Annotated in this window: 57 protein-coding genes and 2 tRNA genes (2 of these 59 only partly in view); 36 read left to right on the top strand and 23 right to left on the bottom strand. The window is 68.5% G+C overall.

Annotated elements, in window-relative coordinates:
* A protein-coding gene (locus tag ABFO07_RS14170) for a hypothetical protein (RefSeq protein ID WP_124490289.1) crosses the window boundary here: on the bottom strand, positions 1-78 show its 5' end (the start). It extends 399 nt beyond the left edge of the window; the window shows 78 of its 477 coding nt (coding positions 1-78); it begins with the start codon at positions 76-78; its stop codon lies off the left edge, out of view.
* A gap of 47 nt (positions 79-125) precedes the next feature.
* Positions 126-488: a hypothetical protein gene (locus tag ABFO07_RS14165; protein ID WP_063888826.1), complete on the bottom strand. Its 363-nt coding sequence runs from the start codon at positions 486-488 to the stop codon at positions 126-128.
* A 517-nt stretch (positions 489-1,005) separates the two neighbouring features.
* On the opposite strand from ABFO07_RS14165, the gene ABFO07_RS14160 reads away from it, so the two are divergent.
* Both ABFO07_RS14160 and ABFO07_RS14155 read left to right on the top strand, forming a co-directional pair.
* On the top strand, positions 1,006-2,406 hold the full coding sequence (locus ABFO07_RS14160; protein WP_059564715.1) for a sigma-54 dependent transcriptional regulator: 1,401 nt from the start codon (positions 1,006-1,008) through the stop codon (positions 2,404-2,406).
* Between the two features lie 40 nt (positions 2,407-2,446).
* Positions 2,447-3,418, top strand: coding sequence for a thymidylate synthase (locus ABFO07_RS14155; protein WP_059885713.1), 972 nt, complete (start codon positions 2,447-2,449; stop codon positions 3,416-3,418).
* An 85-nt stretch (positions 3,419-3,503) separates the two neighbouring features.
* Here ABFO07_RS14155 and ABFO07_RS14150 read toward each other — a convergent pair whose 3' ends face one another.
* A complete protein-coding gene (locus tag ABFO07_RS14150) occupies positions 3,504-6,638 on the bottom strand; it encodes a DUF6600 domain-containing protein (protein ID WP_347467683.1) in 3,135 nt (1,044 codons plus the stop codon).
* A 137-nt stretch (positions 6,639-6,775) separates the two neighbouring features.
* Complete coding sequence (locus tag ABFO07_RS14145; RefSeq protein ID WP_059959874.1) at positions 6,776-7,483, bottom strand: ArsR/SmtB family transcription factor; 708 nt, start codon at positions 7,481-7,483, stop codon at positions 6,776-6,778.
* Between the two features lie 182 nt (positions 7,484-7,665).
* Between ABFO07_RS14145 and ABFO07_RS14140 the strand changes: the two genes are divergently transcribed.
* Together ABFO07_RS14140 and ABFO07_RS14135 are read left to right on the top strand one after the other, a co-directional pair.
* Positions 7,666-7,806 carry a hypothetical protein gene (locus ABFO07_RS14140; protein ID WP_196492614.1) on the top strand — a complete coding sequence of 47 codons (141 nt, stop codon included), beginning with the start codon at positions 7,666-7,668 and terminating at the stop codon, positions 7,804-7,806.
* Positions 7,807-7,906: 100 nt separating this feature from the next.
* The gene (locus tag ABFO07_RS14135; RefSeq protein WP_017333137.1) at positions 7,907-8,419 is read left to right on the top strand and encodes an acyl-CoA thioesterase; all 513 of its coding nucleotides are present in this window, start codon (positions 7,907-7,909) and stop codon (positions 8,417-8,419) included.
* Between the two features lie 94 nt (positions 8,420-8,513).
* Here ABFO07_RS14135 and fumC read toward each other — a convergent pair whose 3' ends face one another.
* The 3 genes from fumC to ABFO07_RS14120 all read right to left on the bottom strand — a co-directional run bounded on the left by fumC (position 8,514) and on the right by ABFO07_RS14120 (position 11,848).
* On the bottom strand, positions 8,514-9,908 hold the full coding sequence (gene fumC, locus ABFO07_RS14130) for a class II fumarate hydratase (protein ID WP_059802943.1): 1,395 nt from the start codon (positions 9,906-9,908) through the stop codon (positions 8,514-8,516).
* Positions 9,909-10,067: 159 nt separating this feature from the next.
* A complete protein-coding gene (norM, locus tag ABFO07_RS14125) occupies positions 10,068-11,456 on the bottom strand; it encodes a multidrug efflux MATE transporter NorM (protein WP_059564719.1) in 1,389 nt (462 codons plus the stop codon).
* Positions 11,457-11,629: 173 nt separating this feature from the next.
* On the bottom strand, positions 11,630-11,848 hold the full coding sequence (locus ABFO07_RS14120; RefSeq protein ID WP_059564720.1) for an RNA-binding S4 domain-containing protein: 219 nt from the start codon (positions 11,846-11,848) through the stop codon (positions 11,630-11,632).
* A 297-nt stretch (positions 11,849-12,145) separates the two neighbouring features.
* Between ABFO07_RS14120 and ABFO07_RS14115 the strand changes: the two genes are divergently transcribed.
* On the top strand, positions 12,146-12,556 hold the full coding sequence (locus ABFO07_RS14115; protein ID WP_060016957.1) for a hypothetical protein: 411 nt from the start codon (positions 12,146-12,148) through the stop codon (positions 12,554-12,556).
* A 101-nt stretch (positions 12,557-12,657) separates the two neighbouring features.
* On the opposite strand, the gene ABFO07_RS14110 is transcribed toward ABFO07_RS14115, so the two are convergent.
* The 8 genes from ABFO07_RS14110 to fdxA all read right to left on the bottom strand — a co-directional run bounded on the left by ABFO07_RS14110 (position 12,658) and on the right by fdxA (position 16,989).
* Positions 12,658-13,437, bottom strand: a complete 780-nt coding sequence (locus tag ABFO07_RS14110; protein ID WP_059907457.1) for a DUF4088 family protein — start codon at positions 13,435-13,437, stop codon at positions 12,658-12,660.
* Between the two features lie 150 nt (positions 13,438-13,587).
* Complete coding sequence (locus ABFO07_RS14105; protein ID WP_060016955.1) at positions 13,588-13,929, bottom strand: AzlD domain-containing protein; 342 nt, start codon at positions 13,927-13,929, stop codon at positions 13,588-13,590.
* The gene (locus ABFO07_RS14100) at positions 13,926-14,678 is read right to left on the bottom strand and encodes an AzlC family ABC transporter permease (protein ID WP_059907456.1); all 753 of its coding nucleotides are present in this window, start codon (positions 14,676-14,678) and stop codon (positions 13,926-13,928) included. The genes ABFO07_RS14105 and ABFO07_RS14100 overlap by 4 nt, the downstream gene beginning before the upstream one ends.
* A 109-nt stretch (positions 14,679-14,787) precedes the next feature.
* Positions 14,788-15,690: a helix-turn-helix domain-containing protein gene (locus ABFO07_RS14095; protein WP_347467676.1), complete on the bottom strand. Its 903-nt coding sequence runs from the start codon at positions 15,688-15,690 to the stop codon at positions 14,788-14,790.
* 55 nt (positions 15,691-15,745) lie between these two features.
* Entirely contained in the window at positions 15,746-16,231 is a 486-nt protein-coding gene (locus tag ABFO07_RS14090; protein WP_059564726.1) for a CreA family protein, read from the bottom strand.
* Positions 16,232-16,345: 114 nt separating this feature from the next.
* A tRNA-Asn gene (locus ABFO07_RS14085) sits at positions 16,346-16,421 on the bottom strand.
* Between the two features lie 69 nt (positions 16,422-16,490).
* Positions 16,491-16,566: transfer RNA gene (locus ABFO07_RS14080), tRNA-Asn, on the bottom strand.
* Between the two features lie 99 nt (positions 16,567-16,665).
* Positions 16,666-16,989 (bottom strand): ferredoxin FdxA, encoded by a 324-nt coding sequence (fdxA, locus tag ABFO07_RS14075; protein WP_059564727.1) that lies wholly within the window; start codon positions 16,987-16,989, stop codon positions 16,666-16,668.
* Positions 16,990-17,252: 263 nt separating this feature from the next.
* On the opposite strand from fdxA, the gene pncB reads away from it, so the two are divergent.
* The 5 genes from pncB (at position 17,253) to ABFO07_RS14050 (ending at position 23,200) form a co-directional block, all read left to right on the top strand.
* Positions 17,253-18,452, top strand: coding sequence for a nicotinate phosphoribosyltransferase (pncB, locus tag ABFO07_RS14070; protein ID WP_059564728.1), 1,200 nt, complete (start codon positions 17,253-17,255; stop codon positions 18,450-18,452).
* A gap of 86 nt (positions 18,453-18,538) precedes the next feature.
* Positions 18,539-19,201: a LutC/YkgG family protein gene (locus ABFO07_RS14065; RefSeq protein ID WP_059986110.1), complete on the top strand. Its 663-nt coding sequence runs from the start codon at positions 18,539-18,541 to the stop codon at positions 19,199-19,201.
* Between the two features lie 42 nt (positions 19,202-19,243).
* Positions 19,244-20,674 (top strand): sodium:proton antiporter, encoded by a 1,431-nt coding sequence (locus ABFO07_RS14060; RefSeq protein ID WP_059564730.1) that lies wholly within the window; start codon positions 19,244-19,246, stop codon positions 20,672-20,674.
* A 67-nt stretch (positions 20,675-20,741) separates the two neighbouring features.
* On the top strand, positions 20,742-21,731 hold the full coding sequence (locus tag ABFO07_RS14055) for a 2-hydroxyacid dehydrogenase (RefSeq protein WP_347467673.1): 990 nt from the start codon (positions 20,742-20,744) through the stop codon (positions 21,729-21,731).
* On the top strand, positions 21,728-23,200 hold the full coding sequence (locus tag ABFO07_RS14050; RefSeq protein ID WP_347467671.1) for a DNA recombination protein RmuC: 1,473 nt from the start codon (positions 21,728-21,730) through the stop codon (positions 23,198-23,200). The genes ABFO07_RS14055 and ABFO07_RS14050 overlap by 4 nt, the downstream gene beginning before the upstream one ends.
* 88 nt (positions 23,201-23,288) lie before the next feature.
* Here the strand turns inward: ABFO07_RS14050 and ABFO07_RS14045 are convergent, their stop codons facing one another.
* The 6 genes from ABFO07_RS14045 to ABFO07_RS14020 form a co-directional block, all read right to left on the bottom strand.
* On the bottom strand, positions 23,289-23,774 hold the full coding sequence (locus tag ABFO07_RS14045; RefSeq protein WP_059564732.1) for a GNAT family N-acetyltransferase: 486 nt from the start codon (positions 23,772-23,774) through the stop codon (positions 23,289-23,291).
* On the bottom strand, positions 23,771-24,046 hold the full coding sequence (locus ABFO07_RS14040) for a hypothetical protein (RefSeq protein ID WP_059564733.1): 276 nt from the start codon (positions 24,044-24,046) through the stop codon (positions 23,771-23,773). Before ABFO07_RS14040 ends, ABFO07_RS14045 begins: the two co-directional genes overlap by 4 nt.
* A gap of 40 nt (positions 24,047-24,086) precedes the next feature.
* On the bottom strand, positions 24,087-25,385 hold the full coding sequence (gene moeA, locus ABFO07_RS14035; RefSeq protein WP_347467669.1) for a molybdopterin molybdotransferase MoeA: 1,299 nt from the start codon (positions 25,383-25,385) through the stop codon (positions 24,087-24,089).
* 111 nt (positions 25,386-25,496) lie between these two features.
* Complete coding sequence (mobA, locus tag ABFO07_RS14030) at positions 25,497-26,114, bottom strand: molybdenum cofactor guanylyltransferase MobA (protein WP_059882873.1); 618 nt, start codon at positions 26,112-26,114, stop codon at positions 25,497-25,499.
* Between the two features lie 6 nt (positions 26,115-26,120).
* Positions 26,121-27,233, bottom strand: a complete 1,113-nt coding sequence (moaA, locus tag ABFO07_RS14025) for a GTP 3',8-cyclase MoaA (RefSeq protein ID WP_059882872.1) — start codon at positions 27,231-27,233, stop codon at positions 26,121-26,123.
* Between the two features lie 126 nt (positions 27,234-27,359).
* Positions 27,360-30,509, bottom strand: a complete 3,150-nt coding sequence (locus tag ABFO07_RS14020; protein WP_347467666.1) for an Rne/Rng family ribonuclease — start codon at positions 30,507-30,509, stop codon at positions 27,360-27,362.
* 722 nt (positions 30,510-31,231) lie between these two features.
* On the opposite strand from ABFO07_RS14020, the gene ABFO07_RS14015 reads away from it, so the two are divergent.
* Genes ABFO07_RS14015 through ABFO07_RS14000 form a run of 4 tightly spaced genes read left to right on the top strand, consistent with a single transcriptional unit; the run spans position 31,232 to position 34,298 of the window.
* Positions 31,232-32,236: an RluA family pseudouridine synthase gene (locus tag ABFO07_RS14015; protein WP_059564738.1), complete on the top strand. Its 1,005-nt coding sequence runs from the start codon at positions 31,232-31,234 to the stop codon at positions 32,234-32,236.
* Between the two features lie 5 nt (positions 32,237-32,241).
* Positions 32,242-32,901 (top strand): HAD-IA family hydrolase, encoded by a 660-nt coding sequence (locus ABFO07_RS14010; RefSeq protein ID WP_017333160.1) that lies wholly within the window; start codon positions 32,242-32,244, stop codon positions 32,899-32,901.
* Complete coding sequence (locus ABFO07_RS14005) at positions 32,898-33,296, top strand: Rieske (2Fe-2S) protein (RefSeq protein ID WP_059959889.1); 399 nt, start codon at positions 32,898-32,900, stop codon at positions 33,294-33,296. The genes ABFO07_RS14010 and ABFO07_RS14005 overlap by 4 nt, the downstream gene beginning before the upstream one ends.
* 12 nt (positions 33,297-33,308) lie before the next feature.
* Positions 33,309-34,298, top strand: coding sequence for a S49 family peptidase (locus ABFO07_RS14000; protein ID WP_059564740.1), 990 nt, complete (start codon positions 33,309-33,311; stop codon positions 34,296-34,298).
* Positions 34,299-34,361: 63 nt separating this feature from the next.
* Here ABFO07_RS14000 and ABFO07_RS13995 read toward each other — a convergent pair whose 3' ends face one another.
* Positions 34,362-35,084 carry an SAM-dependent methyltransferase gene (locus tag ABFO07_RS13995; protein WP_347467663.1) on the bottom strand — a complete coding sequence of 241 codons (723 nt, stop codon included), beginning with the start codon at positions 35,082-35,084 and terminating at the stop codon, positions 34,362-34,364.
* Positions 35,081-35,710 (bottom strand): Maf-like protein, encoded by a 630-nt coding sequence (locus ABFO07_RS13990; RefSeq protein WP_059882866.1) that lies wholly within the window; start codon positions 35,708-35,710, stop codon positions 35,081-35,083. The genes ABFO07_RS13995 and ABFO07_RS13990 overlap by 4 nt, the downstream gene beginning before the upstream one ends.
* A gap of 196 nt (positions 35,711-35,906) precedes the next feature.
* On the opposite strand from ABFO07_RS13990, the gene ABFO07_RS13985 reads away from it, so the two are divergent.
* The 22 genes from ABFO07_RS13985 to nagZ all read left to right on the top strand — a co-directional run.
* The gene (locus ABFO07_RS13985) at positions 35,907-36,542 is read left to right on the top strand and encodes a DUF177 domain-containing protein (RefSeq protein ID WP_059564743.1); all 636 of its coding nucleotides are present in this window, start codon (positions 35,907-35,909) and stop codon (positions 36,540-36,542) included.
* Positions 36,543-36,639: 97 nt separating this feature from the next.
* Positions 36,640-36,819: a 50S ribosomal protein L32 gene (rpmF, locus tag ABFO07_RS13980; protein ID WP_017333166.1), complete on the top strand. Its 180-nt coding sequence runs from the start codon at positions 36,640-36,642 to the stop codon at positions 36,817-36,819.
* A gap of 130 nt (positions 36,820-36,949) precedes the next feature.
* Positions 36,950-38,056 (top strand): phosphate acyltransferase PlsX, encoded by a 1,107-nt coding sequence (gene plsX / locus ABFO07_RS13975; protein WP_059564744.1) that lies wholly within the window; start codon positions 36,950-36,952, stop codon positions 38,054-38,056.
* Positions 38,057-39,046: a beta-ketoacyl-ACP synthase III gene (locus ABFO07_RS13970; RefSeq protein WP_059882864.1), complete on the top strand. Its 990-nt coding sequence runs from the start codon at positions 38,057-38,059 to the stop codon at positions 39,044-39,046.
* A 70-nt stretch (positions 39,047-39,116) separates the two neighbouring features.
* Positions 39,117-40,049 (top strand): ACP S-malonyltransferase, encoded by a 933-nt coding sequence (fabD, locus tag ABFO07_RS13965; protein WP_059802915.1) that lies wholly within the window; start codon positions 39,117-39,119, stop codon positions 40,047-40,049.
* A 36-nt stretch (positions 40,050-40,085) separates the two neighbouring features.
* Positions 40,086-40,835 (top strand): 3-oxoacyl-ACP reductase FabG, encoded by a 750-nt coding sequence (gene fabG / locus ABFO07_RS13960; protein WP_059564746.1) that lies wholly within the window; start codon positions 40,086-40,088, stop codon positions 40,833-40,835.
* Between the two features lie 143 nt (positions 40,836-40,978).
* Positions 40,979-41,218, top strand: coding sequence for an acyl carrier protein (gene acpP, locus ABFO07_RS13955; RefSeq protein WP_004197638.1), 240 nt, complete (start codon positions 40,979-40,981; stop codon positions 41,216-41,218).
* Positions 41,219-41,368: 150 nt separating this feature from the next.
* Positions 41,369-42,601, top strand: a complete 1,233-nt coding sequence (gene fabF, locus ABFO07_RS13950) for a beta-ketoacyl-ACP synthase II (RefSeq protein ID WP_059564747.1) — start codon at positions 41,369-41,371, stop codon at positions 42,599-42,601.
* A gap of 86 nt (positions 42,602-42,687) precedes the next feature.
* Positions 42,688-43,077: a hypothetical protein gene (locus tag ABFO07_RS13945; protein ID WP_414143847.1), complete on the top strand. Its 390-nt coding sequence runs from the start codon at positions 42,688-42,690 to the stop codon at positions 43,075-43,077.
* A gap of 91 nt (positions 43,078-43,168) precedes the next feature.
* A complete protein-coding gene (rpoE, locus tag ABFO07_RS13940; protein ID WP_017333174.1) occupies positions 43,169-43,768 on the top strand; it encodes an RNA polymerase sigma factor RpoE in 600 nt (199 codons plus the stop codon).
* 85 nt (positions 43,769-43,853) lie between these two features.
* Entirely contained in the window at positions 43,854-44,468 is a 615-nt protein-coding gene (locus tag ABFO07_RS13935; protein ID WP_059564749.1) for a sigma-E factor negative regulatory protein, read from the top strand.
* Positions 44,469-44,473: 5 nt separating this feature from the next.
* Positions 44,474-45,529: a MucB/RseB C-terminal domain-containing protein gene (locus tag ABFO07_RS13930; RefSeq protein ID WP_059564750.1), complete on the top strand. Its 1,056-nt coding sequence runs from the start codon at positions 44,474-44,476 to the stop codon at positions 45,527-45,529.
* Between the two features lie 17 nt (positions 45,530-45,546).
* A complete protein-coding gene (locus tag ABFO07_RS13925; RefSeq protein ID WP_059564751.1) occupies positions 45,547-47,016 on the top strand; it encodes a DegQ family serine endoprotease in 1,470 nt (489 codons plus the stop codon).
* Between the two features lie 10 nt (positions 47,017-47,026).
* On the top strand, positions 47,027-47,263 hold the full coding sequence (locus ABFO07_RS13920) for a glutaredoxin family protein (protein ID WP_017333178.1): 237 nt from the start codon (positions 47,027-47,029) through the stop codon (positions 47,261-47,263).
* Between the two features lie 134 nt (positions 47,264-47,397).
* On the top strand, positions 47,398-49,191 hold the full coding sequence (gene lepA / locus ABFO07_RS13915; RefSeq protein ID WP_347467652.1) for a translation elongation factor 4: 1,794 nt from the start codon (positions 47,398-47,400) through the stop codon (positions 49,189-49,191).
* 16 nt (positions 49,192-49,207) lie between these two features.
* Positions 49,208-50,101, top strand: coding sequence for a signal peptidase I (gene lepB / locus ABFO07_RS13910; protein ID WP_059882852.1), 894 nt, complete (start codon positions 49,208-49,210; stop codon positions 50,099-50,101).
* A 153-nt stretch (positions 50,102-50,254) separates the two neighbouring features.
* Positions 50,255-51,526, top strand: coding sequence for a ribonuclease III (gene rnc / locus ABFO07_RS13905; protein ID WP_060350734.1), 1,272 nt, complete (start codon positions 50,255-50,257; stop codon positions 51,524-51,526).
* Positions 51,527-51,586: 60 nt separating this feature from the next.
* Entirely contained in the window at positions 51,587-52,486 is a 900-nt protein-coding gene (gene era / locus ABFO07_RS13900) for a GTPase Era (RefSeq protein WP_059564755.1), read from the top strand.
* Positions 52,473-53,312 (top strand): DNA repair protein RecO, encoded by an 840-nt coding sequence (recO, locus tag ABFO07_RS13895; RefSeq protein ID WP_017333183.1) that lies wholly within the window; start codon positions 52,473-52,475, stop codon positions 53,310-53,312. Before era ends, recO begins: the two co-directional genes overlap by 14 nt.
* Positions 53,309-54,082 carry a pyridoxine 5'-phosphate synthase gene (gene pdxJ, locus ABFO07_RS13890; RefSeq protein ID WP_124483162.1) on the top strand — a complete coding sequence of 258 codons (774 nt, stop codon included), beginning with the start codon at positions 53,309-53,311 and terminating at the stop codon, positions 54,080-54,082. Before recO ends, pdxJ begins: the two co-directional genes overlap by 4 nt.
* 9 nt (positions 54,083-54,091) lie before the next feature.
* Positions 54,092-54,511, top strand: coding sequence for a holo-ACP synthase (gene acpS / locus ABFO07_RS13885; protein WP_059802908.1), 420 nt, complete (start codon positions 54,092-54,094; stop codon positions 54,509-54,511).
* A 15-nt stretch (positions 54,512-54,526) separates the two neighbouring features.
* Positions 54,527-54,717 carry the 5' portion of a beta-N-acetylhexosaminidase gene (gene nagZ / locus ABFO07_RS13880; protein WP_060148071.1) on the top strand. The gene runs 838 nt beyond the window's last position, so 191 of the gene's 1,029 nt are visible here — the first part of the coding sequence; the start codon lies at positions 54,527-54,529; its stop codon lies beyond the right edge, outside the window.

The following is a 54,717-nucleotide window of genomic DNA, read 5'->3' as shown; positions in this document are numbered from 1 at the left end:
GCCGCAGGCGATGCCGGCGCATGCCGCGCACAGCGCGGCGAGAACCGGGTGACGCAGCGGAAGGAGCAGAGCGTTCATGTCGGGCCTCTCGGTGGCGCATCGACCGCGGGTCGCGGCGCCGGTTGTTACTTGCGTGTGTAGCTCGCGCTGTTGCCTTGCACCGCGCGTTGCGCATCGACCGGAATCGGCAGCGGCGTGGGCGGCGTGATCTCGTCCCACAGCGTCACCGACGCATTGCCGCCGGCCGCCATCTGCGACGCGGTCGACACGGTCACGTAGCCCGGCGCGCGGCCGCGCTGGCGGCTGAGCGTGTCTTCGTCGAGCGGCGCATAACGCTTCATCCACGTAGCGTCGGCGAGCGAAGGCGCAAACGTTGCAGCCGGCTCGACTGCTTGCGACGCTTCCTGGGCATGGGCCGCGTTCGGCAGCCACGCGGTCGCCAGCACGGCGGCCATCGAGGCGAGGGAAAGGCGAAGGAGGTGTCGCATGGCATGTCTCCGGTGTACCGGGTATTCAGCGAAATGCATGCCATCGACCCCAAACCGTTGTCGCGATTGCGGTTTGCCATTCCGCGTAGGGAATTGCCCGGTAAAACGCGAAAAAAATGTTTCAGGCCTGAAACGAGGGGACTTGGGAGTACTGCGGATTCAAGCGAACCGCTGCAAGGACGACAATCAGCGCTACGTGTCGATGCGCAAACGGCCCCGATGCATGCGGATATATGCAGAGGAATGCCGGGCGCGATCTGCTGCGGGCGAGGCGTTGAAATCGGTTTGTCTTGTTCGACGTCTATAACCAAGCTGCTTTGACCAAAAAAGCGACACGCCAAGAAAGTCGCGGGGCTGCACGCGACATTGATGAGCGCCATCATGCGAGGCATGGCGTCGCCTTGCATTGAAATGGCGAATCGAGCCGACCCCTGGGCGTGGACCCGATTCGATTCTTTTTGCACGTGATTTGACGTGCGCTGGTAATCGTTAGACGGTTGATGAACGGGGTGAGAGTATGGAAGCCGAGCTGCGGCACGTGATCTACTATTCCCGGGAACCGAGCGATGCGCTGCGCGGGCACTTCGATGCGCGCGGCTGGCGCGTCGATCTCGCGGAGACCGCGCGCGACGTGCGGCGCGCCGTTCAGCAGGGTGTCGCGACGGCCGGGCTGCTCGACTTCTCGTCGGGCTTCAAGCCGGCCGACCTGCGCGAACTCGAACCCTGCCTGACGATTCCCCACATCGGCTGGATCGCAGCCACGCAGCGCGGCCAGTTGCAGGATGCGACGCTGCGCCACCTGATCCGCGACTACTGCTTCGACTACGTGACGATGCCGTTCGAGACGACGCGCATCGTCGAGACCGTCGGCCACGCGCACGGCATGGTCGCGCTGACCGAGCCGGTCACGCCGCAACCGGGCGCCGGGCGCGGCGAAGGCGAGATGGTCGGCACCTGCGATGCGATGCTCGCGCTCTTCAAGATGATTCGCCGGGTCGCGACGACCGATGCGCCCGTGTTCATCTCCGGCGAGTCGGGCACCGGCAAGGAGCTGACGGCCGTCGCGATTCACGAGCGTTCGTCGCGCGCGCAGGCGCCGTTCGTCGCGATCAATTGCGGCGCGATTCCGTCGACGCTGCTGCAGGCCGAGCTGTTCGGCTACGAGCGCGGTGCGTTCACCGGCGCGAACCAGCGCAAGACCGGCCGCGTCGAAGCGGCGCATGGCGGCACGCTGTTCCTCGACGAGATCGGCGACCTGCCGCTCGAGAGCCAGGCGAGCCTGCTGCGCTTCCTGCAGGAAGGCAAGATCGAGCGGCTCGGTGCGCACGTGTCGATTCCGGTCGACGTCAGGGTGATCTGCGCGACGCACGTCGACATGCAGGCGGCGCTGCGTGACGGGCGCTTCCGCGAGGACCTGTTCCACCGGCTCTGCGTGCTGAGGGTCGAGGAACCGCCGCTGCGCGCGCGCGGCAAGGACATCGAGGTGCTCGCGCGACACATGCTCGAGCGCTTCAAGGGCGATTCGCATCGCCGCCTGCGCGGCTTCTCGCCGGACGCGATCGCGGCGCTGTACGGCTATCCGTGGCCCGGCAACGTGCGCGAGCTGATCAACCGGGTGCGCCGCGCGATCGTGATGTCGGAGGGCCGGACGATCACCGCGGCGGATCTCGAGCTGAACGACTATGCGGTGCTGGCGCCCATCTCGCTCGTCGAGGCGCGCGAGGCGGCGGAGCGCCAGGCGATCGAGCATGCGCTGCTGCGGCATCGCGGCCGGTTTGCCGATGCGGCGCGCGAGCTCGGCGTGTCGCGCGTCACGCTGTACCGGCTGATGTGCGCACACGGCATGCGCGACCGCAGCGACGGCGCACTGGCCGGGTTTCCGGCGCCGCTGCCGGACCTTCCGCGGCACGCTTGCTAAAATGGCGGGTGCGGCCGCCCTCGCGGCCGAAGGAACCCGCATGAAACAGTATCTCGACCTCGTACGCAGCATCCTCGACACCGGCACCTGGCAGGAGAACCGCACGGGCATCCGCACCATCAGCATGCCCGGTGCGATGCTGCGCTTCGATCTCCAGGAAGGCTTCCCGGCCGTGACGACGAAGAAGCTCGCGTTCAAGTCCGCGATCGGCGAGCTGGTCGGCTTCCTGCGCGCGTCGCGCAGCGCCGCCGATTTCCGCGCGCTCGGCTGCAAGGTGTGGGACGCCAACGCGAACGACAACGCGCAATGGCTCGCGAATCCGTACCGGCAGGGCGTCGACGATCTCGGCGACGTGTACGGCGTGCAATGGCGCCAGTGGCCCGGCTACAAGGTGCTCGACGCGGGCGCCGACGCGCAGATCGCCGATGCGACCCAGCGCGGCTATCGCATCGTCACGCGCTTCGACGAGGACGGCGCGCCGAAGGTGCTGCTGTACAAGGCGATCGACCAGCTGCGCCAGTGCCTCGACACGATCATGCAGAACCCGTCCGACCGCCGCATCCTGTTCCACGCGTGGAATCCGGCGGTGCTCGACCAGATCGCGCTGCCGGCCTGCCATCTGCTGTATCAGTTCCTGCCGAACGCCGCGAAGCGCGAGATCTCGCTGTGCCTGTACATCCGCAGCAACGACGTCGGCCTCGGCACGCCGTTCAACCTCACTGAAGGGGCGGCGCTGCTGTCGCTCGTCGGCCGGCTGACCGGCTATACGCCGCGCTGGTTCACCTACTTCATCGGCGACGCCCACATCTACGAGAACCAGCTCGACATGCTGCAGCAGCAGCTCGTGCGCGAGCCGTACGAGAGCCCGCGGCTCGTGATCGCCGACCGGGTGCCGGCATACGCGCAGACGGGCGTCTACGCACCGGAATGGCTGGAACAGGTCGAGCCGTCCGACTTCTCGCTCGTCGGCTACCGGCACCATGAGCCGTTGACGGCGCCGATGGCCGTCTGAGCGCGGCGCGCTCCGGTTTCCGTCCCGACGGATGAAGGCCCGATCGACGCAAGTCGATCGGGCCTTGTTTCATCTGCGCGGGCGCTTATTGACGGTGCCGGTTGTCATGGCCGTTGTCGTGCGGCGCCTGCGGCGGCGGGTGGCTCTCGACGTGCGGCGCCGGCATCGACGGACGCGGCTCCATGCGGGGTGGCTGCGGCTGCGGACGCGGTTGTTCCATGTGCGGCGGTTGCATCTGCGGCCGGGGCTCCATGCGGGGCGGCTGCATCTGCGGCCGGGGCTCCATGTGGGGCGCCGGCATCTGCGGCCGCGGCTCCATGCGCGGGGCGGGCTGCGGCCGTGGCGCTTCGCGCGCGGGAGCCGGCGGACGGTAGTCGTTCACATGTGGCGGCGCGACGTCATGGCGCGGCGCGGGCGGCGCATAGTCGGCTTGCGGGCGGGGCGCCGGGGCCGCATTGTCCGGCCGCGATTGCCCATGCTGCGCCGGCGGGACGAAATCGGGGCGCGGCTGCGGCGCCTCGGCCGTCATGTCGGTGCGGGGATTCGGCAGCGCGCGTGGCGACGGCGTTCCGCGTGGCGGCTGCTCGGCGTTCGCGGCGTCCGGATGCGGCGCCGGCGTCGCGCTGCGCACCGGCGGCAGCGCGTTCTGTCCCGCCGGATGCGTCGCGGTGGGCGCGCCGGAGGGCGCGAAGCCCGCATGCTGGCGATCGAGCGGCGCATGCGGCTGCATCCAGGCCGGCGACGGTGACGGCGACTGTGCCGCGACTAAGCGATTGTCGCCGTGCGCGCCGGGGGCGTTGTCGAACGACGGCGGATGCGGGACGCCGTTCGTGACCCGGGCGGCGTTCTGGTCTCCGCCATTCATCGAGCGGGGCGCATTGGGCGCGGCGCCATTCGCGAAGTGCGGGGCGTTCGGCGCTTCGCCATTGAGCGGGCGGGGCGCATTCGGGGGCGCGCCGTTTGTGAACCGTGATGCGTTCGGCGCTTCGCCGTTGAGCGGGTGGGGCGCGTTCGGGGGCGCGCCGTTCATGAACCGTGATGCGTTCGGCGCTTCGCCGTTGAGCGGGCGGGGCGCATTCGGGGGCGCGCCGTTTGTGAACCGCGATGCATTCGGCGCTTCGCCGTTGAGCGGGCGAGGCGCATTCGGGGGCGCGCCGTTTGCGAACTGCGATGCGTTCGGCGCTTCGCCGTTGAGCGGGCGGGGTGCATTCGGGGGCGCGCCGTTTGCGAACCGTGGTGCATTCGGCGCTTCGCCGTTGAGCGGATGGGGCGCATTCGGGGGCACGCCGTTTGTGAACCGCGATGCGTTCGGCGCTTCGCCGTTGAGCGGGTGTGGAGCATTCGGCGGCGCGCCGTTCATGAACCGTGATGCATTCGGCGCTTCGCCGTTCGGCACATGGGGCGCATTCGGCGCCACGCCATTCATCAATCTCGACGCGTCCGGTGCCTCGCCGCTGCCCGGCCGGCCATTCGCGGGCACGCCCGCGCCGGCGCGCACCTGACCGGGCTGGCCTTCGCGCGCCGGCTGCACGACCGGGCCGTGCGGATTCACGAGCTGCACGTTGTGCATCGCCCAGCCGCCGGCGTGCGGATTGCCGGGCACCCGCACCGGGTGCGGCGTGTAGTCGGGCGGCACGGCCGTCTTGACGACCGGTGCGCCGGCGCCGGGCACGCGGGCGCCTTGCTGGACCAGGTGCGCGGCCGCCTGGTCGCGATACGCGGGCGGCACGGCCGGGTTGCGCGTCGCGATGACCGGGCGCTGTCCGAGCGCGGCCGGCGGATGGTAGGCGGCGTTGCGCAGCCCGCCGGTGAAGCTCTGGCGCACCGGCGCGATGCCCGGCGTGCCCGGCATGACGTGCGCATTGCGCCATTGCTGCGGATCGACGTGCTGCGAGAAGTGCGCGACCGGCTGGCCGTGCACGAAGGCGGTCGCCGGCACGGCCGTGATCGCGTGCGGTGCGCGGAAATTGACGTACGTGTTGTTGATGTTGGTGATGTTCGTCACGTTCACGGTCTTGTTCACGTTGACGTTGTTCACCACGATGTGCTGGTTCACGCGGTCGTAGTAGCGCGGGCTCCAGCCGCCCCAGCCCGGATGCCATCGCTCGCCCGGGCCGAGCGGGAACCACGCGCAGCCTGCCGCGGCGGCCCCGCCGACCGCGAGGCCGACGCTCCAGTCGAACCCTCCACCGCCGCCACCACCGCCGACGAACGCGACCAGCGCCGGCGCATAGACGGGCGGCTCGCTGACCACGACCGGGCCCGGCACCCACGCCCAGCTGTCGTCGACATACGCCCAGCGGCCGTAGTGATACGGCGCGAAGCCCCACGGCGCGTCGTCGACCCAGGTCCAGCCCCACGGCGCCTGCCAGATCCAGTGCCCGTCGCGATAGGGCGCCCAGTCGGCAGGCGTGTCGTTCGGCACCCATACGGCGCCGTAGCTCGGGTTGTCGCGCCACGTGCCGTTCGCGTCCAGATCCTGGTAGCCGGGGATGTCGCGCGACACGTAACGGGCCGACACCGAGCGGTCCTCGGCCGCGTCGCGGTTCGCGGCCCACTGGTCGAGCGGGTCGTAGGCGGGCGCGCCCGCCTGCTGCGCGACCTGCAGGCCGGTGCCGGTGAAGACCACCTGCTGGCCGGCCGACAGCGGGTACTGGCCGCTGTCGCCATAGACGGTCGCGCTGCCGCGCCGCACGGTGACCGTCGTGCTCGCGCCGTTCGGCGCGACGTCGACGCGGTAGTCGCCGGGGCCCGCGATGCCGAGCGCGAGGTTCGGCGTGTCGATTTCATACGACGTGCCGGGCGGCAGCGCGCGCACGTGCGTCGACACGGTGCCGAGGCCGACCTTCAGCTGCGTCGTCGTGTCGTCGAGGTTCATCACCGACAGGCTCGTCGATTCGCCGAGCCGTACGGCGCTCGAGCCGATGTGCAGCTCGGAGCGTGCGCCCGCGTCGTTCCAGAGCTGGTCGCCGGTCGTGAGCGGCCGGTTCACGGTGGCGTACGACCACGTATCGGTGCCGGCCGGCTCGGTCGTCACCGCGCCCGACAGGTAATTGAGCCGCGCGACGCGGCCCGGCGGGTCGCCGCCCGGCTGCCGGGCTGCCGCGGCATACGGCGCCGCGGCAGCCGACTGCGCGAACGCGGGAGGCAGCGCGGCGAGCGCCGCGAATGCGAGCAACGTGAGGCGGGCGGTGCGCGTGAGCGTGAACTGGAGGGCCATGATGAGCGTTGTCGTTGTCCCGGCGCGTCGATTCGTGCCGATGAATTCACAATATCCGCTCGGGCTGTTTCAGTGCTCTGCGTTTTGTAAGGCCTTCTGCTCGTCGTGTAACAAAACTTGTCCGCCGCGCGTGTTTGTCATGCGGCCGTAAGCCAGCCGTCGAATGCCTGCTGCCCGGACACGGTGACGCGCAGCACCCGCGGCCGCGCGGTGCGTTCGACCCAGCCGTGCGTGCAGAAGCTGTCGAGCAGCGCCGCGCCGAGCGCGCCGCCCAGGTGCGCACGGCGCTCGCTCCAGTCGAGGCAGCCGCACGCGAAGCGGCGCCGGCGCGTGCGCTGCTGCGCGACGTCGATGCCCCAGCGCGCGAGCGCCTGCGCGCCGAGCTCGGTCGCGTCGACGCTGTCGCCTTCCGCGTTCAGCCAGCCGCGCGCGGTGAGCCCGTCGAACAGGCGCACCGCGAACTCGCCGGCCATGTGGTCGTAGCAGGTGCGCGCATAGCGCAGCTCGGCGGGCACGGTGCGCGCGGTCGGCGGCACCGGCCGGTGCGGCGCCGCCGCGCGGGCGACGTTCGCGAGCGCCTCGAGCGACGCGGCGATGTCGGCGGACGCGATCCGGTAATAGCGGTGCCGGCCGCGGACGTCGAGCGCGAGCAGCCCGCCCTCGGTCAGGCGCGCGAGGTGCGCGCTCGCGGCGGACGGCGACAGCCCGGCGATCAGCGTCAGCTCGCCGGCGGGGCGGGCGCTGCCGTCCATCAGCACCCACAGCATCGCGGCCCGGCCGGGGTCGGCGATCAGTGCGCCGAGGCGGCTCAGGCCCGGAAAATGATGGTCGTCGGAGTCGGTCATCGTCGTAGCCCGGAAAGAGGATGCTCGCAGTGTAGGCGCTGGCGGCATTCGATGTTTCGTCTCGTGCTGAAATGTCGGATGCCGACGGTCAGCCACGGGCGGTCCCGCGGCCGGCCGGCGCCCGCGCGTAGAATGGCCGGGCGCGGCGGCACTGGGGCCGCCGCGCGCGACACGATGCGACGATGAAGACGATTTTCTGCATATTGGCGGCCGCGCTGGCGTGCGCGGCATGCGCGCAGGGCGGTGCGAGCGCCGCGGGCGACGGCGGCAGCCATATCGAGATGTATGGCGTGGTCGACCAGGGCGTGACGGTGCGCCGCTGACCGAAGGGGGCGGATCGCCGGGCCCCGGCGCGCCGCGACGCGTTGTCGCACTGCACCGTATAATGGCCCGATTGCAGCACCCCCGCCTGGAGCCAACAAGATGTCTGCCTCGTCCCCCGCCACCGCGACCCTCGATCGCTCCGAAACCGTGTTCCGCTTCCTCGCCGAGCCGTCGTCCGTGAACTTCGGCGGCAAGGTGCATGGCGGCGCGCTGATGAAGTGGATCGACGAGGTCGCGTATGCGTGCGCGGCGGTCTGGTCGAGCCGCTATTGCGTGACGGTCAGCGTCGGCAACATCCGCTTCCAGCGCCCGATCCTGGTCGGCAACCTGGTCGAGCTGAAGGCGCGCGTCGTCGCGACGGGGCGCACCAGCATGCACATCCATGTGTCGGTGCACGCCGGCGACCCGAAAGGCGGCGTGCTGCGCCAGACCACCGACTGCCTCGTGGTGTTCGTCGCCGTCGACGAGAACGGCAATCCGCTGCCGGTGCCGGCGTTCGTGCCGGAAAGCGACGAGGAGAAGCGTCTCGCGAAGTACGCGATGGACGTGCGCGCCGCGCTCGACAAGATCGTCGAGATGAAGCCGGAAGAGGTCGCGAAGGGCACCGTCTGAAGCCCGCCGTCGCGGCATGCGCCGCGGCGCGGGCGATTCCACCGAAACAACCTTTGCGCGCGCCGCGCGACTGCGGCGGCGCGCGTGTCGCGCATCAGCGCGACCCGATCATCTGCTCCGGCCGCACCCACGCGTCGAATTCCGCGTCGCTCAGGTAGCCGAGCGCGAGCGCGGCGGCCTTCAGCGTCGTGCCTTCCTTGTGCGCCTTCTTCGCGATCTGCGCGGCCTTGTCGTAGCCGATGTGCGGATTGAGCGCCGTCACGAGCATCAGCGATTCGTTGAGCAGCAGGTCGATGCGCGCGCGGTTCGGCTCGATGCCTACCGCGCAGTGATCGTTGAAGCTGCGCGCGCCGTCCGCGAGCAGCCGCACCGATTGCAGCACGTTGTGCGCGATCATCGGCCGGAATACGTTCAGCTCGAAGTTGCCGCTCGCGCCGCCGACGTTCACCGCGACGTCGTTGCCGAACACCTGGCAGCACAGCATCGTCACGGCTTCGGACTGCGTCGGGTTCACCTTGCCCGGCATGATCGAGCTGCCCGGCTCGTTCTCCGGAATCGACAGTTCGCCGAGCCCGCAGCGCGGCCCGCTCGCGAGCCAGCGCACGTCGTTGGCGATCTTCATCAGGCTCGCCGCGACGGTCTTCAGCGCGCCGTGCGCGAACACCAGCGCGTCGGCCGCCGCCATCACCTCGAACTTGCTCGGCGCGGTCACGAACGGCAGCGTCGTGAGGCGGCCGATCTCGTCGGCCACCCGCACCGCGAATTCCGGATGCGCGTTCAGCCCGGTGCCGACCGCGGTGCCGCCGAGCGCCAGCTCATACAGGTGCGGCAGCGTCGATTCCACGTGCCGGATGCCCTGGTCGAGCTGCGCGACGTAGCCGGAGAATTCCTGACCGAGCGTGAGCGGCGTCGCGTCCTGCAGGTGCGTGCGGCCGATCTTCACGATGTCGGCGAATGCCTTCGACTTCGCGTCGAGCGTCGCGCGCAGCGTGCGCAGCGCGGGCAGCAGGTGGTTGACGATCGCGTATGCGGCCGCGACGTGCATCGCGGTCGGGAACACGTCGTTCGACGACTGGCCGCGGTTCACGTCGTCGTTCGGATGCACCTTGCGCGCTTCGCCGCGTTCGCCGCCCATCAGCTCGCTCGCACGGTTCGCGATCACCTCGTTGAGGTTCATGTTGGTCTGCGTGCCGGAACCGGTCTGCCAGACCGCGAGCGGGAATTCGCGCGGATGCTGGCCCGCGATGATCTCGTCCGCCGCCGCGATGATCGCGTGCGCCTTGTCGTCGGCCAGCACGCCGAGCGACTGGTTCACGGCCGCCGCCGCGCGCTTGACGATCGCGAGCGCGTGGATCAGCTCCGGCGACTGCTTCTCGGTCGAGATCCGGAAATTCTGCAGCGAGCGCTCGGTCTGCGCGCCCCAGAGCCGGGCGGCCGGCACGGCGATTTCGCCGAACGTGTCGCGTTCCATCCGAACTGCTTCGTTCATGATGCACTCCTCTTGGAAAGGGGAAGGGCCGCGCGGTGCGCGGCGTCGGGCGTATCGTGGGGAGTCGCGCCGCTTGCGCGGCGTCTTCAACCGACAAGCATAGCGCCGCGGGCGTTTTTGCGCGCTGTCGCGGGGAGGGTGCGGGGCCCGGGCCGGCGCTCAGGCCGGCCGCTCGGCGAGCGATGCGCTCTTGCGATGGAAGCGCCACGCCATCAGCGCGGCGACGCTCGCGAGGCCCGCCGCGAGGCCCCACCACAGGCCGCGTGCGCCGAGGCCCGCGTGGAACGCGAGCCAGTAGCCGGTCGGGAAGCCGATGCCCCAGTAGCCGAAGGTGGCCGCGAGCATCGGGATACGCGTGTCCTTCAGGCCGCGCAGCGCGCCGGAGCCGACCGTCTGCATGCCGTCGACGATCTGGAACACCGCGGCGATGCCGAGCAGCGATGCGGCGAGCGACACGGTGGCCGCGTTCGCGGGATCGTCGAGGCGCAGGTAGAGGCTGACGATCGTGTGCGGCGCGACGATCATCACGAGGCCCGACAGCGACATGAACGCGACGCCGAGCCCGAGCGCGACGAAGCCGGCGTGCCGCGCGGCCACGGCGTTGCCCGCGCCGGCCCAGTAGCCGACCCGCACGTTGGCGGCCTGGCCGATCGCGAGCGGCACCATGAACGACACCGACGCGACGTTCAGCGCGATCTGGTGCGCGGCGAGCGAGGTTGCGCCGAGCACGCCGATGGTGAGGCCGGTCGCGAGGAACAGCGTCGATTCGACCCCGTACGTGATCGCGACGGGCCAGCCGATGCTGATCAGCTCGCCCATCACGGGCAGCTTCGGCCGCGTGGCGGTCACGAAATGCTTGAAGCGCCGCCGGCCGTGCAGCAGCCACACGAGTGCGAGCGCGGTGAGCCAGATCGTGATCGTGGTCGCGACCGCCGAGCCGATAAAGCCGAGCCGCGGCAGCCCGAACGCGCCGTGGATCAACCCGTAGTTCAGCACCGCGTTGACGCCGACGCTGCCGATCGACACCCACAGCAGCCGCCGCGCGGCGCCGATCGCGGGCAGGAACGAACGCATCAGGCCGACGCCGATCAGGCTGCCGAGCGCCGCGAAGCGCAGCACGCCGGTGTATTCGCCGACGTTGCGCGCGAGCGTGGGCGGCTCGTGGAACATCAGCAGGATCGGCTCGGCGAGCGACAGCGCGACGATCGCCGGAATCGCGAGCAGCACGGACAGCGCGAAGCCCGTCCAGTAGATGTGCGGCACGCGATCGTCGGCTTTCGCGCCGCGCGCGTGCGCGACGCTGACGCTGACCGACGACAGCACGCCCTGCAGCACGGTGACGATCACGAAGAAGAAGTTCGCGCCGAGGCCGCCCGCGGCGAGCGAGTCGGGGCCGAGCGAGCCGAGCAGCACCGTGTCGGTGACGCTCATCGCCATCTGCGACAGCTGCGCGATCGCGAGCGGCGCGGCGAGGCGCGCGGTATCGGCGGCGTGGCTGGAAAGGGAAGGCGGCGCGGCGGGCGCCCGCGAGAGACCGGTGTGCGACATGGAATGGACGGGTTGCGCAGGTGCGGGCCCGCGCTGTGCTTATTTTGAGAAAAGCCTAGCTTACGGGTTTATTCGAACCGTGTCGAACGCGCGGCCGATGGCCCTGTCGCGGACAGGGGCGGCGGGTAGGGCGGGGAAAGGGGGGGGGCGCAACGCCCCGGCGGGACGTCGCGCTACGCGCCGTGCACCGCGATGCGCGTATCGCCGAGCAGCACGACCTGCCCCGCGCGAATCTTGCAGGTCTTGCGGAGCTCGACCGCGCCGTCGACCTTGACCGCGCCGGACGCGACGATCACTTTCGCGGAGCCGCCGCTGTCGGCGAGGCCGGTGATCTTGAGGAGGTTGTGCAGCTCGACGAATTCGCCGGTCAGCGTGAAATCCAGATTGGGCATGACGAAGGAAGCGCTCGGGGCGCGGGAGGAATCGCCCCGCATCATACGGCACCGCGGGCCCGCGCGCGAGCGCGGCGGCGCGGGTTTAACACATCCCGGCGGGGAATGTGTCAGTCCGAGGTGTTAAAGAGTGTGAGCGATTCGTCAGCAAATGAAACGGTGGGTAACAGTCTGCGAGATCGGCGAACCGGCCGTGTGAACGCCGGGTCTCTAGCCGTACCCGTTGCATGTTGCGGCGGGTATGCGACGGACCGCATCGACGCGATCCGCGCCAACAACTTCTTGAGGAGGATAGCCATGTCCAACATTCGTACGATGCTGATCGGTGCCGCTCTGACGGCGTTCGCCACTTCGGCCGCGTTTGCCCAGACGGGCGCGGGCGCACAAGGCTCGGCAGGCGCCGGCGTGCAGGTGCAGACGCCGGTGGCCGGCGTCGGCGTGGGCGCGCAGGGCGGTGCAGGCGCCAATGCGGGCGCGGCGGCGGCCAACACGGTCGGCGGTGCAACCGACGCCATGAGCGCGACGGCCGACCAGGCCAAGGACACCGCGTCGTCGGCTGTCCACTCGACGAAGAAGCACGTCAAGCACGCCGCGAAGTCGGTGAAGAGCCATGCCGACGCCGCGAAGGCGAAGGTCGGCGACGCGCTCGAAGGCGGCGCGTCGGTCGGCGTGCAGGGCGGTGCGTCGGCCCAGGGCGCAACGCAGTAAGCGTCGTTCGTCCGCCGCACGGCGCTCGCCCCGGAAGGCGCGTCGTTGCGGCGGCGCTCAGGCGGCCCGGTTCGCTGCGTGCGATCCGGGCCGTTTTTCGTTTACTGCGGCCGGCGTTGTTCCGGCGTCTGGCCCTGCGATGTCCGTGATGGCGCCGGCGTAAATACGCCGCGCAGCCACGCGGCAAGGCGCGCGAACACGTCGTACGGCTCCTCGACGAAGATCTCCGGCTTCAGCAGCCGCAGGTACTCCATGATCTGCTGCGCTTCCTGCTTCTGGAACGAACCGTGCGCGAGCCCCAGCCGCAGCAGGCCGCGCAGCTCGCCGAGCTTGTCGCGCGCGGTGCTGCCGACGCTCATCTCGCACGCGAGCTTGGCCTCGTAGATCCGCTGCCGCAGCGATTCCGCGAGCCGCCATGCAGGCGTCTGCATCTGCTCCTCGAGCACCTGGATGTCCTGCACCGCGCTCTTGATCTGCGCGGCGAGCGGGTCGATGAGGTCCACGTCGCTCTGCGCCTCGGCGACGATCGCCTTCGACCAGTCGCGGCAGGCCTTCGCGAGTTCGTCCGGCGTCCATTCCGAGCGCGCCGCGAAGCCGAAGCCGAATTCGCCGGCCTGTCGCATCAGGATCGCGACCACGTCCGGGAACTCCTTGTCGAGCGTGCGCTTGGCCCACGCGTACTGGCCGCCCTGCAGCATGCGCTGCACGGCGTGCTCGGTCAGCGGCACCATGTTGTCGAGCAGTTTTGCGCGCAGGAAATCCTCGAACGACGGGGTCGCGAATTGCGGGTCGAGTTTCAGCGACACGCGCACGAATGCGTCGTAATCCTTGCGCAGGGACGCGAGTGTGTCGTCCTTGAGGGAAAGGGTGATCTGGCCCATGAATCGTCTCGATGGCGGCCCGCGCCGGCCGGATGCCGGGATGGCGCGCCGCATGCGCGCGCCGTCGGCACTCCGGTCCGCGCCGGGGCCGATGGCAGGTCTTCAACCGTTTATCGGCCGGTCGCGCGGAAACTTGAGCGATTGGCGCGTTCAGCCGGGCAGCCGGCCGTGCGGCAGCACCACGCCCTGCCACAGGAAGAACACCGCGAGCCCGACCGCGATCGTCACGAGCGGCCGGCGCGTGGCCGCGGACACCAGCACGGCGGCCAGCGCGCCGACGAGCTGCGGATTGCGCCAGGTGAGCTCGGCTGTGCCGCCGTGCGGCGACACGGTCATCGGCACGATGATCGCGGTCAGCACGGTGACCGGCACGAAGCCGAGCGCGGTACGCACGAGCGGCGGGAACGCGAGGCGTTCGCCAAACAGGAACAGCGTCGAGCGGATCGCGTACGTAATGACGGCCATCCCGAGGATCAGCAGCGCGTAGCTCACGATGCGGCCTCCGTGCGCGAGCCGGCGCGGGCGCGCTCGTGCAGCAGCGTGAACGCGACGCCCACCACGACGCCGGCGGCCACCGCGCCGAGCAGGCCGAGCTTGTACGGCCAGCCCTGCCAGCAATAGGCGAGCACGCCGGCCGTCGCGGCGGCCGCGAAGTAGCGCAGCGTGCCGAGCTGCGGCACCACGATCGCGATGAAGGTCGCGGCCATCGCGAAATCGAGGCCGAGCGACTGCAGCCCCGGGAACGCCGAGCCGAACCCGAGGCCGGCGAGCGTCCACAGCTGCCAGTTCAGGTACATCGCGAGGCCCGAGCCGAAGAAGTAGTACGGGCCGATCGCGCCGGGCGGGAAATGCCGGTAGTGCGCATACGCGACCGCGAACACTTCGTCGGTCATCAGCGCGCCGAGCGTCGCGCGCCAGCGCAGCGGCAGGTGGGCGACATACGGCGCGAGCGTCGCGCTGTACAGCAGATGGCGCAGGTTGACGATCAGCGTCGTCGCGAGCACGACGGCGAAGCTCGCGCTGCCGGCGATCAGCCCGAGCGCGATGAACTGCGCGGAGCCGGCGAACACGGCGAGCGACATCAGCGCGCCGTGCCAGCCGGCGAGCGGGCCGCCGCTGACGAGCGTGCCGAAGATCACGCCGAACGGCGCCGCGCCGACCATCATCGGGATCGTGTCGCGGGCGCCGTCGAGCCACTCGTTCAGCGGCCGGCGGGGGGATGACGTGGGTGACGGGTTCAAGATGGCTCCTCCATGCGCAGGAGGTTAGCGCGCCGGCGCGCAGGCGGCTTGTATGTTCTTGCGCTGCCGGGCGGGGCGCGCTGGCGGCCCGTGGCGACGCGCCGGGGCGTCAGCGCATCTGCCAGCGCCCCGGCGGCACGCCGAACATCCGCTTGAAGTGCCGCGTGAAATGGCTCTGGTCGACGAAGCCGCTGTCGGCCGCGACGTCGGCGACGGCGACGCCCGCGCGCAGCGGCGCCAGCGCGCGCTGGAGCCGTAACTGGTTGCGCCACGCGTGCGGCGGCATGCCGGTCGTGCGCGTGAACAGGCGCGCCGCATGGAACGGCGACAGCCCGGCCGCCTGCGCGACCTCGTCGAGCGTGACCGTGCCCGTCAGATCGGCGGCAAGCCGTTCGCGCATCGCTTCGACGCGCGGTTCGTCCGACGCGAGCCACGCCGGCCGCAGATGCGCGTCCGCGTGGCGCACGATCAGCGTCGAGAACGCGTCGAGCATCGCCGTCTCGGCGGCGAGCGGGTCGTAGATCGGCGGTGCGTCGGGCATCGCATCGTCGTCGGCCGGCGGCCCGTATTCGTGGGGCGCCGTCGCGCGTACGCTGCCGGCTTCCATCATCCGGTGCGCCCGCGCGACCCGGGCCGCGAGATCCCGATCGCGGATCACGTCGTGCGGAAACCACGGCGCGCCCTGCGGGCGCCCGGCGATCGTGCTCGCGAGCGACCGGATGAACTCGACCGGCACGTAGCAGACCCGGTAACGCCAGCCGTCGTCGGCCGCGCGCGAGCCGGTGTGCACTTCGCCGGGATTGATCACGGGGACGGTGCCCGTATCGGCGATATGGCCGGCGCCGCGACAGACATAGCGTTCGGCGCCTGCTTCGATGACGGGGACCGTATACGCGTCGTGCCAATGCGGCGCGAACTTGTGGTCGCAATAGGTGGCCGTGACGAGATCCGCATCCGGCAGCAGCGGGGTGCGCCAGTAGCGTGCGGAATCTCGGAGGCGGGCGGCGGACATGACGGGGCGCGGGAAGGGCGAATCGACAGTGTAGTCCCGCGCGGGCCCGGTGCGCTTACTTGACGGGGATCGGCGTCGCGGCCGGGACGGGCACCGCGGTGACGCTGTTCTTCGGGCTGCCGCTGACGACCCGGTCGCTGTACGTCAGGTAGACGATCGTGTTGCGCTTCTTGTCGACCACGCGCACCACGTGCAGCGTCTTGAAGATGAACGACATCCGCTCGCTGAACACGTCCGACTGCTGCTTGAGCGGCCCGGAGAAGCTGATCGGGCCGACCTGGCGGCATGCGATCGACGCTTCGCTCGGATCCTCGGCGAGGCCGAGCGAGCCCTTGATCCCGCCGGTGCGGGCGCGCGATACGTAGCAGGTCACGCCGGCGACCTGCGGATCGTCGTAGGCTTCGACGACCACGCGGTCGGAGCCCGTCAGGCGGAAGTTGGTATTCACGCTGCCGACTTCCTCCGCATGCGCGAGCGGCGCGGCGGCGAACGAAGCGAGAAGGAGGGCGGACGGTGCGGCAAGGCTGAGACGGCTCTTCATCGGCGGAATCTGAAACGATTTCGGGACAGAGACTCTAGCATGCGCACGGGATGCGCCATCGTGCGGTTGCCGGAAAAACAAAAGGCCCGTCGCATGGACGGGCCTTTCGCTGTCTGGCTCCCCGACCTGGGCTCGAACCAGGGACCTACGGATTAACAGTCCGGCGCTCTACCGACTGAGCTATCGGGGAATAAATCGGTACATCTGCGTTTGGTTACCATCAAAAAACCCGTCAACCGACAACGGGCTTTTGCATTTTTGGCTCCCCGACCTGGGCTCGAACCAGGGACCTACGGATTAACAGTCCGGCGCTCTACCGACTGAGCTATCGGGGAACAAACAGCAGAGAAACGAGATTGTATGGAGTGTTGGCTAAGCTGTCAACACTTTTGGCGCACGTCGTACAAAATTTTTTGCAGACGGGCGCCGGGAGATCAGCGCTCGAGCAGATGCAGCTTGTCCTGCACGTCCTTCCAGTCGTCCGCGTCGGCCGGCGCCGGCTTCGTCTTGGTGATCGACGGCCAGTCCTTCGCCAGCTCGGCGTTCAGCGCGGTGAACTGCTGCTGGTCGCCCGGAACGTCTTCTTCGGCGTAGATCGCGTTGGTCGGGCATTCGGCGACGCACACGGCGCAGTCGATGCACTCGTCCGGATCGATGGCCAGAAAGTTGGGACCTTCACGGAAGCAATCCACCGGGCACACATCCACGCAATCCGTGTATTTGCACTTGATGCAGCCTTCGGTCACAACGTGAGTCATTAAAACGCTCCTGCTTGGCGGTATATATGGGGTGGCGCTGGCGCCAAAAGCGGCATTGTAACTGAAGCGTCAAACCCGCATGCCGTGGTCGGCTTTCCGGCTTATACCGTTTCGTGATTAGTTTATGAGCACTCGCATGGGGACGCACCGCGGCGCCCGGCGCGGCGTCGCGATGGTCGGGCCCGCATTCGGGTAACATGGCCGGCAGACCGGGCGGCGCGCGGTGCGCCGGGGCCGGTTCCGATATTGGCGGTGCCGTCATCATGATCATCACTTCGCTGCTCGACACGGATCTCTACAAATTCACGATGATGCAGGTCGTCCTGCATCACTTCCCGGCCGCAAGCGTCGAATATCGCTTCAAGTGCCGCACGCCCGGCGTCGATCTCGTGCCGTACATCGACGAGATCCGCGACGAGGTGCGCGGCCTGTGCGCGCTGCGCTTCACCGACGAGGAGCTCGACTACCTGCGCCGGATGCGTTTCATCAAGAGCGATTTCGTCGACTTCCTCGCGCTGTTCCACCTGAACGAGAAGTACATCTCGATCACGCCTTCGCCGAAGGGCAACGGCGAGATCGACATCGAGATCAAGGGGCCGTGGCTGCATACGATCCTGTTCGAGATTCCGGTGCTCGCGATCGTCAACGAGGTCTATTTCCGCAATACGCAGCGCGAGCCTGATTACCGGGAAGGGCGCGGGCGGCTGGGCGAGAAGATCAAGCTGCTCGGCGCGAAACCGGAATTCGCCGACTGCAAGATCGCCGACTACGGCACGCGCCGGCGTTTCTCGAAGGTCTGGCACGAGGAGGTCGCGCTTACGCTGCGCGACGGCCTCGGCCCGCAGTTCGCCGGCACGAGCAACGTGCTGTACGCGATGAAGCACGGCATCACGCCGCTCGGCACGATGGCGCACGAATACCTGCAGGCGTGCCAGGCGCTCGGCCCGCGGCTGCGCGACTCGCAGACCTACGGCTTCGAGATGTGGGCGAAGGAATACCGCGGCGACCTCGGCATCGCGCTGTCGGACGTCTACGGGATGGACGCGTTCCTGCGCGACTTCGACATGTACTTCTGCAAGCTGTTCGACGGCGCGCGCCACGATTCGGGCGATCCGTTCGAGTGGGGCGAGCGGATGATCTCGCACTACGAAGCGAACCGCTGCGACCCGCGCACCAAGGTGCTGGTGTTTTCCGACGCGCTCGACATCCCGAAGGTCATGCAGCTGTACGAACGGTTCCGCGGCCGCAGCAAGCTCGCGTTCGGCGTCGGCACCAACCTGACCAACGACCTCGGCTACGTGCCGCTGCAGATCGTCATCAAGATGGTTCGCTGCAACGGCCAGCCGGTCGCGAAGCTGTCCGATTCGCCGGGCAAGAGCATGTGCGACGACAAGGCGTATCTTGCGTACCTGCGGCAGGTGTTCGGCATCGCGCAGCCGGTCGAGGACGACGCGTCGCAGTAGCCGTCGGCCGTTCAGCCGAAGGTGCGTGGCGAGAGGGGCGGCCGGTATAATCCGACGGTATCGCACGCAACGTCACGAGGCCGTTCATGGACACTTCCGCTGCCCGTCGCCAGATCCTCGCGCGCATCCGCGCCGCGCAGGGTCGCTCGGCCGAACCCGATGCGGCGGAGCGCGAAGCGGTCGCCGACTACCTCGCCCGTCATCCGCAGGGGCCGCGTCCGCCGGCGCCGGCCGACCTGATCGCCGCGTTCGTCGATGAGGCAACCAAGCTGTCGACGACCGTCGACGAAGTCGCGGCGCTTGCTGACGCGCCGGCCGCCGCTGCCCGTTATCTCTCCTCGCACGGCCTGCCGATGCAGGCCGTCGCCTGGCGCACGCTCGCCGAGCTCGACTGGGCAGGCGCAGGCCTGGCCGTCGAATGCCGCAAGCCGGCCGACAGCGATCTCGTCGGCCTGACCGGCTGCTTCTGCGCGACGGCGGAAACCGGTTCGCTGGTGCTGCTGTCCGGTCCCGATACCTATGCATCGGCCGGCCTGCTGCCGGAGACGCATATCGCGATCGTGCCCGCGTCGCGGATCGTCGCCGGCCACGAAGATGCATTTGCGCTGATCCGCGCGGAGCGCGGCGAATTGCCGCGGGCGGTCAATTTCGTGTCCGGTCCGTCGCGCACGGGCGACATCGAGCAGACCATCGTGCTGGGCGCACACGGCCCGTACCGGGTCCACGTGATCGTCGTGCGGGGCGCGTGACGCGCCCGCTCAATCCACCGCCATTCAAAAAGGAAGTTCTGCATGAAACGACATGCCGCCTGGGCAGGCATGGCGTCGGGCGCCGCGCTCGGCGCCGCGCCCGCGCTCGCATCGGCCGCGACACTCGACGGCGCCACGCTGTCCGCGCTCTGGGGCGTCCCGTTCGCCGGGATCCTGCTGTCCATCGCCCTGTTCCCGCTCGCCGCGCCGGTGTTCTGGCATCACCACTTCGGCAAGATCGCGGCTGCGTGGTCGATCGCGTTCCTCGCGCCGTTCGCCGCCGTGTTCGGCGCCGGCACCGCGTTCGGCACGCTCGTGCACGCGCTGCTCGAGGAATACATCCCGTTCATCGTGCTGCTCACCGCGCTCTACACGGTCGCGGGCGGCATCTGCGTGAACGGCAACCTGCACGGCACGCCGAAGCTCAACACCGCGATCCTCGCGCTCGGCACGCTGCTCGCGAGCGTGATGGGCACGACCGGCGCGGCAATGCTGCTGATCCGGCCGCTGCTGCGCGCGAACGACAATCGCAAGCACGTCGTGCATGTCGTGATCTTCTTCATCTTCCTCGTCGCGAACGCGGGCGGCTCGCTGTCGCCGCTTGGCGATCCGCCGCTGTTCCTCGGCTTCCTGAACGGCGTGAGCTTCTTCTGGACGACCACGCATCTCGCGCTGCCGATGCTGTTCATCTGCGCGGTGCTGCTGACGGTGTTCTTCGTGCTCGACACGTACTTCTACCGCAAGGGCGGCGAGACGCGGCCGGCCGCGCTCGATCCGACGCCCGATAGCGCGGCACTGTCGATCGACGGCAAGATCAACTTCGTGCTGCTCGCGGCCGTGGTCGGGCTCGTGCTGATGAGCGGGATCTGGAAGCCGGGTGTCACGTTCGACGTGTGGGGCACGCACGTCGCGCTGCAGAACCTGGTGCGCGACGTGGCGCTGATCGTCGTCGCGCTCGCATCGCTTGCGCTGACGCCGCGCTCCGCACGCGAGGGCAACGCGTTCAACTGGGCGCCGATCGAGGAAGTCGCGAAGCTGTTCGCGGGCATCTTCGTGACGATCGCGCCGGTGATCGTGATCCTGCGCGCGGGCGCGGACGGCGCGTTCGCGCAGATCGTCCATCTCGTCACCGGGCCGGACGGCAAGCCGATCGACGCGATGTACTTCTGGGCGACGGGCCTGCTGTCGTCGTTCCTCGACAACGCGCCGACCTACCTCGTGTTCTTCAACCTGGCGGGCGGCGACGCGCAATCGCTGATGACCACGGGCGCGACGACGCTCGCCGCGATTTCCGCGGGCGCGGTGTTCATGGGCGCGAACAGCTATATCGGCAATGCGCCGAACTTCATGGTGAAGGCGATCGCCGAATCGCGCGGCGTGAAGATGCCGAGCTTCTTCGCGTATCTCGGCTGGGCGCTGGTCGTGCTGGTGCCCGTATTCCTGCTGGCGACGTGGATCTTCTTCACGGCGTAAGCTGACGATTTTCAACAAGAAGCGGGCGGGGCGCGTCGCGCGCCGCCCGTGGCATGCGGAGATGGGGATGCAGAAGATCCTGGTCGCGCGTCCGATCTTCCCGGACGTGATCGAACGGCTCAAGCAGTACTTCGAGGTCGATTGGAACGATGGCGATGCGCTGGCGCCCGACGCGCTCGCGGCGCGCCTCGCCGACAAGGACGGCGCGCTGACGGCCGGCGACCCGGTCGGCGCCGCCACGCTCGCGGCCGCGCCGCGCCTGCGCGTCGTATCGAACATGGCGGTCGGCTACAACAACTTCGACATGGCGGCGTTCAACGCGGCGAACGTGCTCGGCACCAATACGCCGGACGTGCTGAACGAATCCACCGCCGATTTCGGCTGGGCGTTGATGATGGCGGCCGCGCGGCGCATCGCCGAATCGGAGCACTGGCTGCGCGCCGGGCACTGGCGGAAGTGGGCATACGACGGCTTCCTCGGCAGCGATATCCACGGCTCGACGCTCGGCGTGATCGGGATGGGCCGCATCGGCCAGGCGCTCGCGCGCCGCGCAAAGGGCTTCGGCATGCAGGTGATCTATCACAACCGGTCGCGGGTCGCGCCGGAGATCGAGGCCGAGCTGAACGCCCAATACGTGTCGAAGGAAGCGCTGCTCGCGCGCGCGGACCACGTCGTGCTCGTGCTGCCGTACACGCAGGAAAACCACCACACGATCGGCGCGGCCGAGCTGGCGCGGATGAAGCCGACCGCGACGCTGACCAACATCGCGCGCGGCGGGATCGTCGACGACGCGGCGCTGGCCGCCGCGCTGCGCGAGAAGCGGATCGCGGCGGCAGGCCTCGACGTGTTCGAGGGCGAGCCGAGCGTGCACCCGGCGCTGCTCGAGGTGCCGAACGTCGTGCTGACGCCGCACATCGCGAGCGCGACCGAGCACACCCGCCGCGCAATGGCGAACCTCGCCGCCGACAACCTGATCGCCGCGCTGGGCGAAGGGCCGCGCGCGGGGCGTCCGTCGAACCCGATCAACCCCGACGTGATCGGCAAGGCGCGCGCATGACGACGACGTTGTTGCTCGCGGCGGTCGTCGTGCTGGCCATTGCACTGGCGGTGGCGATCGTCGCAATCGTGCGGGGCGGCGGCCGCCACGACGACGTGGCGGTGCTCGGCGACCAGATCGAGGACGCCGCGCACGCGCAGGCGCGCGCGGTCGAGCGGCTCGAGCGCGAGCTGCGCGGCGAGATCGTCGAGGGCGCGCGCGGCTCGCGCACGGAACTGGCCGGAAGCTTCGCGCGGCTGCAGCAGACGCTTGCCGCGCAGCTCACCAGTGTCGCGACCGTGCAGAACAACCAGATCGACGGGTTCGCGCAGCAGCTCGCGAAGCTCGTCGCCGGCAACGCGCAGCAGTTCGATGCGATGCGCGACGGCCTGCAGCGCCAGGCGCAGCAGGCGCGCGAGGAGCAGACCGCGGTGCTCAGGCTGTTCGGCGACACGCTGAATCGCCAGCTCACGCAGCTCACCGAGGCGAACGACCGGCGTATCGGCGAAGTGCGCGCGACGCTCGAGCAGCGCCTGAAGGACATCGAGACGAACAATGCGGCCAAGCTCGAGGAGATGCGCCGCACCGTCGACGAGAAGCTGCATGCGACGCTCGAGCAGCGGCTCGGCGAGTCGTTCAAGCTCGTGTCCGACCGGCTCGAGCAGGTGCATCGCGGGCTCGGCGAGATGCAGACGCTCGCGGCCGGCGTCGGCGACCTGAAGAAGGTGCTGACCAACGTGAAGACGCGCGGCACCTGGGGCGAGGTGCAGCTCGAGGCGCTGCTCGAGCAGATGCTGACGCCCGACCAGTATGCGAAGAACGTCGCGACCGTGCCGAAGAGCAGCGAGCGGGTCGAGTTCGCGATCCGGCTGCCGGGGCGCGACGCCGGCGCCGGCGATGCGCCGCCGGTGTGGCTGCCGATCGACGCGAAATTTCCGCGTGAGGATTACGAGCGGCTGATCGATGCGCAGGAGCGCGCCGATGCCGCGGCGGTCGAGGACGCCGCGCGCGCGCTCGAGGCACGCGTGCGGGCGGAGGCGCGCACGATTGCCGAGAAATACGTCGCGCCGCCGCACACGACCGATTTCGCGCTGCTGTTCCTGCCGACCGAAGGGCTGTATGCGGAGATCCTGCGCCGCCCGGGGCTGACCGACCTGCTGCAGCGCGACTATCGCGTGACGGTGGCGGGGCCGACCACGCTCACCGCGTTGCTGAACAGCCTGCAGATGGGCTTCCGCACGCTCGCGATCGAGAAGCGTTCGAGCGAGGTGTGGCAGGTGCTCGGCGCGGTGAAGACGGAGTTCGGCAAGTTCGGCGACGTGCTGGCGCGCACGAAGTCGCAGCTGGAGACGGTCACGCGCTCGATCGAGCTGGCCGAGCAGCGCACGCGCGTGATGAACCGCAAGCTCAAGCAGGTCGAGGCGCTGCCGGGCGACACGGCGGCCGGCTTGCTCGGCGCGAACGGCGTCGACGACGCGGACGAAGCCTGACCGACATCGGCCGCGGGTTCGGACGGAAACGAAAATGGGCGCCATGTGAACATGAGCGCCCATTTCTTTTGCCGGCCGTGGGCGGGGTTCAGCGTCCCGCGAGCTCTGCCAGCGCGTCGTCCGTCACCCGCACGATGCGCCATTCGGGGAGCACGGTCGCGCCCATCTTCTCGTAGAAATCGATCGCCGGCTGGTTCCAGTCGAGCACCGACCATTCGAAGCGCCCGCAGCGGCGCTCGATCGCGAGCGCGGCGAGCCGCCGGAGCATCGCGGTGCCGAGGCCCGTGCCGCGCTGCGACGGCTGCACGTACAGATCCTCGAGGTACAGGCCGCGGCGGCCCAGGAACGTCGAATAGTTGTGGAAGAACAGCGCATACGCGACGATCGCGCCGTCGCGTTCGGCAACCAGCGCCTCGGCCGCGGGATGCGCGCCGAACAGCGCGTCGGCGAGATCGTCGTCGGTCGCGACGAACAGCTGCGTAAGCTTTTCGAATTCCGCCAGCTCGCGCATCAGCGCGAGGATCGCGCCGACGTCGCGCGCCTCGGCCGCGCGGATCAGCGGGCTGCCGCTCACGCTTCCTCCGGCGGATCGGACAGCACGATCTCGATGCCGCCGAAGCGCGACGCGACCCAGTTGTACGCGTGGCACGCAATCCACAGCAGCACGAAGCCGACGACCGCGTTCAGCAGCAGCGCGCTCAGGATGGTGCTCAGCTCGACCATGCCGAAGCGGATGTACGCGACGAGAATGCCGAGCAGCACGATCGGCACGCTGAACGTCAGGTAGACGAGGATCAGCGCCTTGGCGGTCTGTCCCGCGGCGATCGACAAAATTTGTTTTTTCATGTGCGAATTGCCCCCGTAGTGAAACTGATAAAGATGGAATTCAGATCAGGCCGTCGAACGGCAGGATGTCGACCGGCGCGCCTGCATCGATCGCCGCGGCATCGTGGCCGAGGACGATGAAGCAGTTGGCGACCGCGAGGCCGCTCAGCGATGCGGAACTCTGCGAGCCGGCCGGCGTGACGCGCCAGCCGCCGTCGGCGGCGCGCGTCGCGATGCCGCGCAGGTATTCGGTGCGGCCCGGCCGCTTCTTCAGCGCGTGCGTGCTGAGCGCGGTGTACATCGCAGGCGGCGGCAGATGGGCGCCGGCCATCGCGAACAGTGCAGGGCGCACGATCGCGTAGAACGTCACCGCGGCGGCCACCGGGTTGCCGGGCAGGCCGAAGAACAGCGTGCCGCGCCCGGCGGCGGACTGCGGCGCCAGCGTGCCGCACGCGAGCGGCCGCCCGGGCCGCAGCGCGAGGCTCGCGAACGTGACGTCGCCGAGCCGTGCCATCACGTCGCGCGTGAAATCCGCTTCGCCGACCGACACGCCGCCCGACGTGATCACCGCATCGGCCCGCGCGGCGATTGCATCGCGCAGCGCCGCTTCCAGCGCGGCCGGGTCGTCGCGGACGATGCCGAGATCGACCGGTTCGACGTTCATCCGCTCGAGCATCGCGACCAGCATCCCGCGGTTGCTGTCGTACAGGGTGCCGCGGTCAAGCGGCGCGCCCGGCGCACGCAACTCGTCGCCGGTCGAGAATACCGCGACGCGCAGCCGGCGGCGCACGCTGACGTCGGCGCAGCCGAACGACGCGAGCAGGCCGAGGTCCGCCGGCCGCAGGACGCGGCCCGCGGCGAGCGCACAGGCGCCGCGCGCGAGATCCTCGCCGGCCTTGCGGCAGTTCGCGCCGCGCGATACGTCGCGTGCGGCGAAGCGGATCGCGTCGTCCTGCGCGGTCACGCGCTCCTGTGGAATGACGGTGTCGCAGCCGGCGGGCAACGGCGCACCCGTCATGATGCGGATGCAGCCGCGCGCGGGCACCGCGCCGTCGAACGGATGGCCGGCGAGCGCCGTGCCCGCGACCGCGAGCGTCACGTCGCCGTCGGGCGACGCGTGCGCGCATTCGGCACTGTCGAACGCGTAGCCGTCCATCGCCGAGTTGTCGTACGCGGGAATGTCGAACGGCGCATTCACGTCGGCCGCGAGCACGCGGTCGAGCGCGTCGCGCAGCGGCACCGTGTCGCACGCGTCGACCGGCACCGCGAACCGGCACGCGAGCGCCTGCGCGTCGACGAGCGACAACGGCGCGTCGGGATCGGCGGCGGGGCGGGAGGCGGGCGAGGAATGCGTGGTCATCGGTCGGACTGCGCCGCAAGGCGTATCGGGTTCGTGGCCGGCAAGGCGTTGGTGGCGCGTGAGCGCGGGGTCGCAAGCGGCGGGCGGCGCGCGGGAACGGGGCCGATGCCGTCAGCGACGGGCGAGCGCGGCGAGTTCCTGCCAAGAGTTGGCATTGTAAAACGCACGCTCGTCATGAAACTCGACTTCGACCGTCTTGTGGCGCGCGTACCACGAACGCACCTTGCGGTCGCCGGCGTCGAGCCGGCCGGCGAGATCGTCGGCCAGCGACGTGCGCAGCAGCGCGAAGGTCGGCTGCGGCGCGCGTTCCTGCCGCGCGTCGACGAGGACGGCCATCGCGATATCCGCCTGCTGCGCGGCGAGCGCCGCGTGCAGCCGCGCGACCAGGTCGTCGGGCAGGAACGGCGAATCGCAGGGCGCGCACGCAACGAGCGGTGCGCGCGCGGCGCGCATCCCGGCCAGCAGGCCCGCGAGCGGGCCGGGGAAGTCGCCCGTCGCATCCGGCACGACGCGGGCGCCGAACGGCGCGCCCAGTTCCGCATAGCGGTCGGGATGGCGGTTCGCGCTGATCAGCGTTTCATCGACTTGCGGGGCGAGACGGCGCAGCACGTGCAGCGCGAGCGGCGTGCCGTCGAGCAATTGCAGCCCCTTGTCGGCGCCGTCCATGCGCGTCGCGCGTCCGCCGGCGAGCAGCAGGCCGGCGATCGAAGGCGTGGGTGAGTCGGACATCGCGCGTCAGCCGCCGATATACGACATTTCGACGCGCTTGCCGGCCCCTTCGGCCGCCGCATCGGCTGTCGCGCTGCCGCGCAGCTGCGAATAGCGGTCGGTGCGGGCCTGCCAGATGCGCGCGATCGCGGTGGCGATCTCGGTGTCGCTCGCGCCGCCGCGCACCAGCGCGCGGAGGTCGTGGCCGGCCGACGCGAACAGGCACAGGTACAGCTTGCCTTCGGTCGACAGGCGCGCGCGCGTGCAGTCGCCGCAGAACGCCTGCGTGACGCTGGAGATCACGCCGATTTCACCGCTGCCGTCCGCGTAACCCCAGCGCTGCGCCGTTTCGGCCGCGGAGTGCGGGTCGAGCGGGACGAGCGGGAAGTGCTCGGCGATGCGCGCGACGACGTCGGCGGACGGCAGCACTTCGGTCATGTTCCAGCCGTTCGACGTGCCGACGTCCATGTATTCGATGAAACGCAGCACGACGCCGGTGCCGCGAAAGCGCGCGGCCATCGGCAGGATTTCGCTGTCGTTGGTGCCGCGCTTCACGACCATGTTGACCTTGACCGGCTCGAGGCCGGCGGCCTGCGCCGCGAAGATGCCGTCGAGCACGTCGGCGCTCGCGAAGTCGGCGTCGTTCATGCGCTTGAACAGCGTGTCGTCGAGCGCGTCGAGGCTGACCGTCACGCGCGTGAGCCCCGCATCCCTCAGCGTGCGGGCCTTGCGGGCGAGCAGCGAGCCGTTGGTGGTCAGCGTCAGGTCGAGCGGGCGGCCGTCGTGGGTCGTCAGGCGCGCGAGGCGCTCGATCAGGAATTCGAGGTTCTTGCGCAGCAGCGGCTCGCCGCCGGTGATGCGGATCTTCTCGACGCCGTGTGCGACGAACAGCCGCGCGATCCGCTCGATTTCCTCGAGCGTCAGCAGCGCGCTGTGCGGCAGGAACGGGTAGTCCTTGTCGAACACCGCGCGCGGCATGCAGTACACGCAGCGGAAGTTGCAGCGATCCGTCACCGAGATGCGCAGATCGCGCAACGGCCGCGCGAACGTGTCGTGCAGCAGGCCGTCCGGAGTGTGCGCGGTGCCGGTGACGTCCGGCATGCCGCTGACGTCGGTGAGGGGGATGATGCGTCGGGACATGTTGAAAGCAGTACGAGCCAGATCTCTATTCTAGCTGGAAGCGCTTGGGCGGGCCGCGCGCGGAAACCCGCAGCGCGGACGTGAAAAAGCCCGCCGAAGCGGGCTTTTTCGACGGGGCGGACGCGATCAGTGATGCGTCGTTTCCACCTGCTGCATCGGCGTCGTGTCGACCGGCGGCAGCGCCTTGCGTTCGCGCGGCACGCGGGCCGGGCGCTGAACCTGCGCGGCGGCTTCCTGGGCGGCACGGAACTTGTCCGCGTCCGTGTTCACCCAGACAAGGCCGGCTTGCTCGAGCACGGTTTCGAGGCCGCGCGATGCCGGCGCCGCGGCGGCCGGCTGGGCACGCTCGACGACCGGTGCGGTCACGACTTCGATCGGCGCCGGTTCGACGCGGGCCGGTTCGGCAGCCGCCACCGGAGCAGCTTCGACCTCGGCGGCCGGCGCTGCTGCCACGACAGGCGCGGCTTGCGGGGCTTCGGCGACCGGAGCGGCCTGCGGCACTTCCAGCGCATCGGTCGGCGAGACCTCGACCGGGGCGGGCCCGGCTTCGGCTACGACGGCCGGCGCGGCGGCGACGGTTTCCACCGGTTGCGCGTCGGTGGCAACCGCCGGGGCGGCTTCGACGTGCGCCGGGGCCGGCTGCGCGTCGGCGGCGGCCGGCGTGGCCGGTTCCGCATGCGCCACGGCTTCAACGACGACAGCGCCTGCCGCAGCGACAGCCGCGACGGCTACCGGTGCGGCAGCGTGCGCCGGTTCGGCCTGCGTGGCCGGTGCCGCGTGCGCGACCGGCTCGGCTGCCGGTGCGGTGTCGGTTTCACCGTCCATACCTTCCGCTGCCTGGCCGACGATCGCGCCGTCTTCCTCGCGTTCGCGACGGCCGCCGCGACGGCCGCGGCGGCGGCGGCGGCGTTCCTCGCCGTCGCGCGCGCCGGCATCGGCGTCGGCCATCACTTCAGCGCCGGGCAGGGCTGCTGCTGCCTTGTCGGCTTCCTCTTCCGCGTGGCTTTCGCCGCGGGTGACCGTCTCGAGCGTTGCCGCGTGCTGGGTCGGCTTGCGGCGCTCGCCGCGCTCGCGACGTTCGCCGCGTTCCTGGCGCTCGCCGCGGCCGGCTGCCTCGACGGCTTCCGGCTGCTCGACGCGTTCGCGCGGCTCACGGGGTTCGCGCGGTTCGCGTTGTTCACGCGGCTCGCGGGTTTCGCGACCTTCGCGGCCTTCCCGTGCTTCACGGCCCTCGCGCGCTTCACGCGGTTCGCGCTGGCCACGGCCTTCGCGACCCTCGCGACCTTCGCGGCCTTCGCGGCCTTCGCGACCTTCACGCGGTTCGCGCGCTTCCTTGCCTTCGCGTTCCGGGCGCTGCGGCTGGCCGCCACGGCCGGCTGCTGCCTGGTCGCGGCCGCCCTGCGGCGCCTGGGCGCCGCCTGCGCGGCGGTTGCGGTTGCGATCGCCACCGCGCTCGCCACGCTGTTCGGCCTTCTCGGTCTTCTCGCGGGCCGGACGGGCGGCAGCCTGTTCCTTCACGGGCGCCGGTGCGGGCGCCGCCGGCTGCATGCCGAACAGGCCCTTCAGCCAGCCGATGAAGCCGCCGCTCGCCGCGGCGACAGGGGCCGGCGCCGGGGCCGGTTCAGCCGCGCGCTGCGGTGCCGGGCTCGGTGCCGGACGCTCGGGCGTGATGCCCTTGACCGCGGCTTCCTGCTTCGGCTTCACTTCCGCGGCACGCTTGCTGTAGCCGGTTTCCGACTCCATCTCGCGGGCGGCTTCCTCGGCCATCTTCCACGATGCGCGCGGGTCGTCGAGGCGCGCGTCGTCGTGGCGCAGGCGCTCGAGCTTGTAGTGCGGCGTATCGAGATGCTTGTTCGGGATCAGCACGATGCCGACCTTGAAGCGCGACTCGATCTTGTTGATTTCCTGGCGCTTTTCGTTGAGCAGGAAGGCGGTCACCTCGACCGGCACCTGGCAGTGGATCGCCGCGGTGTTTTCCTTCATCGCCTCTTCCTGAATGATCCGCAGGACCTGCAGCGCGGACGATTCGGTGTCGCGGATGTGGCCGGTGCCGTTGCAGCGCGGGCAGGTCACGTGGCTGCCTTCGGACAGCGCCGGGCGCAGCCGCTGGCGCGACAGCTCCATCAGGCCGAAGCGCGAGATCTTGCCCATCTGCACGCGGGCGCGGTCATGCTTGAGCGCATCCTTCAGGCGCTGCTCGACCTCGCGCTGGCTCTTCGCCGATTCCATGTCGATGAAATCGATCACGATCAGGCCGCCGAGGTCGCGCAGACGCAGCTGGCGGGCGACTTCGTCGGCCGCCTCGAGGTTGGTGCGGGTCGCCGTTTCCTCGATGTCCGCGCCCTTGGTCGCGCGCGCCGAGTTCACGTCGATCGCGACGAGCGCCTCGGTGTGGTCGATCACGATCGCGCCGCCCGACGGCAGCGGCACCGTGCGCGAGTAGGCCGTTTCGATCTGGTGCTCGATCTGGAAGCGGGAGAAGAGCGGCACGTCGTCGTGGTAGCGCTTCACCTTCGCGACGTTGTCCGGCATCACGATGTCCATGAATGCACGGGCCTGATCGTAGATCTCGGTCGTGTCGATCAGGATTTCGCCGATATCCGGCTGGAAATAGTCCCGGATCGCGCGGATCACGAGGCTCGATTCCAGGTAGATCAGCATCGGCTGGCCGGTGTGGCCGCTTTGCGACGCCGCCTCGATCGCGCGCCAGAGCTGCAGCAGGTAGTTCAGGTCCCACTGCAGTTCCTCGGCGCTGCGGCCGATGCCCGCGGTGCGGGCGATCATGCTCATGCCATCCGGAATCTGCAGCTGCGCCATCGTTTCGCGCAGTTCCTGACGCTCGTCGCCCTCGATGCGGCGCGACACGCCGCCGCCGCGCGGGTTGTTCGGCATCAGCACGAGGTAGCGGCCGGCGAGCGAGATGAAGGTCGTGAGGGCGGCGCCCTTGTTGCCACGCTCCTCCTTCTCGACCTGGACGATCAGCTCCTGGCCTTCGCGCAGCGCGTCCTGGATGCGCGCGGAGCGCATGTCGACGCCTTCCTTGAAGTACTGGCGGGCGACTTCCTTGAACGGCAGGAAGCCGTGGCGATCTTCGCCGTAGTTGACGAAGCACGCTTCGAGCGACGGCTCGATGCGGGTGACGACACCTTTGTAGATATTGCCTTTGCGCTGTTCGCGCCCGGCTGTCTCGATGTCGATGTCGATGAGCTTCTGCCCATCGACGATGGCGACGCGCAGCTCCTCCTGCTGCGTCGCATTGAACAGCATGCGTTTCATGAACGACTCCAGGCGGCTCTGCTGCCGGCGCCTCGCGGTTGTCAGTCGCGAGGGCGGGAACGACGGCAGGCCGCGCCTTGTTGTGTTGTCACAAGCACGCTGGAGCGGGAACGATGGCGGGGAGAATTGCCTGATGCGGCGCTTGGGCCCGAACGACGGGGCCGGCGGCCATAGGGCACCTGCGAACACGGCTTCAAAGCACGGCGTTCACACTCCGCACGCTGAAAAAGCGCGCTAAGCCTCAGACCGGGGGCACTGCCGCGGCGCGCGTCGCAATGCGTCGCGCGCGCCAACGGGCGGCAGATGCTGCGGCTTGGGCCGCAGCGGGGAGTATCGAATCCAGCCCGACTTTCCCGCCTGGGGTGTTCTTCCTTGGTTTGACGTCGCCAGTCCCCGCACGCTTCGCGGGGCCAAATCGGGCGCAACGCCGTCTTTCGCAACCGGCAGCCTGCGTGGGCGCTTCGCGCCGCCCGGCTGCCAATTAAATTCTTTTCAACCAACTTTCCGTTACCGCGGCGCCTTGCCGACCGAATCCGCCTGTGGGCGCGATCCTTGCCGGCGGCAGGCGCCGTGCGTGCAACTTGCTGCTTCTCTTTGTTCGGGGCGAGCAGCCAGCCCCCGGCGCAAGTAAAATGACGGTTTGCGCTTGCGCCGTGCCCAATCCATCCGGGCCGGCCGGTTAGGCCGCCCGCTACGTCAGGCTGGGCAAAATTATATTCAGTATGAATGAGTTAGGCAAAATATCCCAGAATTCGGTCGCAAGCGGCCAGGTCTCGATGGTCGAGATCGACGAAAACGCTGCCGGTCAGCGTATCGACAATTTCCTGTTGCGCGTCTGTAAAGGCGTGCCGAAAAGCCATATTTACCGGATCCTGCGCAGCGGCGAAGTGCGCGTCAACAAGGGCCGGGTCGACGCGCAGTACCGGCTCGCGCTCGGCGACGTCGTGCGCGTGCCGCCGGTGCGGATGGCCGCTGCCGACCTGGCGCGCGCCGACACGCCGGTCATCCCGCCCGCGCAGTTCGACGTGCTGTTCGAGGACGATGCGATGCTCGTCATCGACAAGCCGGCCGGCGTCGCGGTGCACGGCGGCAGCGGCGTCGCGTTCGGCGTGATCGAGCAGCTGCGCCAGGCGCGGCCGCGCGCGAAATTCCTCGAACTGGTGCATCGTCTCGACCGCGAGACGTCCGGCGTCCTGATGCTCGCGAAGAAGCGCGCGGCGCTCGTCGGCCTGCACGAGATGATCCGCGAGAACCGGATGGACAAGCGCTACTACGCGTGCGTGCACGGCGAGTGGCAGTCCGACTGGGGCCGCCGCCGCGCGGTGAAGGCGCCGCTGTTCAAGTACACGACCCCGGAAGGGGAGCGCCGCGTGCGCGTGCAGGAAGACGGGCTCGCGTCGCACACCGTGTTCAACCTCGTCGAGCGCTGGCCGGACTACGCGCTGGTCGAAGCGGAACTCAAAACGGGTCGGACCCATCAGATTCGTGTGCACCTCGCGCATCTCGGCCTGCCGATCGCCGGCGACGCCAAGTATGGCGATTTCGCACTGAACAAGGCGCTGGCGCGCGCGAACGCGGAACCGTCGCTGAAGCGGATGTTCCTGCACGCGCACCGGCTGCGGCTTGCGCATCCGCTGACCGGCGAGCCGCTGCAGTTCGACGCACCGCTGCCCGGCGAATGCCGGCGCTTTCTCGACCAACTGAGCGCATTGCGCGATATCGCTTGAACCGCATGGCCCGACAGCAATTTGACCTGATCGTCTTCGACTGGGACGGCACGCTGATGGATTCGACGGCGCACATCGCCTTCAGCATCCAGGCGGCATGCCGCGATCTCGGCCTGCCCACGCCGTCCGACGAGGCGGCCCGTTACGTGATCGGCCTCGGCCTGCGCGACGCGCTGCAGATCACGGCTCCGACCCTCGATCCGTCCGACTATCCGCGCCTCGCCGAGCGCTACCGGTATCACTACCTGATCAAGGACCAGCGCATCGAGCTGTTCGCCGGCGTGCGCGAGCTGCTCGCGGAGCTGCGCGACACGGGCTATCTGCTCGCGGTCGCGACCGGCAAAGGCCGGGTCGGCCTGAACCGCGCGCTCGACCAGGCCAAGCTGACCAGCCTGTTCGACGCGACGCGCTGCGCGGACGAGACATTCTCGAAACCGCATCCGGCGATGCTTCAGGAACTCACCCGGGAACTGGGGCAGGACCTGGCGCGCACGGTGATGATCGGCGACACGACCCACGACCTGCAGATGGCCGCCAGCGCGGGCGCGGCGGGCATCGGCGTCGCGTACGGCGCGCATTCGGCCGACGCGCTCGCCGCGCTGGCGCCGCGCTTCGTCGCGCCGGACGTGGACGCGCTCGCCGCCTGGCTGCGCGAGCACGCATGAGCGCCACGCCCGCCACCGACGCGGTGCGCGTCTGCGCATCGGATGCGCTGGCCGACGGCGGCGCCGGCGTGCGCGTCGATGCGACGCTGCGCGGCGAGCCGGCCGTCGTGTTCTTCGTGCGCTACGACGGCCGCGCGTACGGCTATCTGAACCGCTGCGCGCACGTGCCGATGGAGCTGGACTGGGCCGAGGGGCAGTTCTTCGAATCGTCCGGCCTGTACCTGATGTGCGCGACGCACGGTGCGATCTACGCGCCGGACACCGGCAAGTGCGTCGGCGGCCCGTGCCGCGGCGCCCGCCTGCGGCCGGTCGAGGTCGACGAGCGCGACACGCCGGACGGCCGCGCGGTATTCTGGGTGCCCGACGCCGATCTGCGCCCCTTGACGACTGACTGACGACAACCACGCATGACCGACCAACCGACTCCTCCCGATTCATCCTCCCGCTCCGACGGCCGCGAACCGAACTGGGAGCGCGCGGCGCTCGAGCGGATCGCGCTCGCGGCGGTGAAGGAGCAGCGCGCGGCGCGGCGCTGGAAGATCTTCTTCCGCTTCGCGTTCCTCGGCGTGCTGCTGTTGCTCGCCGTGGCGCTGATCGATTTCTCGAGCGACACGAAGTTGTCAACGGGCGGGCGGCATACGGCGCTGGTGACGATCGACGGCGAGATCTCGGCCGGCGTCAACGCGAACGCGGAAGACATCATCACCGCGCTCGGCAGCGCGTTCGACGACGACGGCACGGTCGGCGTCGTGCTGCGGATCAACAGCCCGGGCGGCAGCCCGGTGCAGGCGGGCATGGTCTACGACGAGATCAAGCGCCTGCGCGCGAAGTATCCGGCCAAGCCGCTGTACGTGGTCGTGACCGACATGTGCGCGTCGGGCGGCTATTACATCGCGGCGGCGGCCGACAAGATCTACGTCGACAAGGCGAGCATCGTCGGCTCGATCGGCGTGCTGATGGACGGCTTCGGCTTCACCGGCCTGATGGGCAAGCTCGGCGTCGAGCGGCGCCTGCATACGTCGGGCGAGAACAAGGGCTTCTACGATCCGTTCTCGCCGGAAACCGCGAAGATGGACACCCATGCGCAGGCGCTGCTCGACCAGGTGCACGCGCAGTTCATCAAGGCGGTGAAGGATGGCCGCGGCGCGCGCCTGCACGAGACGCCGGACATGTTCTCGGGGCTGTTCTGGACCGGCGAGAAGAGCGTCGAGCTTGGGCTGGCCGACGGCTTCGGCACGACCGACACGGTTGCGCGCGACGTGCTGAAGGCGCCCGACCTCGTCGACTACACGGTGAAGGAGAGCCTGACGAACCGTGTCGCGCGCAAGTTCGGCGCGGCCGTCGGCAATGCCGCGATGAAGACGCTGACGACGGGCGCGCAGCTGAGCCTGCGCTAACGCCGAGGCGGCCGCCTCCCGGCGGCGAGGCGGATGCAGGGCCCGCCGGAGCGGGCCGTGCCGTCAGTTCGCCAGCAACAGGAAGATCGCAGGGCGCTTGTGCAGATCGGGCACCGGCGCCTTTTTCCATTCCGCGACGGTGCGGCTTGCGATCGTCTCGGTCGCGAGCGTCAGGTCGGCCGCGACGCAGATCAGCGTCGACGGCGCGCAGGTCGCGACGAGCGTGTCGAGCATCGCGTGGTTGCGATACGGCGTCTCGATGAAGATCTGCGTCTGGCGCGCCTTGCGCGACAACTGCTCGAGTTCGCGCAGCCGTTTCGCGCGCGCGCCCGCATCGACCGGCAGATAGCCGTTGAACGCGAAGCTCTGGCCGTTCAGGCCCGACGCCATCAGCGCGAGCAGGATCGAACTGGGCCCGACGAGCGGCACGACCTTCACGCCGCGTTCGTGCGCGCGGCGCACCAGCAGCGCGCCCGGGTCGGCGACGGCCGGGCAGCCGGCCTCCGACACCAGCCCGGCGTCCGCGCCGGCCAGTACCGGCGTGAGCAGCCGGTCGATTTCGCCGGCCGGCGTGTTGATGTTCAGTTCGCGAATCTCGATTTCCTGGATCGGCCGCGTCGTGCCGATCTTCTTCAGGAACGCGCGCGTGGTCTTCGCGTTTTCGCCGATGTAGTAGCCGAGCGTGCCGGCGCGCGCCTGCACGGCAGCAGGAAGCACGGCGGCCAGCATCGATGCGTCGCCGTCGCCGAGCGTGTTCGGGACGAGATAGAGCGTTCCAGCCGTCATGCGCGGTCTCCCTTGGTGGCGAACAGCGGGTAGTCGACGGCGCGCAGCATCCGCGTCAGCGCGATCAGCGGCAGGCCGACGAGCGCGGTCGGGTCGTCCGAGTCGATCGCGTCGAGCAGCGCGATGCCGAGCCCTTCGGACTTGGCGCTGCCCGCGACGTCGTACGGCGTCTCCGCCCGCAGGTAGGCGTCGAGTTCGGCCTCGGGCAGCGTACGGAAGCGCACGCGCGTCACGACGTCCTCGGTCTGCGATTCGCCGGTGCGGCTGTCGTACAGGCTGAGCGCACTATGGAACTCGACGTCGCGCCCCTGCATCGACACGAGCTGCGCGAGCGCGCGTTCGTGCGTGCCGGGCTTGCCGATCTGCAGGCCGTCGAAGGTCGCGACCTGGTCGGAGCCGATCACGAGCACGCCGTCCGGCGCGTCGATCGTCGCGGCGACGGCGCGCGCCTTCGCGTCGGCAAGGCGCAGCGCGGTCGCGGCAGGCGTCTCGCCAGGCAGCGGGGTTTCGTCGACGTCGGGCGAGACGACGTCGAACGGTACGCCGAGCCGCTCGAGCAGCGCGCGGCGGTAGCGGGAACTGGAGGCGAGAAGCAGCCGCGGCGGGCGGCAAAGAGTGTCCGGCATGGTCGGTTGGATCGGTGTGTCGAAGGGCGCCGCGCGGCGGTGCGCGGGCGTCGGCTTAAGTGATTGACTGTAAAAGATAAAAAAGGTATGCTTTTGCGCTTTTCATCGGCGGACTCCCATCAGGGGCCTGCCGGGTCTTCGGAAGTCCACGGCGCCAAGCCGGATCAGCATGTCCAACCCGTAGGCAGGAGCGCACATGAATCCTTCTTCTGGCAAACCTGCGGTATCGCTCGATCCGCGTGCGATCGACCTGTTCGAATTCGCCCGCAGCGGGCGGCAGGCGTCGGGTGCGGTGCACCTTTCGCAGCTGCCGCGCATGTTAAACGAAGTGCCGGCGGACGCGCCAGATCGCGACACGGTGTTCACCTGGCAGGCGGAAGGGTTCACCCAGAAGGAGCTGCAGGACGACGGCACCGACGGGCAGCAGCCGTATCTGCGCCTCGCGCTGCACGGCCACGCGTGGCTGACGTGCCAGCGCTGCATGAGCCCGGCCGATCAGGCGTTCGACGTCGACATGACGTACCGGATCGTGGCGACCGAAGAAGAAGCTGAAGAATTTCCGCTCGACGACGATGAAGCCGATGTGATCGTGGGCTCGCGCCAGTTCGATCTCGTCGACTTGATCGAGGAGGAGTTGCTGCTTTCGCTGCCGCTCGTGCCCAAGCACGAGGTTTGCCCGGCGGTTCATGAAAGCCTCGTGTCGGGTGCGAGCGGTCCTTCGGCCGAAACGGACGACGAGTCCGAAGAGGCGGGGGACGAAGGCAAACGGCCGAATCCGTTCGCGGCGCTCGAAGCGCTGAAGAAGGGCGGGGACGGCAACAAGAAACACTGAGCAGTTGAGGCGCGGGAAGGCGTAAGGGCCGTGGGCCAGGGTAGTTAAGCGCCGGATCGGGCTGTGTTAGAATCCGGAAAATTTTTAGGAGTTAGTCATGGCAGTCCAGCAAAACAAGAAGTCGCCGTCGAAGCGCGGCATGCATCGTTCGCACGATTTCCTGACGGCGTCGCCGCTGGCAGTCGAGCCGAGCACCGGTGAAGTGCACCTGCGTCACCACATCAGCCCGAACGGCTACTATCGCGGCAAGAAGGTCGTCAAGACGAAGAACGACTAAGCGTCAACGTCACGCGTCGCGCGCTACGATGGCCGTTCGCGTGACAACTGGTTCGCTTGACACTTTCCTGGCGCAACAAAAAGGCGGCATTCAACTGCCGCTTTTTTGTGCCTGAAATTCGTCGCATTCCATGACTGTAAAGCTCACAATCGATTGCATGGGAGGCGACCACGGCCCGTCCGTGACCGTTCCCGCGGCAGTCAAGTTCGTTCGCGCGCACCCCGATGCGCACCTGATGCTCGTCGGCATCGAGAGTGCGATCCGTGCGCAGCTGAAGAAGTGCAAGGCGCTCGACGATCCGGCGCTGACCATCGTGCCCGCGACCGAAGTCGTGGCGATGGATGATCCCGTTGAAGTGGCATTGCGCAAGAAGAAGGATTCTTCGATGCGCGTCGCCCTCAATCAAGTCAAGGAAGGCCAGGCCCAGGCCTGTATCTCCGCCGGCAACACCGGCGCGCTGATGGCCGTTTCCCGTTATGTGCTCAAGACGCTGCCCGGCATCGAGCGGCCCGCGATCGCGTTCGCGCTGCCGAACCCGACGGGCTACACGATGATGCTGGACCTCGGCGCGAACGTCGATTGCGAGCCGCAGCACCTGCTGCAGTTCGCGGAGATGGGGCACGCGCTCGTCGCCGCGCTCGAGGGCAAGGAGCGGCCGACGATCGGCCTGCTGAACATCGGCGAAGAAGTCATCAAGGGCAACGAGACGATCAAGCGTGCAGGCGAACTGCTGCGCGCGAGCACGCTCAATTTCCGCGGCAACGTCGAAGGCAACGACATCTACAAGGGCACGGTCGACGTGATCGTCTGCGACGGTTTCGTCGGCAACGTCGCGCTGAAGACGTCCGAAGGCCTTGCGCAGATGCTGTCCGACATCATTCGCGAGGAATTCGGCCGTTCACTGATGTCGAAGCTGATGGCGCTGCTCGCGCTGCCGGTGCTGATGCGCTTCAAGCGGCGCGTCGACCACCGTCAGTACAACGGCGCGGCGTTGCTGGGGCTGAAGAGCCTCGTGATCAAGAGCCACGGTTCGGCGGACGCCTACGCGTTTGAGTGGGCGATCAAACGCGGGTATGATGCCGTCAAAAACGGCGTGCTGGAGCGCCTCACGCGCGCGATGGCGGACAATTCGGCGTCGCTCGGCGACGGCGAGCACGACGCCGGCGGCGCGGGCCAGGCGGGTCCCGCCGCAGGCCAGCACGCCGAGCCTTCCGCTGCGCTATCCTCTAAGGCATAAATGGCCCAATCGACTCTCTATTCCCGCGTGCTCGGCACGGGCAGCTACCTGCCGCCCGACCGCGTCACGAACCAGCAGCTGGCCGATCGTCTCGCGAAGGACGGCATCGAGACGAGCGACGAGTGGATCGTTGCGCGTACGGGCATCCATGCGCGCCATTTCGCCGCACCCGACATGACGACGAGCGATCTCGCGCTCGAGGCGTCGCGGCGTGCGATCGAGGCGGCGGACATCGATCCGCAGTCGATCGACCTGATCATCGTCGCGACTTCGACCCCCGATTTCGTGTTCCCGAGCACTGCGTGCCTGCTGCAGAACAAGCTCGGCATCAAGAACGGCGGCGCGGCATTCGACGTGCAGGCCGTGTGCTCCGGTTTCGCGTATGCGGTGGCGACGGCCGACAGCTTCATTCGCAGCGGCCAGCACCGCACGGCACTCGTCGTCGGTGCCGAGACGTTTTCGCGCATCCTCGACTTCACCGACCGCACGACCTGCGTGCTGTTCGGCGACGGCGCGGGCGCGGTGATCCTGTCCGCGTCGGAAGAGCCGGGCGTGCTCGGCAGCGCGCTGCACGCGGACGGCAGCTACTCGCACATCCTCTGCACGCCGGGCAACGTCAACCGCGGCGTGATCGAGGGCAGCGCGTTCCTTCACATGGATGGCCAGGCCGTGTTCAAGCTCGCGGTCAACGTGCTCGAGAAGGTCGCGATCGAGGCGCTCGCGAAGGCGAACCTCGCGCCCGAGCAGGTCGACTGGCTGATTCCGCACCAGGCCAACATCCGTATCATGACGAGCACCTGCCGCAAGCTCGGCCTGCCGCAGGAGCGCATGGTCGTGACGGTCGGCGAGCACGGCAACACGTCGGCCGCGTCGATCCCGCTCGCGCTCGACGTCGCGGTGCGCGACGGCCGCATCAAGCGCGGCCAGCACGTGCTCATCGAAGGCGTCGGCGGCGGCTTCACCTGGGGCGCGTCGGTCTTCCGTTTCTGATCCACCACGTGCGATCCCACTCGGCGCGCCGTTCGCGCGCGCCGTTCGAATCGATTCAATTGGGGACGATATGAAATTTGCATTCGTTTTTCCGGGGCAGGGCTCGCAGTCGGTCGGCATGCTCAACGCATTCGCCGATCTGGCTGTCGTGCGCGAAACGCTCCAGGAAGCGTCCGATGCACTCGGTCAGGATCTCGGCAAGCTGATCGCCGAAGGTCCGGCCGAAGAGCTGAATCTCACCACCAACACCCAGCCGGTGATGCTGACGGCCGCGTACGCGTGCTACCGCGCATGGCAGCAGGCGGGCGGCCCGGCGCCGTCGATCGTCGCCGGCCACAGCCTCGGCGAATACACGGCGCTCGTCGCCGCCGGCGCGATCGCGTTCAAGGACGCGGTGCCGCTCGTGCGCTTCCGCGCGCAGGCGATGCAGACCGCGGTGCCGGTCGGCCAGGGCGGCATGGCCGCGATCCTCGGCCTCGACGACGATACGGTGCGCGCGGTATGCGCGGAAGCCGCGGAAGCGGGCGTCGTCGAAGCAGTGAACTTCAATGCGCCGGCGCAGGTCGTGATCGCCGGCAACAAGGCGGCCGTCGAGAAGGCTTGCGAGATCGCGAAGGCGAAGGGCGCGAAGCGCGCGTTGCCGCTGCCGGTTTCGGCGCCGTTCCATTCGTCGCTGCTGAAGCCGGCGTCGGACCAGCTGCGCGACTATCTTGCGAACGTCGACGTGAAGGCGCCGCTGATTCCGGTCGTCAACAACATCGACGTCGCGGTGACGAGCGATCCGGCCGCGATCAAGGACGCGCTGGTGCGCCAGGCCGCCGGCCCGGTGCGCTGGGTCGAGTGCGTGCAGCACATCGCCGGCACGGGCGTCACGCACGTGATCGAGTGTGGCCCGGGCAAGGTGCTCGCGGGCCTCACGAAGCGCATCGACGGCAACCTGACGGGTGCATCGGTGTTCGATCCGGCGTCGCTCGACGAAGCGCTCAAGCTGGTGGCCGCCTGACGCGGCGCCTTTCCCGAAGAAACGGACATTCGATTCATGGAAAAGACTCTCGATAAACAGGTTGCGATCGTGACCGGCGCATCGCGCGGCATCGGCCGGGCGATCGCGCTCGAGCTGGCGCGCCAGGGCGCGACGGTGATCGGCACGGCGACGAGCGAATCGGGCGCGGCCGGCATCAGCGCGGCCTTCGCGGAAGCGGGCGTCACGGGCCGCGGCGCGGTGCTGAACGTCAACGACGCGCAAGCGGCCGAAGCGCTGATCGACGCGACCGTGAAGGAATTCGGCGCGCTGCACGTGCTCGTCAACAACGCGGGCATCACGCAGGACCAGCTCGCGATGCGCATGAAGGACGACGACTGGGACGCGGTGATCGACACCAACCTGAAGTCGGTGTTCCGCCTGTCGCGCGCGGTGCTGCGCCCGATGATGAAGGCGCGCGGCGGCCGCATCATCAACATCACGTCGGTGGTCGGCTCGGCCGGCAACCCGGGGCAGGCGAACTACGCGGCGGCGAAGGCCGGCGTGGCAGGCATGACCCGCGCGCTCGCGCGCGAGATCGGCAGCCGCGGCATCACGGTCAACTGCGTGGCGCCGGGCTTCATCGACACCGACATGACGAAGACGCTGCCGGAAGAACAGCAGGCCGCGCTCAAGACCCAGATTCCGCTCGGCCGCCTCGGCAGCCCTGAGGACATCGCCCATGCCGTCGCGTTCCTCGCATCGCCGCAGGCCGGTTATATCACCGGCACGACTTTGCATGTGAACGGCGGCATGTACATGTCGTAACGGTTTTCGTTTACTATCCGCGCCGTATCCGGTTACTGGCGGATCGGCGCTTGATTGACCATCAAGCCAACGCGCGTTTTGGGCGGCAGCAAACCTGATAAAATGCGCGCACTTGTAAATTTGAACTTTCCCTCGGAGGGGTAATGGACAACATCGAACAACGTGTCAAGAAGATCGTCGCTGAACAACTGGGCGTCGCAGAAGCCGAGATCAAGAACGAAGCTTCGTTCGTGAACGACCTGGGCGCCGACTCGCTCGACACCGTCGAGCTGGTGATGGCCCTGGAAGACGAGTTCGGCATGGAAATCCCGGACGAAGAAGCCGAGAAGATCACGACGGTTCAGCAAGCGATCGACTACGCTCGCGCAAACGTCAAGGCCTAAGCGCCATTCGCGCTTTTCGCCTACGTCGCATTTGACGCGCCATCCTGCCGGCATCCTTGCCGGACGGAATAACAGCCACAGGGCTCGCAGGGCTGCTTCCTGTGGCCGCTGTGGCTTTTGTTTTTGTCATCCAATGGAAAAGAGGTTACCGTGAGCCGCCGTCGTGTTGTCGTTACAGGCCTGGGGCTGATTTCGCCTGTTGGCAATAGTGTTGCCGACGGCTGGGCCAATCTCGTCGCCGGCAAGTCCGGCATCGCCACCGTCACCAAATTCGATCCGTCGAACCTGGCCGTGCATTTCGCCGGTGAGGTGAAGGGTTTCAACGCCGAGGAGTACATCCCGGCGAAGGAAGCCCGCAGCATGGATACCTTCATCCATTACGGCATCGCAGCCGGCGTGCAGGCGCTCAAGGACAGCGGTCTGGAAGTGACCGACGCCAATGCGGAACGCATCGGCGTGCTGGTCGGTTCGGGCATCGGCGGCCTGCCGATGATCGAAGATACCCACCAGACCTACGTCGATCGCGGCCCGCGCCGAATTTCGCCGTTCTTCGTGCCGGGTTCGATCATCAACATGATCTCGGGCCACCTGAGCATCATGTTCGGCCTGAAGGGCCCGAACCTCGCGGCCGTGACGGCCTGCACGACCGGCCTGCACAGCATCGGCCTCGCCGCGCGCCTGATCCAGGCCGGCGACGCCGACGTGATGGTCGCGGGCGGCGCCGAATCGACGGTGTCGCCGCTCGGCATCGGCGGCTTCGCGGCCGCGCGCGCGCTGTCGACCCGCAACGACGATCCGGCGACCGCGTCCCGTCCGTGGGACAAGGATCGCGACGGCTTCGTGCTGGGCGAGGGCGCAGGCGTGATGGTGCTGGAAGAGTACGAGTCGGCGAAGGCGCGCGGCGCGAAGATCTACGCGGAAGTCGCGGGCTTCGGCATGACGGGCGACGCGTACCACATGACCGCGCCGAACATGGACGGTCCGCGCCGCTGCATGGTCGCGGCGCTGCGCGACGCCGGCATGAACCCGGACGAGGTCCAGTACCTGAACGCGCACGGCACGTCGACGCCGCTGGGCGACAAGAACGAGTCCGATGCCGTCAAGGCTGCGTTCGGCGACCATGCGTACAAGCTCGTCGTGAACTCGACGAAGTCGATGACGGGCCACCTGCTGGGTGGCGCGGGCGGCCTCGAATCGGTGTTCACGGTGCTGGCGCTGCACAACAACGTGTCGCCGCCGACCATCAACATCTTCAACCAGGACCCCGAGTGCGATCTCGATTACTGCGCGAACACCGCGCGTGACATGAAGATCGACGTGGCCGTGAAGAACAACTTCGGCTTCGGCGGTACCAACGGCACGCTGGTGTTCAAGCGCGTCTGACGCGGGATCGCTTGACGAATCCTGTCGAAATCGCGGCCGGGTGCCAGCGGCGTTTCGCGCTGCGGGCCTCGGCCGCGTTGTCTGTGATGCTCGCCGTTTTCGTCGCGGCAGCTGCCGGCGCGGTGCATTTGTTTCTTGCGCCGCGCACCGGCGCTGCGGCGGCGGCTATCGGTGCGACTGCAACGGCGCTGCTGCTGGCAGCCTGCGCGGTCCGCGCAGGCGCGCGGCGGCTGCCGGCCGAACTGCGGGTCGATGCGCTCGGCGAGGTTGCGGCGTTTGGCCGCACCGGGCAGTTGCTCGCCCGCGGCCGGGTGGCGGGCCACGCGCACTGGGCCAGCCTGTTGCTGGTGCTGTCGGTCGGGCCGGACGGCCGGCGCGGGCGGCCGTTGCTGATTCCCGCCGATGCGCTCGACGCGGCGTCGTTCCGCGCGCTGTCCGTGCTTGCGCGAACCGCGGGCGCGGCCGCTCCGGCATGATGGCGGATCGGTTACCGACCGTAACCAGCGCCGGGCGCCGGAACGCTACAATATTGCTCCGCGTTGCATCCCTAGTTAACGGATTTGTCAGGTGAGTGAAAAAGAAATCGATCAGGTTCTGGTCGAGCGCGTACAGAAAGGCGACAAGGCGGCGTTCGAACTCCTGGTCTCCAAATACCACCGCAAGATCATTCGGCTGATCTCGCGCCTCGTGCGGGATCCCGCCGAGGTCGAGGATGTGGCCCAGGACGCGTTCATCAAGGCGTATCGCGCGCTGCCGCAGTTCCGCGGCGAGTCCGCGTTCTACACGTGGTTGTACCGGATTGCCGTGAATACGGCGAAGAACTACCTTGCGACGCAGGGCCGCCGGGCGCCGACCTCGACCGAGGCCGACGCAGAGGAGGCGGAAACTTTCTCCGACGCAGACCAACTAAGGGATATCAACACGCCTGAGTCGATGTTGATGAGCAAGCAGATTGCCGAGACGGTCAATGCTGCAATGGCCGTTCTGCCCGAGGAGCTGCGCCAGGCGATCACGCTGCGCGAGATCGAAGGCCTGAGCTACGAGGAAATCGCGGAAATGATGGGCTGCCCGATCGGGACGGTCCGCTCGCGGATTTTCCGGGCGCGCGAGGCAATCGCGGCAAAATTGCGTCCGCTGCTCGATACGCCCGACGGCAAGCGCTGGTAAGCGCTTCGGGCGAACGGCACGGGTCGGGGTCTAGTTACGGATAGAGTCGTGAAGTCACGACGGGGTGTGCAAGATGGGGAGCATCATGGGGTCGGTCAATACGCAGTCGTACGCGTGCTCGCGCGGCGAGCGCCTTTCCGCTCTGGTCGACGGCGAAACGTTCGACGGCCAGGATCACGCGCAGTTTCTGGCTGAGTTCGACCACGCGGATCGCGCGGCGTGGTCCCATTACCACTTGATCGGCGACGCGTTGCGCTCGGACGAGCTGGCGCTGTCGCCCGCGCTGAGCACGACGTTTACCGCGCGCCTGTCGGCCAGCCTCGACGCCGAGCCGCACCTGCTCGCGCCGGCCGCAGCGCCGGCCACCCGCAAGCTGCTGTCGCTGCGCCGGCGCGTCGTGCCGGCCTTCGCGGTGGCCGCGGCGGCCGCGACGCTGACGTGGATCGTCGTCCCGCAGATGCAGACCGCCGGCACGCCTGGCGCTGTCCAGGTCGCATCGGTCTCCGCGCCGCAGCAGGGCGTGCAGCGCGTGACGGTTGCACAGGCGCCGTCGCAGCCGGCGCTGCAGGACGCCAACATCATCCGGGACGCGCGTCTCGACCAATACCTTGAAGCGCACCAGCAATTCGCGCAGCAGCCTGTCGTCACGGGCTCGATGCCGCTGATCCGCGCTGCCGTGACCACGACGCCAAGCCAATAAACCCGATGCGGACATTGCGGTTGAATCACGCCATCTCCGGATGGAAGCGGCTGCCGGCTCTCCTGCTTTGCGCAGCCGCGCTGTTGTCCGTTCAATCCCTTCAAGCCCACGCCCAGCAGCCGGACGATCCCGTCGCGACCCGCAAGGCCGCGGCGGACTGGCTCGACCGCATCCAGCAGGCGGCGCAGCAGCAGAGTTACGAAGGCACGTTCGTCTACCAGCGCGGTGGCTTCGTGCAGTCGTCGCGCATCGCGCACGTCGCGGCGCGCGACGGCGAATTCGAGCGGATCGAGAGCCTGGACGGCAAGCCGCGCAAGCTGCTGCGGCATAACGACGAGCTGTACACGTTCGTGCCCGAGCGCAAGCTGTGCGTCGTCGAGCGCCGGCAGGCCCGCGACTCGTTCCCGGCGCTGCTTGCCGCGAGCGGCGAGCACGTGATGTCGGTCTACGACGCGAAGCTGCTCGGCAGCGACCGCGTGGCCGGGCTCGACGCGCAGGTGGTCCAGCTCGCGCCGAAGGACGGCTACCGCTTCACCTACAAGCTGTGGACCGACGCCCGCACCGGCTTGCTGCTGCGCTCGCAGACGCTCGACGGGGGCGACCACGTGCTCGAGCAGATCGCGTTTTCGCAGTTGCGGATGGGTGGGGCAGGCGCCGCCGACAAGGCCGCGATCGCGGCCGGCATGCGCAACCTGAGCGGCTGGACCGTGGTGCGTCCGCCCGTCTCGCCGGTCGACATGGAGGCGCAGGGCTGGCAACTGGCGCCGAGCGTCGCCGGTTTCCAGAAGATCCGCGAGGTGCGGCGGCCGATGGCCGCGCGCGACGCAGGCGAGCCGCCGATCCCGGTCGACCAGGCCGTCTTCACCGACGGCGTCGCGACGGTATCGGTGTTCGTCGAACCGGCCGAGAAGAATACGCGCAAGGAAGGCGCAGGCAGCACGGGCGCGACGCATGTGCTCGTCAAGCGCCGCGGCGACTACTGGATCACCGTGCTCGGGGAAGTGCCGCCGGCCACGTTGCAGCAGTTCGCGTCTGCCATAGAATACAAGGCTTCCAAGTAACGCTTTCCGTCTCCGACATGATGAAACTCACGCTGCGCAAATGGCTTGCCGTTGCGGCGGTGGCGGCTTGCCTGCCGCTCGTCCCGCATACCGCGGCGGCGGCTCCCGGTGCGAGCCTCCCCGATTTCGCGGATCTCGTCGAACGGGTCGGCCCGGCCGTCGTGAACATCCGCACGACCGCCAACGTGCCGTCGGGCCCGCGCGGCGGCGTATTCCCGCCGGGCTTCGACAACGGCGACATGTCGGAATTCTTCCGGCGCTTCTTCGGCATTCCGCTGCCGCAGGCGCCCGGCAACCCGAAAAACGCGCCGGCGCCGGACAATCCGCCCGACACCGAGCAGAACCGCGGCGTCGGCTCCGGCTTCATCCTGTCGGCCGACGGCTACGTGATGACCAACGCGCACGTCGTCGACGACGCCGATACGATCTACGTGACGCTTACCGACAAGCGCGAGTTCAAGGCCAAGCTGATCGGCGTCGACGACCGCACGGACGTCGCGGTCGTGAAGATCCAGGCGTCGAGCCTGCCGGTGGTCGCGATCGGCGATTCGAACAAGGTGCGCGTCGGCGAGTGGGTCGTCGCGATCGGTTCGCCGTTCGGCCTCGACAACACCGTCACGGCCGGCATCGTCAGCGCGAAGGGGCGCAACACCGGCGACTACCTGCCGTTCATCCAGACCGACGTCGCCGTGAACCCCGGCAACTCGGGCGGCCCGCTGATCAACATGCAGGGCGAGGTGATCGGCATCAACTCGCAGATCTACAGCCGCACCGGCGGCTTCATGGGCATTTCGTTCGCGATTCCGATCGACGAGGCGATGCGCGTGGCCGACCAGCTGAAGGCGTCGGGCAAGGTGACGCGCGGCCGGATCGCGGTGGCGATCGGCGAAGTGACGAAGGAGGTGGCGGATTCGATCGGCCTGCCGAAGGCGGAAGGCGCGCTCGTCAGCGCCGTCGAGCCGGGCGGGCCGGCCGAGAAGGCGGGGGTCCAGCCGGGCGACATCATCCTGAAATTCAACGGCCGCCAGGTCGAGACGGCGTCGGACCTGCCCCGCATGGTCGGCGACATGAAGCCGGGCTCGAAGGCGACGCTCACCGTGTGGCGCAAGGGCCAGTCGCGCGATCTGCCGATCATGGTCGCGGAGACGCCGACCGACACCACGGCGAAGGCCGATACGGGCAAGAAATCGCCGCAGAAACCGCGCCAGAGCAACGCGCTCGGCTTGACGGTCAGCGACATTCCGGCCGATCAGCTGAAGACGCTGAAGCTGAAGAGCGGGGTGCAGATCGACGGCGTCGACGGCCCGGCGGCCCGCGCGGGCCTGCAGCGCGGCGATATCGTGCTGCGCGTCGGCGACACCGACATCACGAGCGCGAAGCAGTTTGCCGACGTCACGGCACAGCTCGATCCGCAGAAGGCGGTCGCGCTGCTGGTGCGGCGCGGCGACAACACGCAGTTCTTCCCGCTGCGTCCGCGCCAGAAGTAACGGGCCGCCGATGTTCACGCTCTACGGCCGCGGCTGGTGCCACCTGTGCGACGACATGCGCGACGCACTGGCGCCGGTGGCGGCCGAATTCGGCGTGGCGGTCGACTACGTCGACATCGACGCCGATCCGGCGCTCGTTGCCCGCTATGACGAAGACGTGCCGGTGCTGCTGCTGGACGGCACGGAAGTGTGCCGCCACCGGTTCGACGAAGGGCGGGTGCGGAACGCGCTCGGCGCACGGCGCTGAGGCCCGGCGGCGCGCGGCCGCCAAAATGCCGCCCGGTGGGGGGGCTTTTCGGCTAAAATGGGCTGTTTTTTCACCGACTTACAAGGCGTGCTCCGCAGTCGTCGAGCGCGCCTTTTTCGCTTGATCGGCACTGAATGGATCATATTCGCAACTTCTCGATCATCGCGCACATCGACCATGGCAAGTCGACGCTCGCGGATCGCATCATCCAGGTATGCGGCGGGCTCGCCGACCGTGAAATGGAAGCGCAGGTGCTCGACTCGATGGATATCGAGCGCGAGCGCGGCATCACGATCAAGGCGCAGACTGCCGCGCTGTCGTATCGCGCGCGCGACGGCAAGGTGTACAACCTGAACCTGATCGACACGCCGGGGCACGTCGACTTCTCGTACGAGGTCAGCCGCTCGCTGTCCGCGTGCGAAGGCGCGCTGCTCGTGGTCGACGCGAGCCAGGGCGTCGAGGCGCAGACGGTCGCCAACTGCTACACGGCGATCGAGCTGGGCGTCGAGGTCGTGCCCGTGCTGAACAAGATCGACCTGCCGGCCGCGAACCCCGAGAACGCGATCGAGGAGATCGAGGACGTGATCGGCATCGACGCGATGGACGCGACCCGCTGCAGCGCGAAGACGGGCCTCGGCGTCGAGGACGTGCTCGAAGCGCTGATCGCGAAGGTGCCGCCGCCGAAGGGCGATCCGGCCGCGCCGCTGCAGGCGCTGATCATCGACTCGTGGTTCGACAACTACGTCGGCGTCGTGATGCTCGTGCGCATCGTCAACGGCACGCTGCGGCCGAAGGAAAAGATCAAGCTGATGGCGACCGGCGCGCAGTATCCGGTCGAGCACATCGGCGTGTTCACGCCGAAGTCGCGCAATCTCGAATCGCTGTCGGCGGGGCAGGTGGGCTTCATCATCGCCGGCATCAAGGAACTGAACGCCGCGAAGGTGGGCGACACGGTCACGCATGCGACCAAGTCGGCCGCCGAGCCGCTGCCGGGCTTCAAGGAAGTGAAGCCGCAGGTGTTCGCGGGGCTGTACCCGGTCGAGGCGAACCAGTACGACGCGCTGCGCGAATCGCTGGAAAAACTCAAGCTCAACGACGCATCGCTGCAGTACGAGCCGGAAGTGTCGCAGGCGCTCGGCTTCGGCTTCCGCTGCGGCTTCCTCGGCCTGCTGCACATGGAGATCGTGCAGGAGCGGCTCGAGCGCGAGTTCGACATGGACCTCATCACGACCGCGCCGACCGTGGTCTACGAGGTCGTGCAGAACGACGGCACGACGATCATGGTCGAGAACCCGGCGAAGATGCCTGAGCCCGCACGGATCGGCGAGATCCGCGAGCCGATCGTCACCGTGAACCTGTACATGCCGCAGGACTACGTCGGCTCGGTGATCACGCTGTGCGAGCAGAAGCGCGGTGTGCAGATCAACATGCAGTACCACGGCCGCCAGGTGCAGCTCACGTACGAAATCCCGATGGCCGAGATCGTGCTCGACTTCTTCGATCGCCTGAAGTCGGTGTCGCGCGGCTATGCGTCGATGGACTACGAGTTCAAGGAATACCGCTCGGCGGACGTCGTGAAGGTCGACATGCTGATCAACGGCGACAAGGTCGACGCGCTGTCGATCATCGTGCACCGTTCGCAGTCGCAATACCGCGGCCGCGAAGTGGCCGCGAAGATGCGCGAGATCATCCCGCGCCAGATGTACGACGTGGCGATCCAGGCCGCGATCGGCGCGCACATCATCGCGCGCGAGAACATCAAGGCACTGCGCAAGAACGTGCTCGCGAAGTGCTACGGCGGCGACATCACGCGCAAGAAGAAACTGCTCGAAAAGCAGAAGGAAGGCAAGAAGCGGATGAAGCAGGTGGGTTCGGTCGAGATCCCGCAGGAGGCGTTCCTCGCGATCTTGCGCGTCGAAGACAAATAACAGGACTGATCCTTTTATGAATTTTGCGCTGATTCTTTTTGTGCTCGTCGCGTTGACGGGCGTAGCGTGGGTGGCCGACAAGATGGTGTTCCTGCCGCAGCGCCGGCGGGCGGCGGATGCGGCAGTCGATGCGTTCGACCAGCAGCAGTCGCGCATCGACAAGCGTTTCGCCGACGAGAACGCGTTGCAGACCCGTTCGAAGCTGCGCGACGAGAAGCTGCGCCAGCCGTGGTGGCTCGAGTACACGGCGAGCTTCTTCCCGGTGATCCTCGCGGTGTTCGTCGTGCGTTCGTTCATCGTCGAGCCGTTCAAGATCCCGTCGGGCTCGATGGTGCCGACGCTGCTCGTCGGCGACTTCATCCTCGTCAACAAGTTCGACTACGGCCTGCGCATGCCGGTCACGAACACGAAGCTCACGCAGGGCCGCGCGCTCGAGCGCGGCGACGTCGTCGTGTTCCGCTATCCGAAGGACGAGTCGGTCGACTACATCAAGCGCGTGATCGGCCTGCCGGGCGACACGGTTGCCTATCAGGACAAGCAGCTGACGATCAACGGCAAGCCGGTGCCCGAAACGGCGCTGCCCGACTACTTCGACGACGAGCGGCAGAACTACGCGAAGCAGTTCGAGGAGTCGCTCGACGGCCGCAAGAATGCGATCCTCAACAATCAGGCGGTGCCGCCGTTCGTGATGGGCGCATACGACTACCCGTATCGCGACAACTGCACGTACAACAGCCGCGGCGTGATCTGCAAGGTGCCGGCCGGCCACTACTTCATGATGGGCGACAACCGCGACAACAGCGCGGACAGCCGCTACTGGGGTTTCGTGCCGGACAAGAACATCGTCGGCCGCGCGTTCTTCATCTGGATGAACTTCGGCGACCTGAAGCGCATCGGTTCCTTCAACTGATATCGCCTGATTCACGCGCACGACGCGACGCACGGGCCGTGCCGCGTCGTGCCGAACTACTTTAAGAACCGGCGGTAACACCGCTTCGTCACGCCTTTTCGGGTCCGGCCGCGCCGTTTCGGCGCGACCGGCGCCCGCGTTATACTCCTGCACATGCCCCTATCTCAGTTGGAAAGCCGGCTGCGCTACGAATTTCGCAATGCGGAATTGCTGCGCCAGGCTTTGACCCACCGCAGTCACAGCGCCACGCACAACGAACGGCTCGAGTTTCTCGGCGATTCCGTTCTGAATTGCGCGGTGGCGGCCCTTTTGTTCCAGCGTTTCGGCAAGCTGGACGAAGGCGACCTGTCGCGCGTGCGGGCGAACCTCGTCAAGCAGCAGTCGCTGTATGAAATTGCTCAGGCCCTGAATATTTCCGATGGGCTGCGGCTCGGCGAAGGCGAACTGCGCAGCGGCGGGTTCCGCCGGCCGTCGATCCTCGCGGACGCGTTCGAAGCCATCATCGGGGCCGTGTTCCTCGATGGCGGCTTCGAAGCCGCCCAAGGGGTGATCAAGCGGCTCTACGTGCCGATTCTCGACCACATTGATCCGCGCACGCTCGGCAAGGATGCGAAGACGCTGCTGCAGGAGTACCTGCAGGGGCACAAGATCGCGCTGCCGACCTACACGGTCGTCGCGACGCATGGTGCGGCGCACAATCAGCAGTTCGAGGTCGAATGCACGGTGCCGAAGCTGGACGTGAAAGTGTCCGGTTCCGGCGCGAGCCGCCGGGCGGCCGAACAGGCCGCCGCGAAGAAGGCGCTCGACGAGGTGATGGCGGCCGCGCCGATGCTGGCCGCGAAGCCGAAGCGTTCGAAGAACGCACGCGCCGCCAAGCATGTCGAGCCGGAAATCGTGCCCGGCGTGAAAGGCGTTCAGGAAGCGCTCGACCTGCGCTCGCCCGAGCGGAAGGAGCGTGCGGCGCGCGCCGAAGCGAAGGTCGCGGCGGCTCCGGCAGCCGTGGCCAGTGCGGCGGAGCCGGCCGAACCACGCGCGGTGCAGGCGCCGGTCGCCACGATTCGTGCCGCGCATGTCGAGCATGGCGCGGAGCGCACCGAGCGAGCCGCAAAGGCTGCTGCAGACAAACCGGCCGAGAAGCCGGTTGAGAAGCCGGTTGAGAAGCCGGCCGACAAGCCTGTCGAGCGCGCGGATGCCGCGCCGAAAGCCGTCGACAAACCGTCCGACCCTGCGCCGCGCGCGGCCGGGCAAGGCGAGCCCGCCCCCCGCTCCGCCGACAAGCCGTCCGCCGGCAACGATGCCGCGCCGCGCGCGCTCGCCGAGCGTACGCCGCCGCGCGGGCGCGACGCGACGTCCGGCCCGGACACGACACCCGGCGAACCGAGCCTCGCCGCCGCGCCGGCGCGCGTGGCCGATGCCGGCCACTGAATTGCCCATCGATCGTGCCGCGCGCCGCGCGGCCGGTTCCGAACCTGTCTCCCAATCGATATGAACGCACCCGCTCCCTCTGGTTTCCGCTGCGGCATGATCGCGATCGTGGGCCGTCCGAACGTCGGCAAGTCGACGCTGATGAACGCGCTCGTCGGCCAGAAGATCAGCATCACGTCGCGCAAGGCGCAGACGACCCGCCACCGCATCACCGGCATCAACACGACCGAAGACGCGCAGTTCATCTTCGTCGATACGCCCGGTTTCCAGACCCGCCACAGCACCGCGCTGAACCGCTCGCTGAACCGCGCGGTCACGTCGACGCTGACGTCGGTCGACACGATCCTGTTCGTGATCGAAGCGGGCCGCTTCGGCCCGGACGACCAGAAGGTGCTCGACCTGATTCCGCCCGGCGTGCCGACGCTGCTGATCGCGAACAAGATCGACCAGGTTTCCGACAAGGCGACGCTGTTCCCGTTCATGCAGAAGATGAGCGCGCTGCGCGAGTTCGCCGAACTCGTGCCGCTGTCGGCCCGGCAGCCGGAAGACATCAAGCGCCTGCTGGAAACGATCAAGCCGTACCTGCCGGAAGGCGAGCCGATCTACGGCGAGGACGAGCTGACCGATCGCAGCTCGCGCTTCCTCGCGGCCGAGATCCTGCGCGAGAAGGTGTTCCGCTGGACCGGCGACGAGCTGCCGTACACGAGCACCGTCGTAATCGACAAGTTCGAGGAGGAAGGGCGCCTGAAGCGCATCTTCGCGACGATCCTCGTCGAGCGCGATTCGCACAAGGCGATGGTGATCGGCAAGAAGGGCGAGAAGCTCAAGCAGATCAGCACCGAGGCGCGGATGGACATGGAGAAGCTGTTCGACGGCCCCGTGTATCTCGAGACCTTCGTCAAGGTGAGAAGCGGCTGGGCCGACAACGAAGCGGGGCTTCGTGCCTATGGGTACGAATGACGCGCTGACGTCGACCGAAGACGCGGTGGCCCCCGGCGCGGACGACGCGCCGCCGCCTGCCGCGCCCCCCGCGCCGCCGCGCAAGACGCGGCGGGCGACGTCTCGCACGTCCGATTTCCGCGTCGCCGAGCAGCCGGCGTTCGTGCTGCACAGCTACCCCCATCGCGAAACGAGCCTGATCATCGACGTGCTGACGCGCGACCACGGCCGGCTCGCGCTCGTCGCGAAAGGCGCGAAGCGCCCGCACTCCGCGCTGCGCGGCGTGCTGCAGACGTTCCAGCCGCTGCTGCTGTCGTGGTCCGGCAAGTCCGAGGTGCGCACCCTGACGGGCGCCGAGTGGGTCGGCGGGATGCTCCCTCTCGGCGGCGACGCACTGTTGTGCGGCTTCTACGCGAACGAGCTGCTCGTGAAGTTCTGCGCGCGCGAAGATCCGCAGCCGCCGCTGTTCAATCACTACGTGGTGACCCTCACGCGCCTCGCGCACGGCGAGCCCGCGGTGCAGGTGCTGCGCTCGTTCGAGCGCGTGCTGCTGCGCGAAACGGGCTATGCGATGGCGCTGCACCGCACGGTCGCGCGCCGCGCGGTCGAGCCCGACCGCCTGTACGTGTTCGATCCGGAGCGCGGCGTGCGCAACGCGGACGACGACGTGCCGTCGCACTGGCCGGTGATTGCCGGCCAGACGTTGCTCGACATGGAGCAGGACGATTACCATCGAGCCCAGACCGTCGCGCAAAGCAAGACGCTGATGCGCTTCCTGCTCAACACCTACCTCGGCGGCACGCCGCTCGCCACGCGCCAGATCCTGATCGACCTGCAAAACCTATGAGCTTCTTCCTGACCTCGCCGACCGCTATCGACCTCGGCGTCAACATCGACCACGTCGCGACGCTGCGCAACGCGCGCGGCACGACCTATCCGGACCCGATCCGCGCGGCGCTGGCCGCGGAAGAAGCGGGCGCCGACGCGATCACGCTGCACCTGCGCGAGGACCGCCGGCACATCGTCGACGCGGACGTGCGCAAGCTGCGCCCGCTGCTGAAGACGCGGATGAACCTCGAATGCGCGGTGACGGCCGAGATGCTCGACATCGCCTGCGAAGTGCAGCCGCACGACGCGTGCCTTGTGCCGGAAAAGCGCGAGGAATTGACGACCGAGGGCGGTCTCGACGTCGCGGGCCGCTTCGAGGCCGTGCGTGCGGCGTGCAGGCAGCTCGCCGACGCGGGCGTGCGCGTGTCGCTGTTCATCGACCCGGACGAGACGCAGATCCGCGCCGCGCAGGAAGCGGGCGCGCCGGTGATCGAGCTGCATACGGGCCGTTACGCGGATGCGCATGACGCAGCCGAGCAGCAGCGCGAATACGAGCGCATCGCCGCGAGCGTGCAGGTTGGCCGGCAGCTCGGCCTGAAGGTCAACGCAGGGCACGGCCTGCATTACACGAACGTGCAGCAGATCGCCGCGATCGACGGCATCGTCGAGCTGAACATCGGCCACGCGATCGTCGCGCATTCGATCTTCGCGGGCTGGGACAACGCGGTGCGCGAGATGAAGGCGATCATGGTCGCCGCGCGCGTCGCGGCGCTGCACGGCACGCGCTGAGCCGAGCGCATGACGATCTACGGCATCGGCACCGACGTCGTCCAGGTGAGCCGGATCGCGGCGGTGCTCGAGCGCACCGGCGGCCGGTTCGCGGAGAAGGTGCTCGGGCCCGACGAACTGCGAGTCTTCCGCGCGCGCCGCGCGCGTTCCGAGGCGCGCGGCATCGCGTTCCTCGCGACGCGCTTCTCCGCGAAGGAAGCGTTCTCGAAGGCGATCGGGCTCGGCATGCACTGGCCGATGACGTGGCGCGCGCTGCAAACTCTCAATCAACCGAGCGGCGAACCGTATGTCGTCGCGTCCGGCGAGCTGGCCGACTGGCTCGCGGCGCGCGGCATCACCGCCCGCGTGACGGTCAGCGACGAGCGCGACTACGCGGTGTCGTTCGTGATCGCCGAGACCGATCTGCCGGTTGCCCGAACTTCTCCCTGACGGATTCCCGATTCGATGAAAACGACTCCCGGCCCGGTCATGCTCGACGTCGTCGGCACGGCCCTGACGCGCGACGATGCGCGCCGTCTTGCGCATCCGAACACCGGTGGCGTGATCCTGTTCGCGCGGCATTTCCAGAACCGCGCGCAACTGTCCGCGCTGACCGACGCGATCCGCGCGGTCCGCGAAGACGTGCTGATCGCCGT

The organism is Burkholderia stagnalis (assembly GCF_039848545.1).
In the GTDB taxonomy this organism is placed as follows: Bacteria; Pseudomonadota; Gammaproteobacteria; order Burkholderiales; family Burkholderiaceae; genus Burkholderia; species Burkholderia stagnalis.
This window is presented reverse-complemented; position numbering and strand designations above follow the sequence as displayed.

Bases quoted from the DNA above. Each gene is read 5' to 3' on its own strand.
- acpS (WP_059802908.1), top strand. From the start codon at position 54,092: ATGACGATCTACGGCATCGGCACCGACGTCGTCCAGGTGAGCCGGATC.
- ABFO07_RS13990 (WP_059882866.1), bottom strand. From the start codon at position 35,710: ATGCCGGACACTCTTTGCCGCCCGCCGCGGCTGCTTCTCGCCTCCAGT.
- ABFO07_RS14120 (WP_059564720.1), bottom strand. From the start codon at position 11,848: ATGCCCAATCTGGATTTCACGCTGACCGGCGAATTCGTCGAGCTGCAC.
- ABFO07_RS13925 (WP_059564751.1), top strand. From the start codon at position 45,547: ATGATGAAACTCACGCTGCGCAAATGGCTTGCCGTTGCGGCGGTGGCG.
- ABFO07_RS14090 (WP_059564726.1), bottom strand. From the start codon at position 16,231: ATGAAGAGCCGTCTCAGCCTTGCCGCACCGTCCGCCCTCCTTCTCGCT.
- rnc (WP_060350734.1), top strand. From the start codon at position 50,255: ATGCCCCTATCTCAGTTGGAAAGCCGGCTGCGCTACGAATTTCGCAAT.
- mobA (WP_059882873.1), bottom strand. From the start codon at position 26,114: ATGTCCGACTCACCCACGCCTTCGATCGCCGGCCTGCTGCTCGCCGGC.
- ABFO07_RS13935 (WP_059564749.1), top strand. From the start codon at position 43,854: ATGGGGTCGGTCAATACGCAGTCGTACGCGTGCTCGCGCGGCGAGCGC.
- ABFO07_RS14060 (WP_059564730.1), top strand. From the start codon at position 19,244: ATGAAACGACATGCCGCCTGGGCAGGCATGGCGTCGGGCGCCGCGCTC.
- ABFO07_RS14135 (WP_017333137.1), top strand. From the start codon at position 7,907: ATGTCTGCCTCGTCCCCCGCCACCGCGACCCTCGATCGCTCCGAAACC.
- ABFO07_RS14010 (WP_017333160.1), top strand. From the start codon at position 32,242: ATGGCCCGACAGCAATTTGACCTGATCGTCTTCGACTGGGACGGCACG.
- fumC (WP_059802943.1), bottom strand. From the start codon at position 9,908: ATGAACGAAGCAGTTCGGATGGAACGCGACACGTTCGGCGAAATCGCC.
- ABFO07_RS13985 (WP_059564743.1), top strand. From the start codon at position 35,907: ATGAATCCTTCTTCTGGCAAACCTGCGGTATCGCTCGATCCGCGTGCG.
- ABFO07_RS14110 (WP_059907457.1), bottom strand. From the start codon at position 13,437: ATGGGCCAGATCACCCTTTCCCTCAAGGACGACACACTCGCGTCCCTG.
- norM (WP_059564719.1), bottom strand. From the start codon at position 11,456: ATGTCGCACACCGGTCTCTCGCGGGCGCCCGCCGCGCCGCCTTCCCTT.
- rpmF (WP_017333166.1), top strand. From the start codon at position 36,640: ATGGCAGTCCAGCAAAACAAGAAGTCGCCGTCGAAGCGCGGCATGCAT.
- moaA (WP_059882872.1), bottom strand. From the start codon at position 27,233: ATGTCCCGACGCATCATCCCCCTCACCGACGTCAGCGGCATGCCGGAC.
- ABFO07_RS14005 (WP_059959889.1), top strand. From the start codon at position 32,898: ATGAGCGCCACGCCCGCCACCGACGCGGTGCGCGTCTGCGCATCGGAT.
- ABFO07_RS13945 (WP_414143847.1), top strand. From the start codon at position 42,688: ATGCTCGCCGTTTTCGTCGCGGCAGCTGCCGGCGCGGTGCATTTGTTT.
- ABFO07_RS14055 (WP_347467673.1), top strand. From the start codon at position 20,742: ATGCAGAAGATCCTGGTCGCGCGTCCGATCTTCCCGGACGTGATCGAA.
- ABFO07_RS14040 (WP_059564733.1), bottom strand. From the start codon at position 24,046: ATGAAAAAACAAATTTTGTCGATCGCCGCGGGACAGACCGCCAAGGCG.
- ABFO07_RS14095 (WP_347467676.1), bottom strand. From the start codon at position 15,690: ATGTCCGCCGCCCGCCTCCGAGATTCCGCACGCTACTGGCGCACCCCG.
- ABFO07_RS14000 (WP_059564740.1), top strand. From the start codon at position 33,309: ATGACCGACCAACCGACTCCTCCCGATTCATCCTCCCGCTCCGACGGC.
- fdxA (WP_059564727.1), bottom strand. From the start codon at position 16,989: ATGACTCACGTTGTGACCGAAGGCTGCATCAAGTGCAAATACACGGAT.
- fabG (WP_059564746.1), top strand. From the start codon at position 40,086: ATGGAAAAGACTCTCGATAAACAGGTTGCGATCGTGACCGGCGCATCG.
- lepB (WP_059882852.1), top strand. From the start codon at position 49,208: ATGAATTTTGCGCTGATTCTTTTTGTGCTCGTCGCGTTGACGGGCGTA.
- acpP (WP_004197638.1), top strand. From the start codon at position 40,979: ATGGACAACATCGAACAACGTGTCAAGAAGATCGTCGCTGAACAACTG.
- ABFO07_RS14140 (WP_196492614.1), top strand. From the start codon at position 7,666: ATGAAGACGATTTTCTGCATATTGGCGGCCGCGCTGGCGTGCGCGGCA.
- ABFO07_RS14160 (WP_059564715.1), top strand. From the start codon at position 1,006: ATGGAAGCCGAGCTGCGGCACGTGATCTACTATTCCCGGGAACCGAGC.
- era (WP_059564755.1), top strand. From the start codon at position 51,587: ATGAACGCACCCGCTCCCTCTGGTTTCCGCTGCGGCATGATCGCGATC.
- ABFO07_RS14145 (WP_059959874.1), bottom strand. From the start codon at position 7,483: ATGACCGACTCCGACGACCATCATTTTCCGGGCCTGAGCCGCCTCGGC.
- ABFO07_RS14050 (WP_347467671.1), top strand. From the start codon at position 21,728: ATGACGACGACGTTGTTGCTCGCGGCGGTCGTCGTGCTGGCCATTGCA.
- ABFO07_RS14150 (WP_347467683.1), bottom strand. From the start codon at position 6,638: ATGGCCCTCCAGTTCACGCTCACGCGCACCGCCCGCCTCACGTTGCTC.
- ABFO07_RS14020 (WP_347467666.1), bottom strand. From the start codon at position 30,509: ATGAAACGCATGCTGTTCAATGCGACGCAGCAGGAGGAGCTGCGCGTC.
- ABFO07_RS14165 (WP_063888826.1), bottom strand. From the start codon at position 488: ATGCGACACCTCCTTCGCCTTTCCCTCGCCTCGATGGCCGCCGTGCTG.
- ABFO07_RS13970 (WP_059882864.1), top strand. From the start codon at position 38,057: ATGGCCCAATCGACTCTCTATTCCCGCGTGCTCGGCACGGGCAGCTAC.
- ABFO07_RS13930 (WP_059564750.1), top strand. From the start codon at position 44,474: ATGCGGACATTGCGGTTGAATCACGCCATCTCCGGATGGAAGCGGCTG.
- ABFO07_RS13995 (WP_347467663.1), bottom strand. From the start codon at position 35,084: ATGACGGCTGGAACGCTCTATCTCGTCCCGAACACGCTCGGCGACGGC.
- recO (WP_017333183.1), top strand. From the start codon at position 52,473: ATGGGTACGAATGACGCGCTGACGTCGACCGAAGACGCGGTGGCCCCC.
- ABFO07_RS14115 (WP_060016957.1), top strand. From the start codon at position 12,146: ATGTCCAACATTCGTACGATGCTGATCGGTGCCGCTCTGACGGCGTTC.
- ABFO07_RS14155 (WP_059885713.1), top strand. From the start codon at position 2,447: ATGAAACAGTATCTCGACCTCGTACGCAGCATCCTCGACACCGGCACC.
- pncB (WP_059564728.1), top strand. From the start codon at position 17,253: ATGATCATCACTTCGCTGCTCGACACGGATCTCTACAAATTCACGATG.
- moeA (WP_347467669.1), bottom strand. From the start codon at position 25,385: ATGACCACGCATTCCTCGCCCGCCTCCCGCCCCGCCGCCGATCCCGAC.
- ABFO07_RS14015 (WP_059564738.1), top strand. From the start codon at position 31,232: ATGAATGAGTTAGGCAAAATATCCCAGAATTCGGTCGCAAGCGGCCAG.
- plsX (WP_059564744.1), top strand. From the start codon at position 36,950: ATGACTGTAAAGCTCACAATCGATTGCATGGGAGGCGACCACGGCCCG.
- fabD (WP_059802915.1), top strand. From the start codon at position 39,117: ATGAAATTTGCATTCGTTTTTCCGGGGCAGGGCTCGCAGTCGGTCGGC.
- pdxJ (WP_124483162.1), top strand. From the start codon at position 53,309: ATGAGCTTCTTCCTGACCTCGCCGACCGCTATCGACCTCGGCGTCAAC.
- lepA (WP_347467652.1), top strand. From the start codon at position 47,398: ATGGATCATATTCGCAACTTCTCGATCATCGCGCACATCGACCATGGC.
- ABFO07_RS14065 (WP_059986110.1), top strand. From the start codon at position 18,539: ATGGACACTTCCGCTGCCCGTCGCCAGATCCTCGCGCGCATCCGCGCC.
- ABFO07_RS13920 (WP_017333178.1), top strand. From the start codon at position 47,027: ATGTTCACGCTCTACGGCCGCGGCTGGTGCCACCTGTGCGACGACATG.